The organism is Roseateles sp., assembly GCF_052436255.1.
Lineage (GTDB): Bacteria > Pseudomonadota > Gammaproteobacteria > Burkholderiales > Burkholderiaceae_C > Pelomonas.
This window is the reverse complement of record NZ_JBQVNP010000011.1, coordinates 1-50,791: the sequence shown is the minus strand read 5'-3', so window position 1 is coordinate 50,791 and position 50,791 is coordinate 1. Positions and strand designations below refer to the sequence as shown.

Annotated in this window: 70 protein-coding genes and 2 tRNA genes (1 of these 72 cut by a window edge); 26 read left to right on the top strand and 46 right to left on the bottom strand. The window is 66.2% G+C overall.

The annotated features are described in order from the left end of the window. The 11 genes from ACT6S0_RS04940 to ACT6S0_RS04890 form a co-directional block, all read right to left on the bottom strand. On the bottom strand, window positions 1–568 hold the 5' portion of the coding sequence (locus ACT6S0_RS04940; RefSeq protein WP_444762782.1) for a hypothetical protein. Its footprint begins 119 nt before the window's first position; 568 of the gene's 687 nt are visible here — the first part of the coding sequence; it begins with the start codon at window positions 566–568; the stop codon falls past the left edge of the window. Continuing rightward, window positions 565–1,464, bottom strand: coding sequence for a carbohydrate-binding protein (locus tag ACT6S0_RS04935; protein ID WP_444762781.1), 900 nt, complete (start codon window positions 1,462–1,464; stop codon window positions 565–567). Before ACT6S0_RS04935 ends, ACT6S0_RS04940 begins: the two co-directional genes overlap by 4 nt. Then, the gene (locus ACT6S0_RS04930; protein WP_444762780.1) at window positions 1,461–7,085 is read right to left on the bottom strand and encodes a phage tail length tape measure family protein; all 5,625 of its coding nucleotides are present in this window, start codon (window positions 7,083–7,085) and stop codon (window positions 1,461–1,463) included. The genes ACT6S0_RS04935 and ACT6S0_RS04930 overlap by 4 nt, the downstream gene beginning before the upstream one ends. Window positions 7,086–7,097: 12 nt before the next feature. Then, window positions 7,098–7,367: a DUF1799 domain-containing protein gene (locus ACT6S0_RS04925; RefSeq protein ID WP_444762779.1), complete on the bottom strand. Its 270-nt coding sequence runs from the start codon at window positions 7,365–7,367 to the stop codon at window positions 7,098–7,100. A gap of 44 nt (window positions 7,368–7,411) precedes the next feature. Next, entirely contained in the window at window positions 7,412–7,783 is a 372-nt protein-coding gene (locus ACT6S0_RS04920) for a phage tail assembly chaperone (RefSeq protein WP_444762778.1), read from the bottom strand. Window positions 7,784–7,895: 112 nt separating this feature from the next. After that, window positions 7,896–8,549 (bottom strand): phage tail tube protein, encoded by a 654-nt coding sequence (locus ACT6S0_RS04915; protein ID WP_444762777.1) that lies wholly within the window; start codon window positions 8,547–8,549, stop codon window positions 7,896–7,898. 138 nt (window positions 8,550–8,687) lie between these two features. After that, window positions 8,688–9,035, bottom strand: a complete 348-nt coding sequence (locus ACT6S0_RS04910) for a DUF3168 domain-containing protein (RefSeq protein ID WP_444762776.1) — start codon at window positions 9,033–9,035, stop codon at window positions 8,688–8,690. Window positions 9,036–9,037: 2 nt separating this feature from the next. Then, complete coding sequence (locus ACT6S0_RS04905) at window positions 9,038–9,580, bottom strand: HK97 gp10 family phage protein (RefSeq protein ID WP_444762775.1); 543 nt, start codon at window positions 9,578–9,580, stop codon at window positions 9,038–9,040. Then, a complete protein-coding gene (locus tag ACT6S0_RS04900) occupies window positions 9,577–9,894 on the bottom strand; it encodes a phage head closure protein (RefSeq protein ID WP_444762774.1) in 318 nt (105 codons plus the stop codon). The genes ACT6S0_RS04905 and ACT6S0_RS04900 overlap by 4 nt, the downstream gene beginning before the upstream one ends. After that, the gene (locus tag ACT6S0_RS04895; RefSeq protein ID WP_444762773.1) at window positions 9,891–10,466 is read right to left on the bottom strand and encodes a head-tail connector protein; all 576 of its coding nucleotides are present in this window, start codon (window positions 10,464–10,466) and stop codon (window positions 9,891–9,893) included. Before ACT6S0_RS04895 ends, ACT6S0_RS04900 begins: the two co-directional genes overlap by 4 nt. 15 nt (window positions 10,467–10,481) lie before the next feature. Further along, window positions 10,482–11,378 carry a tyrosine-type recombinase/integrase gene (locus tag ACT6S0_RS04890; protein ID WP_444762772.1) on the bottom strand — a complete coding sequence of 299 codons (897 nt, stop codon included), beginning with the start codon at window positions 11,376–11,378 and terminating at the stop codon, window positions 10,482–10,484. A 294-nt stretch (window positions 11,379–11,672) separates the two neighbouring features. Between ACT6S0_RS04890 and ACT6S0_RS04885 the strand changes: the two genes are divergently transcribed. Then, a complete protein-coding gene (locus ACT6S0_RS04885) occupies window positions 11,673–11,849 on the top strand; it encodes a hypothetical protein (protein ID WP_444762771.1) in 177 nt (58 codons plus the stop codon). 31 nt (window positions 11,850–11,880) lie between these two features. Here ACT6S0_RS04885 and ACT6S0_RS04880 read toward each other — a convergent pair whose 3' ends face one another. The 28 genes from ACT6S0_RS04880 to ACT6S0_RS04745 form a co-directional block, all read right to left on the bottom strand. Then, window positions 11,881–14,031: a hypothetical protein gene (locus ACT6S0_RS04880; protein WP_444762770.1), complete on the bottom strand. Its 2,151-nt coding sequence runs from the start codon at window positions 14,029–14,031 to the stop codon at window positions 11,881–11,883. Between the two features lie 399 nt (window positions 14,032–14,430). Continuing rightward, complete coding sequence (locus ACT6S0_RS04875) at window positions 14,431–14,922, bottom strand: hypothetical protein (RefSeq protein ID WP_444762769.1); 492 nt, start codon at window positions 14,920–14,922, stop codon at window positions 14,431–14,433. 67 nt (window positions 14,923–14,989) lie between these two features. Beyond that, a complete protein-coding gene (locus ACT6S0_RS04870; protein WP_444762768.1) occupies window positions 14,990–16,474 on the bottom strand; it encodes a phage major capsid protein in 1,485 nt (494 codons plus the stop codon). Between the two features lie 106 nt (window positions 16,475–16,580). Continuing rightward, entirely contained in the window at window positions 16,581–17,303 is a 723-nt protein-coding gene (locus ACT6S0_RS04865; RefSeq protein ID WP_444762767.1) for a head maturation protease, ClpP-related, read from the bottom strand. A gap of 1 nt (window position 17,304) precedes the next feature. Beyond that, window positions 17,305–17,796: a hypothetical protein gene (locus tag ACT6S0_RS04860; RefSeq protein WP_444762766.1), complete on the bottom strand. Its 492-nt coding sequence runs from the start codon at window positions 17,794–17,796 to the stop codon at window positions 17,305–17,307. An 11-nt stretch (window positions 17,797–17,807) separates the two neighbouring features. After that, window positions 17,808–19,094, bottom strand: coding sequence for a phage portal protein (locus ACT6S0_RS04855; RefSeq protein WP_444762765.1), 1,287 nt, complete (start codon window positions 19,092–19,094; stop codon window positions 17,808–17,810). After that, window positions 19,091–20,800 (bottom strand): terminase large subunit, encoded by a 1,710-nt coding sequence (locus tag ACT6S0_RS04850; protein WP_444762764.1) that lies wholly within the window; start codon window positions 20,798–20,800, stop codon window positions 19,091–19,093. Before ACT6S0_RS04850 ends, ACT6S0_RS04855 begins: the two co-directional genes overlap by 4 nt. 2 nt (window positions 20,801–20,802) lie before the next feature. After that, the gene (locus ACT6S0_RS04845; RefSeq protein WP_444762763.1) at window positions 20,803–21,210 is read right to left on the bottom strand and encodes a hypothetical protein; all 408 of its coding nucleotides are present in this window, start codon (window positions 21,208–21,210) and stop codon (window positions 20,803–20,805) included. Window positions 21,211–21,382: 172 nt separating this feature from the next. Beyond that, window positions 21,383–21,733, bottom strand: a complete 351-nt coding sequence (locus ACT6S0_RS04840; RefSeq protein WP_444762762.1) for an HNH endonuclease — start codon at window positions 21,731–21,733, stop codon at window positions 21,383–21,385. Between the two features lie 157 nt (window positions 21,734–21,890). Further along, complete coding sequence (locus tag ACT6S0_RS04835) at window positions 21,891–22,130, bottom strand: hypothetical protein (protein ID WP_444762761.1); 240 nt, start codon at window positions 22,128–22,130, stop codon at window positions 21,891–21,893. A gap of 284 nt (window positions 22,131–22,414) precedes the next feature. Beyond that, window positions 22,415–22,489, bottom strand: a tRNA-Met gene (locus ACT6S0_RS04830). Window positions 22,490–22,975: 486 nt separating this feature from the next. Beyond that, a complete protein-coding gene (locus tag ACT6S0_RS04825) occupies window positions 22,976–23,383 on the bottom strand; it encodes a phage protein NinX family protein (RefSeq protein ID WP_444762760.1) in 408 nt (135 codons plus the stop codon). Between the two features lie 10 nt (window positions 23,384–23,393). Continuing rightward, on the bottom strand, window positions 23,394–23,702 hold the full coding sequence (locus ACT6S0_RS04820; protein ID WP_444762759.1) for a hypothetical protein: 309 nt from the start codon (window positions 23,700–23,702) through the stop codon (window positions 23,394–23,396). A gap of 42 nt (window positions 23,703–23,744) precedes the next feature. After that, a complete protein-coding gene (locus ACT6S0_RS04815) occupies window positions 23,745–24,338 on the bottom strand; it encodes a hypothetical protein (RefSeq protein ID WP_444762758.1) in 594 nt (197 codons plus the stop codon). After that, window positions 24,335–24,562: a hypothetical protein gene (locus ACT6S0_RS04810; protein WP_444762757.1), complete on the bottom strand. Its 228-nt coding sequence runs from the start codon at window positions 24,560–24,562 to the stop codon at window positions 24,335–24,337. Before ACT6S0_RS04810 ends, ACT6S0_RS04815 begins: the two co-directional genes overlap by 4 nt. Beyond that, entirely contained in the window at window positions 24,559–25,242 is a 684-nt protein-coding gene (locus tag ACT6S0_RS04805; protein WP_444762756.1) for a hypothetical protein, read from the bottom strand. The genes ACT6S0_RS04810 and ACT6S0_RS04805 overlap by 4 nt, the downstream gene beginning before the upstream one ends. Further along, the gene (locus ACT6S0_RS04800) at window positions 25,239–25,439 is read right to left on the bottom strand and encodes a hypothetical protein (RefSeq protein ID WP_444762755.1); all 201 of its coding nucleotides are present in this window, start codon (window positions 25,437–25,439) and stop codon (window positions 25,239–25,241) included. Before ACT6S0_RS04800 ends, ACT6S0_RS04805 begins: the two co-directional genes overlap by 4 nt. A 30-nt stretch (window positions 25,440–25,469) precedes the next feature. Further along, complete coding sequence (locus tag ACT6S0_RS04795; protein WP_444762754.1) at window positions 25,470–26,102, bottom strand: recombination protein NinG; 633 nt, start codon at window positions 26,100–26,102, stop codon at window positions 25,470–25,472. 136 nt (window positions 26,103–26,238) lie between these two features. Further along, on the bottom strand, window positions 26,239–26,799 hold the full coding sequence (locus tag ACT6S0_RS04790; RefSeq protein ID WP_444762753.1) for a hypothetical protein: 561 nt from the start codon (window positions 26,797–26,799) through the stop codon (window positions 26,239–26,241). Continuing rightward, entirely contained in the window at window positions 26,796–27,017 is a 222-nt protein-coding gene (locus ACT6S0_RS04785) for a hypothetical protein (protein ID WP_444762752.1), read from the bottom strand. Before ACT6S0_RS04785 ends, ACT6S0_RS04790 begins: the two co-directional genes overlap by 4 nt. Beyond that, a complete protein-coding gene (locus ACT6S0_RS04780; protein WP_444762751.1) occupies window positions 27,014–27,544 on the bottom strand; it encodes a hypothetical protein in 531 nt (176 codons plus the stop codon). The genes ACT6S0_RS04785 and ACT6S0_RS04780 overlap by 4 nt, the downstream gene beginning before the upstream one ends. After that, window positions 27,541–28,455 (bottom strand): hypothetical protein, encoded by a 915-nt coding sequence (locus ACT6S0_RS04775; RefSeq protein WP_444762750.1) that lies wholly within the window; start codon window positions 28,453–28,455, stop codon window positions 27,541–27,543. Before ACT6S0_RS04775 ends, ACT6S0_RS04780 begins: the two co-directional genes overlap by 4 nt. Further along, window positions 28,452–29,465: a DUF1376 domain-containing protein gene (locus tag ACT6S0_RS04770; protein WP_444762749.1), complete on the bottom strand. Its 1,014-nt coding sequence runs from the start codon at window positions 29,463–29,465 to the stop codon at window positions 28,452–28,454. Before ACT6S0_RS04770 ends, ACT6S0_RS04775 begins: the two co-directional genes overlap by 4 nt. Continuing rightward, entirely contained in the window at window positions 29,462–29,806 is a 345-nt protein-coding gene (locus ACT6S0_RS04765) for a hypothetical protein (RefSeq protein ID WP_444762748.1), read from the bottom strand. Before ACT6S0_RS04765 ends, ACT6S0_RS04770 begins: the two co-directional genes overlap by 4 nt. 7 nt (window positions 29,807–29,813) lie before the next feature. After that, window positions 29,814–30,017, bottom strand: a complete 204-nt coding sequence (locus ACT6S0_RS04760) for a hypothetical protein (RefSeq protein ID WP_444762747.1) — start codon at window positions 30,015–30,017, stop codon at window positions 29,814–29,816. Then, window positions 30,017–32,554: a DNA methyltransferase gene (locus ACT6S0_RS04755; protein WP_444762746.1), complete on the bottom strand. Its 2,538-nt coding sequence runs from the start codon at window positions 32,552–32,554 to the stop codon at window positions 30,017–30,019. Before ACT6S0_RS04755 ends, ACT6S0_RS04760 begins: the two co-directional genes overlap by 1 nt. After that, window positions 32,551–32,736, bottom strand: a complete 186-nt coding sequence (locus ACT6S0_RS04750; protein WP_444762745.1) for a hypothetical protein — start codon at window positions 32,734–32,736, stop codon at window positions 32,551–32,553. Before ACT6S0_RS04750 ends, ACT6S0_RS04755 begins: the two co-directional genes overlap by 4 nt. 69 nt (window positions 32,737–32,805) lie before the next feature. Continuing rightward, window positions 32,806–33,126: a hypothetical protein gene (locus ACT6S0_RS04745; protein WP_444762744.1), complete on the bottom strand. Its 321-nt coding sequence runs from the start codon at window positions 33,124–33,126 to the stop codon at window positions 32,806–32,808. A gap of 250 nt (window positions 33,127–33,376) precedes the next feature. On the opposite strand from ACT6S0_RS04745, the gene ACT6S0_RS04740 reads away from it, so the two are divergent. Then, the gene (locus ACT6S0_RS04740) at window positions 33,377–33,583 is read left to right on the top strand and encodes a hypothetical protein (RefSeq protein WP_444762743.1); all 207 of its coding nucleotides are present in this window, start codon (window positions 33,377–33,379) and stop codon (window positions 33,581–33,583) included. Window positions 33,584–33,748: 165 nt separating this feature from the next. Continuing rightward, window positions 33,749–33,985, top strand: coding sequence for a hypothetical protein (locus ACT6S0_RS04735; protein ID WP_444762742.1), 237 nt, complete (start codon window positions 33,749–33,751; stop codon window positions 33,983–33,985). A gap of 50 nt (window positions 33,986–34,035) precedes the next feature. Here the strand turns inward: ACT6S0_RS04735 and ACT6S0_RS04730 are convergent, their stop codons facing one another. Both ACT6S0_RS04730 and ACT6S0_RS04725 read right to left on the bottom strand, forming a co-directional pair. Further along, window positions 34,036–34,728: a phage antirepressor KilAC domain-containing protein gene (locus tag ACT6S0_RS04730; protein WP_444762741.1), complete on the bottom strand. Its 693-nt coding sequence runs from the start codon at window positions 34,726–34,728 to the stop codon at window positions 34,036–34,038. 3 nt (window positions 34,729–34,731) lie between these two features. Further along, window positions 34,732–35,016 (bottom strand): helix-turn-helix domain-containing protein, encoded by a 285-nt coding sequence (locus ACT6S0_RS04725; RefSeq protein ID WP_444762740.1) that lies wholly within the window; start codon window positions 35,014–35,016, stop codon window positions 34,732–34,734. Window positions 35,017–35,091: 75 nt separating this feature from the next. On the opposite strand from ACT6S0_RS04725, the gene ACT6S0_RS04720 reads away from it, so the two are divergent. From ACT6S0_RS04720 to ACT6S0_RS04610, 23 genes are all read left to right on the top strand, one after another. Further along, window positions 35,092–35,724, top strand: coding sequence for a helix-turn-helix domain-containing protein (locus tag ACT6S0_RS04720; protein WP_444762739.1), 633 nt, complete (start codon window positions 35,092–35,094; stop codon window positions 35,722–35,724). Continuing rightward, entirely contained in the window at window positions 35,721–35,975 is a 255-nt protein-coding gene (locus tag ACT6S0_RS04715; protein WP_444762738.1) for a hypothetical protein, read from the top strand. Before ACT6S0_RS04720 ends, ACT6S0_RS04715 begins: the two co-directional genes overlap by 4 nt. A 143-nt stretch (window positions 35,976–36,118) precedes the next feature. Continuing rightward, window positions 36,119–36,526 (top strand): hypothetical protein, encoded by a 408-nt coding sequence (locus tag ACT6S0_RS04710; protein WP_444762737.1) that lies wholly within the window; start codon window positions 36,119–36,121, stop codon window positions 36,524–36,526. A 156-nt stretch (window positions 36,527–36,682) separates the two neighbouring features. Beyond that, window positions 36,683–37,060 (top strand): hypothetical protein, encoded by a 378-nt coding sequence (locus tag ACT6S0_RS04705; protein ID WP_444762736.1) that lies wholly within the window; start codon window positions 36,683–36,685, stop codon window positions 37,058–37,060. Further along, window positions 37,057–37,317, top strand: a complete 261-nt coding sequence (locus ACT6S0_RS04700; protein ID WP_444762735.1) for a hypothetical protein — start codon at window positions 37,057–37,059, stop codon at window positions 37,315–37,317. Before ACT6S0_RS04705 ends, ACT6S0_RS04700 begins: the two co-directional genes overlap by 4 nt. Beyond that, the gene (locus tag ACT6S0_RS04695; RefSeq protein WP_444762734.1) at window positions 37,314–37,493 is read left to right on the top strand and encodes a hypothetical protein; all 180 of its coding nucleotides are present in this window, start codon (window positions 37,314–37,316) and stop codon (window positions 37,491–37,493) included. Before ACT6S0_RS04700 ends, ACT6S0_RS04695 begins: the two co-directional genes overlap by 4 nt. Then, window positions 37,490–37,780 carry a hypothetical protein gene (locus ACT6S0_RS04690; protein WP_444762733.1) on the top strand — a complete coding sequence of 97 codons (291 nt, stop codon included), beginning with the start codon at window positions 37,490–37,492 and terminating at the stop codon, window positions 37,778–37,780. Before ACT6S0_RS04695 ends, ACT6S0_RS04690 begins: the two co-directional genes overlap by 4 nt. 104 nt (window positions 37,781–37,884) lie before the next feature. Continuing rightward, on the top strand, window positions 37,885–38,742 hold the full coding sequence (gene bet, locus ACT6S0_RS04685) for a phage recombination protein Bet (RefSeq protein ID WP_444762732.1): 858 nt from the start codon (window positions 37,885–37,887) through the stop codon (window positions 38,740–38,742). Continuing rightward, window positions 38,739–40,586 (top strand): YqaJ viral recombinase family protein, encoded by a 1,848-nt coding sequence (locus ACT6S0_RS04680; RefSeq protein ID WP_444762731.1) that lies wholly within the window; start codon window positions 38,739–38,741, stop codon window positions 40,584–40,586. The genes bet and ACT6S0_RS04680 overlap by 4 nt, the downstream gene beginning before the upstream one ends. A gap of 1 nt (window position 40,587) precedes the next feature. Further along, entirely contained in the window at window positions 40,588–40,839 is a 252-nt protein-coding gene (locus tag ACT6S0_RS04675; protein ID WP_444762730.1) for a hypothetical protein, read from the top strand. Next, window positions 40,836–41,219 carry a hypothetical protein gene (locus tag ACT6S0_RS04670; RefSeq protein ID WP_444762729.1) on the top strand — a complete coding sequence of 128 codons (384 nt, stop codon included), beginning with the start codon at window positions 40,836–40,838 and terminating at the stop codon, window positions 41,217–41,219. Before ACT6S0_RS04675 ends, ACT6S0_RS04670 begins: the two co-directional genes overlap by 4 nt. A gap of 138 nt (window positions 41,220–41,357) precedes the next feature. Next, a complete protein-coding gene (locus tag ACT6S0_RS04665; RefSeq protein ID WP_444762728.1) occupies window positions 41,358–42,149 on the top strand; it encodes a hypothetical protein in 792 nt (263 codons plus the stop codon). Window positions 42,150–42,183: 34 nt separating this feature from the next. Next, window positions 42,184–42,870, top strand: coding sequence for a hypothetical protein (locus ACT6S0_RS04660; protein ID WP_444762727.1), 687 nt, complete (start codon window positions 42,184–42,186; stop codon window positions 42,868–42,870). A 5-nt stretch (window positions 42,871–42,875) separates the two neighbouring features. Beyond that, window positions 42,876–44,318 carry a hypothetical protein gene (locus ACT6S0_RS04655; protein WP_444762726.1) on the top strand — a complete coding sequence of 481 codons (1,443 nt, stop codon included), beginning with the start codon at window positions 42,876–42,878 and terminating at the stop codon, window positions 44,316–44,318. Beyond that, window positions 44,315–45,142, top strand: a complete 828-nt coding sequence (locus ACT6S0_RS04650; RefSeq protein WP_444762725.1) for a tRNA(His) guanylyltransferase Thg1 family protein — start codon at window positions 44,315–44,317, stop codon at window positions 45,140–45,142. The genes ACT6S0_RS04655 and ACT6S0_RS04650 overlap by 4 nt, the downstream gene beginning before the upstream one ends. A gap of 276 nt (window positions 45,143–45,418) precedes the next feature. Continuing rightward, on the top strand, window positions 45,419–45,757 hold the full coding sequence (locus tag ACT6S0_RS04645) for a hypothetical protein (protein ID WP_444762724.1): 339 nt from the start codon (window positions 45,419–45,421) through the stop codon (window positions 45,755–45,757). Continuing rightward, a complete protein-coding gene (locus ACT6S0_RS04640) occupies window positions 45,754–45,897 on the top strand; it encodes a hypothetical protein (protein WP_444762723.1) in 144 nt (47 codons plus the stop codon). The genes ACT6S0_RS04645 and ACT6S0_RS04640 overlap by 4 nt, the downstream gene beginning before the upstream one ends. A 46-nt stretch (window positions 45,898–45,943) precedes the next feature. Beyond that, window positions 45,944–46,147, top strand: coding sequence for a hypothetical protein (locus ACT6S0_RS04635; protein ID WP_444762722.1), 204 nt, complete (start codon window positions 45,944–45,946; stop codon window positions 46,145–46,147). 21 nt (window positions 46,148–46,168) lie between these two features. Beyond that, window positions 46,169–46,294 carry a hypothetical protein gene (locus ACT6S0_RS04630; protein ID WP_444762721.1) on the top strand — a complete coding sequence of 42 codons (126 nt, stop codon included), beginning with the start codon at window positions 46,169–46,171 and terminating at the stop codon, window positions 46,292–46,294. Then, window positions 46,284–46,610 (top strand): hypothetical protein, encoded by a 327-nt coding sequence (locus tag ACT6S0_RS04625; protein ID WP_444762720.1) that lies wholly within the window; start codon window positions 46,284–46,286, stop codon window positions 46,608–46,610. Before ACT6S0_RS04630 ends, ACT6S0_RS04625 begins: the two co-directional genes overlap by 11 nt. A 28-nt stretch (window positions 46,611–46,638) precedes the next feature. Then, window positions 46,639–47,259 (top strand): hypothetical protein, encoded by a 621-nt coding sequence (locus ACT6S0_RS04620; RefSeq protein WP_444762719.1) that lies wholly within the window; start codon window positions 46,639–46,641, stop codon window positions 47,257–47,259. 24 nt (window positions 47,260–47,283) lie between these two features. Beyond that, window positions 47,284–47,535, top strand: coding sequence for a hypothetical protein (locus ACT6S0_RS04615; protein WP_444762718.1), 252 nt, complete (start codon window positions 47,284–47,286; stop codon window positions 47,533–47,535). A gap of 74 nt (window positions 47,536–47,609) precedes the next feature. Further along, window positions 47,610–47,864, top strand: a complete 255-nt coding sequence (locus ACT6S0_RS04610) for a helix-turn-helix domain-containing protein (RefSeq protein ID WP_444762717.1) — start codon at window positions 47,610–47,612, stop codon at window positions 47,862–47,864. 3 nt (window positions 47,865–47,867) lie between these two features. Here ACT6S0_RS04610 and ACT6S0_RS04605 read toward each other — a convergent pair whose 3' ends face one another. The 5 genes from ACT6S0_RS04605 to ACT6S0_RS04585 all read right to left on the bottom strand — a co-directional run. Then, on the bottom strand, window positions 47,868–48,935 hold the full coding sequence (locus tag ACT6S0_RS04605) for a site-specific integrase (protein ID WP_444762716.1): 1,068 nt from the start codon (window positions 48,933–48,935) through the stop codon (window positions 47,868–47,870). A gap of 232 nt (window positions 48,936–49,167) precedes the next feature. After that, window positions 49,168–49,243, bottom strand: a tRNA-Val gene (locus tag ACT6S0_RS04600). A 25-nt stretch (window positions 49,244–49,268) separates the two neighbouring features. Then, window positions 49,269–49,541 (bottom strand): HU family DNA-binding protein, encoded by a 273-nt coding sequence (locus ACT6S0_RS04595; RefSeq protein WP_056201680.1) that lies wholly within the window; start codon window positions 49,539–49,541, stop codon window positions 49,269–49,271. Between the two features lie 220 nt (window positions 49,542–49,761). After that, window positions 49,762–50,328 carry a CDP-diacylglycerol--glycerol-3-phosphate 3-phosphatidyltransferase gene (gene pgsA / locus ACT6S0_RS04590; protein WP_444762715.1) on the bottom strand — a complete coding sequence of 189 codons (567 nt, stop codon included), beginning with the start codon at window positions 50,326–50,328 and terminating at the stop codon, window positions 49,762–49,764. A 77-nt stretch (window positions 50,329–50,405) separates the two neighbouring features. Further along, the coding region (locus ACT6S0_RS04585) for a hypothetical protein (protein WP_444762714.1) at window positions 50,406–50,791 on the bottom strand (386 nt) is incomplete at its 5' end.

The window sequence follows — 50,791 nt, the reverse complement described above, 5'->3', positions numbered from 1 at the left end:
CGACGGTGTTGTCGAGCCGCCCGTTATCGAAGCGAGCGACGAAGCTCGCGCCAACCGAGATTGCCGGCACCGTCGCAGCGCATGCCGCAGCGTTCGTGAACGCCGTGTCGGTGTTGGCTGCGATGGCCGCGCTGGTACCGGCTTCAATGACCAGTTGGAGGCCGTTCGGCGCGATGGGCTCCCAGTTCGTCGGGTCCGCGCTTGGGTCGGTCGTTCCAGCGCCATTTGTGAGGCGCGAATAGACGCGGTGGTCGATGGGCGACTTCCTGGCGTCGTCAACGGCATAGGTCGTGCCGCTGACCCAGGCTATGGCGCCGGCGCTGGATGCAGCCGCAGTGGCGTTGGCGGCCGAGGCGAGCTCGTGGGCCGAGGCCTCGGCCGCCTTCGTCGTCGCGGTGGCGGCGCCAGTTGTGGCGGTCGCTGCCGCCGTGTTGTTCTCTCCGGCCTGCGCGTTCTGTTCGTCAATCATGGTCTGCCATGCAGCCAGGATCGCGAACGCCTTGGTGTTGAAGGTCGCGGTGTCGTCGGTCGGCTGCGGGGCCGGCGGGAGATCAGAGATGGTGGTCACGTCAGACCCTCCACCTGCAGCGAGCATTCGCTGACGGAGTGATAGGCGATGTTCACGTCGAACTCCTTGTAGAAGCCGTACACAACCGCGCTCTCGTACTTTGGCGCGATGAATAGGCAGGGGGTTGCTCGGATGCTGGCGAGGAAGCTGACCGCTTCGTCCACCAGCTCTGCGCGGATGGGTAGGTCGTAGCTCGCGCGCTTGGCGAAAGCGCGCTGCACGAGGACGACATCGCCGAAGTCGTTGGTCTCTTTGCGGCTGTAGTCCTGGATGCCGACCCGCGCGCCCTGCTGGACCAAGATGCCGATGTCTTTGGCCTGGCCGAAGAGCAGCACGCCGGCCGCCAACTGGGTCGTGCCGGTGACGTCGACGCGCAGCTCGGCGCCGATGATTCCGGGCACGTCGACCAGGGCCAGGGTCGGGCCGCGGCGCTCGCCGTAGAACCATTCCCACCAGCCTGACTGGGCAGGCAGGCTGGTCAGGTCGATGGTCTGGTCGTAGAGCAAGCCCAGCGAGCCGTGCGTCACGCGCACGCGCAGCGTCAGCGCGCCGGTGAGCCCGAGCAGCGCGACCACGTTGTAGGCGGCCGTCGGCTGCAGGCGGTAGTAGAAGCTCGTGCTCTGCGCGGTCTGCGTGCTGTTGCTTCGGTCGAACATCGCCCAGCGATTGGTGGGGCCGACCTCTACCCACTCTGGCTCGGTGGCAGGGTTGTTGTTGAGGTTGCTTGCCGCGACGCTCTCATAGACCTTGTGCGTGCCGACCAGGTGCACGCGGTCGCCAACGTTGTAGGTCGTGGCGCCGCTCCACGCCGAAGTGGAGTCCTCGGGGACGTCGGTTGCCACCAGCACGCTATCCGTGACGGGCAGCGGGTTGACGATTCGCAATGGTGTCGTCATGCCGCGACCGACCTTTCTTCTGGGACGCCTTCGCCGTCCCACTTGCGCAGCAGCTTGGCGATCTCGGTTTGGAGCTTCACGATGGCAAGGGCTTGCGCCTTGTTCTCTTCACGCATTGCGTCGATGGAGGCGGCCGCACGGTCTTTGCCGCCCGCTGCACCGGATGCCGCCGGGTTGAACTGCCGCGGCACCACGGCTTCGCCTTTGTGGATGACAGCCAGCATGTCCTGCGGCACGTAGTTGGTGCCGGTGGACAAGCGCGGCGCGGAGAGACCGAACCGGGCGACGAGACTGCCGCCGGTCTGCTCCAGGCTCGCCGCCACCTGTGCGCGAATGCGCTCGACGTCCAGCAGGCTGGTGGCGCTTTGCTCGGCCAACTGCAACAGCGTCTGGCTCAGGCTGGGCAGCAGCTTCGCGGCCTCTTGGTCGCCTGCGCGCGCCTGTGCGGTCGTGATGGCGAACTGCGCTTGAGCGCTGGCCAGGCTCTGCGCCGAGTCGCCGCCCATGAGGTCGCGAATGCGTTTGACCTCGTCGAAGATGGTGTCGGTAACCGACTGCCAGGCGCTGCGCAGCTGCTCTGCGGCGCGGGCCGCTTCTTGGGCGGCCTGGGTAGCGGCTTCATTGGCGGCGCGCTGATCCTCAAGCGCGAAGATCTGCTCCAGGATGAATCGGTTGCTGGCGTCGAGCGCGGCCAGCTCACGCTCACGAATCGCCGCCGTGTTGCCCTGGGCCTGCAGCAGCCGGCCGACGAGGTTGTCGCGCTCGCTGGCGATGCCACGCAAGCGCTCAGATTCGGCGTCGGCTGCGGCCTTGGTTGCCGCCTCAAGATCCCGGGCCGCCTGCGCTGCAAGGCTCGCGGCGGCCTGTTCATCCTCAAGCGCGAAGATGCGCTCCAGAATGGCACGGTTCGATTCATCGATTCCGAGCAGTTCGCGTGCGCGCAGCGCGGCCGTATCGCCCTGCAGCTGCAGCAGCCGGCCTTCAAGCCCCTCGCGCTGCTGCGCGACGCCGGCTAGCCGCTGCTGCTCATCGGCGGCACGCTGTGCCTCTGCCTGCGCGGCCTGCTCCGCCGCAGTCTTGGCCGCGACCATCGCATCGATCTGCTGGCGCAACGCGGCGTTGAAATCGTAGGCCGCTGCGACTCGCGCCGCGTCCTCGGGCGTGAGGCCGCCTGTGAGCTGTCCAAGGTCTCGCTCGCGGGTGCGGCGCAGCACGTCCTCGGGCCGGCCCTGCTGGGTCAGCAACTCGTTCTCTAGGTCAAAGCGGGTGCCTGCCAAATCGTCAAAGGTGCGCTGCAGCGCTTCGGCTGCGCGCATGGCGGCCTCGGCGGCGCTCTTCTGCGCTGCCTCGATGGCCTTCTGAGCTTCCACCGCGGCGCGCGCGGCGTCGATCTGGTCGCGCAGCGCGCGGTTGTAGTCGTAGAGGCCGGCCAGAGCCTCGGCGTCTGCCGGCGACAGACCGACCGAGTCACGCGCCAGCTGCAGGGCACGCTCGCGGGCGCGGGCCCCGGTTTCGTCGCCAAGCGCGCGCTGCAGCTCGATCTCCAACTGCGCGCGGCTGTCACCGTAGCTCTGCGTTAGGCGCCGCATCGTCTCGGCCGTGGTGTCAGCGACCGACTCGACGGCCGGCACCAGCTCGGCGAAGGCGCCCGACAGGCCCACCAGCTGCGCGAACAGCTTCTGGCCCGACTCGGTGCTGGTGTTGATGCCGGTGACGAGTTCGCGGAAGGCCTCGCGGGTTTGCGGCAGCTCGCCCAGGCCCAGGCGGTCGAACTGGCCCTGCAGACGCGTGCGGCCGGCGGCGGTGCGCTCGGCCTCGGTGAAGAAGTTGTCGAGGTAGTCGGACAGCCCCGTCTGCAGCTGGTCCAGGCCGCCGGCGCCGCGGATCATGGCCGTGGTCAGGCTCTCGCCGCTGGCGCCGATGGAGATCAGCACATCGCGCACGTCGACCAGCGAGCTGTAGGCCGAGGCCAGCTCCTCGGCGCTGCCGTCGAGGTTGGAGATGATCTGGCCGACCGAAGAGAGCTTGGGCAGGGTGATCTCGCGGCCCAACAGCGTGATGACCTGGCCGGCCACCGTCTCAGCCTTGGCGATGGAGCCGCGCACGATCTCGGCGGCCACATCGCCCTGCTTGAGCGCGATGTCGTTGAACTTGATGGCGCTGACGCCGAGCAGTTCGAGCGCAGCCTCGGCCGTCTCGATGCCAGAGGCCACGCGGATGACCGTCTCGAAGTAGCCCTCGCCCACGTTCTGGAAGGCCTGCAGGCCGGGAATGGCCGCGGTGGCGATGTTGTCGCTGGCCGCACCCAGCACCGCGGCGAGCTTCTCGGAGATCTGCTCGCCGGTCAGGCCCTTGAGGTCGATCTTGCCGATGTCGACCACGAAGGCGTCAAGCTTGGCCTTGACCTGGTCGAAGGCGAGGTCGAGCGGATCGGAGGCCTGCAGGATGGTCGAGTAGATGTCCTTGAACACCTGGCCGAACTGCTGCTGCAGCTGGGCATCTGCCGGCGAATACTGGGTGCTGTTCTTGTTGCTGACCTTGATACCGAAGAACTTCTTCGTGCTGTTGACGTCGACGTAGTCCTGCAGGTTGAGCCCGCCGCCGATGATGCTTTGCAGCGACTGCTGGTCTGCGAACAGGCCGTTGCCGGTGATGGTCGTCTTCTTGCCGAACAGGGCGTTGGTGATGCGGCCGCCAAACAGCAACTTGTCCACCAAGCCGATGGGAGTGACCGAGCCGAAAACGCTGCCTATGCCGCTTGTGCGCGTGCCCTCGTTGATGCCGAAGCGCTCGCCGGCTGAGCCTTGCGATTCTTGGCCGCGCAGCACCAGGCCGGTGATGCCGCCGATGTTGTTCTCGATGCTGCGCAGGCTGGCCAGCATGCCGCTCTGGGTGGATAGCTGCAGGCTTGCCGTCTCCGACAGGCGGTCGGTCGAGCGGGAGATGCTTTCGCTGAGCGCGTTGGCATCGCCGAAGACCGTGCCCTTGCCAGTGGCCACCGGCGCACCGTCGCCGCCGCCAGAAGGGCCGCTGGCGAATCCGCCGGTGACCGCGAAGCCCAGCGCCGCCATCGCGGCAGCCATCGCCGCCATGCGCGGGAACGCGGTGTAAGGGTCGCCCTGACCCTGGCTCGCAATGGCCACCGCCGCGGCGCTGGCGCCCTTCACCAGGTCGCTGGCCAGCTGGTAGGCGCGGAAGGCCGTCTCAGCAGCCTCCAGCGCCTTATAGCCCTTGGTGCCCTCACTGAAGAAGCCCTTGGCCGCGCCGGCCATGCCGGCGTAGAGGCCGATGGTCGACTTCTGGGCGTCCTCGTTGATCTTGATCTGCGCGCGTAGCTTCTTGGCAGGGTCATTCGAAGCGTTGACCAAGGCCTGCTGCTTCCCGATGTCGACCTGCTGACGGGAGTAGAGCTGCAGCGAATTGCTGAGCCGTGCCAGGCTGTTGCCGGCACCGTCGAAGGCTCGGGTCAGCGCTTCGCCGAAGCTCTCCGCGCGCGACGGATCCAGGTACTTGTCCAGTTCTTTGCTGGCGTCCTCGGCGGCCTTGCGGGCTTCCTTGCCGCCAATGAGGCCGACCAGTTCCCGCCGCTTGTCGATCTCGCGCTGCAGCGCCGCGATTGCGCTGTCGTCCCCCTTCGCGGCGCGCTGCCGCTCCTGCAGGCGAGCGATGGCAACCTGCTCCATCGCCTGGGCAAGGCTGACCTGGCCTGCCGCTGCAATCAGCGCGGCCTCGGCCTCATCCTTCAGCGCCTGGACCTGCTTACCGACGGAGGCGGCGCTTTGGTTGAGCGACGCGAGGTACTTCTCCCGGATGTCCAGGCCGCGGTCTTCGGCGTCGGCGACTTGCTTGAAGGCCTCGGCTTGCTGCTTGGCCAGCGCGACGGCGAACGGTTGCTTGGCGATCAACTCGGTGACGAGGGCGACGTAATCCGCGTCGCTCTGGTTGGTCCGCTGCCTCACGGCTTGCAGCCGTTGCAGGTCTTGCGCGTAGGTGCCGCTCAAGCCGGCCAGTCGCTCCAGCAGCGCGGCCTGTTGCTCCAGCGCGCGGGCGGCCGCGGTGGCATCGCCCTTGTCGGCAGCCTTGGACCGGGCAGCGGCGATCTGTGTCTCGATCTCAGCCCGGCTCTTTCCGGCGGCCAAGCCGATGTTCTCGATGCGGGAGATTTCCAGCGCGAGTTTGGCCTGCTTGTCCAGGCTCTGCTCGGCTATCTTGGCGAACTCGTTGCCTGCCTGAACAGACTTGAGGGTGTCGGCCTGCTGCTGGGCCAGCACGTCGCCGATGCCCTGCTGCTTCAGCATCTCGGCCGTCTTCTTGCTCACGGCCGCGATCTCGCGATCCAACTCGGCCAGCACGACACTGGTCCGGCGAGTGCCAGTGAAGAAGCCGTTGCCGCTGGCTTCGCTGCGCGACGTCTGAAGATCGAACAGCTTGCGCTGCAGCTCGTCAAGCGTTTCAGGCCGGCCGATGTTTAGCGCTTGGTCGGCCGCGCCCTTGATCGCATCTTTGATGGCGAGCCAGCGGCGCTCGATTAACCCGAGGTTCGCTTCCAGCTTAGGGAAGCGATCTTCGATGACGGCTGCAAAGGCCTCTTGGGCGACCTTCGCCGCCTCCGTGGCCCGGCCTTGCTCTTCCAGCGCCTTGATCTGCTGGTACAGCGACACCGTCAGGAAGTTGGTGGTGTCGTTCAGCTTGAGCGCAGCCTGCAGGGGCGCTTTGCCCAGTTCGGCGAAAGCCTTCACCGTCTCTTCAACGGCCGGGCCGCCGACGCGCTCCAGTTGCACTGCAGCTGCGGCGAACCGGCCCAGGTTGTCGGCGCCCACCTTGCCGGTCTCGGCCAGCTGGTTAAGCGCCGCAGCAGCCGCACCTTGCGTGACGCCGAAGCTCGAGATGCTGGCCGCGATGCCACTCAACTGCATCGCCGTGACGCCAGCAGCGTTGCCGGTCAGGATCAGCGTGCGGTTGAAGGCCTCACCTTCCTTCGCACCCTTGAAGTAGGCAACGGCAAGCCCGCCGACGGCGGCTGCTGCAAGAGTGAAAGGGGTCACCAGGCCGGCGACGAAGCCGCCCAGAGCGCGCGCCGCGTTGCCTGCGCCGCCGAACATGTCTTTGAGCTGGCCGCCCTGCTGCAGGAACACCGTGAGCGGGGCCTGGCCGCCTTGCAGGCTGGTGATGATGTCGGTGAACTGCGCCGGCACGCCCCGCAGCGCGGCCGCGGTCTGCTTGGCACTGATCTCCATCGTGCCCAGGCCCTTGGTGGCGGCCTTCTGGGCGGCCTCGGCTTGGCGCAACTGCTCCAGGTAGGGCTTGAGCGCGTCGCCACTGACGCCGCGCTGGGCGGCCAGGGCTTCGAAGTAGCTGGCGCCTCCCTTCTCGCCGGCCTTGAACGCAGCCGTGGCCCGCTCAATGCTCGCGATCATTGATCGGGTTTCGCGCTCGATCTTGGTCGCGGCCTTGCCGGCGCCGTCGCCAGCCTTCTCCACGCCGGCGCCGGCCTTGGTCCCTTCGCGCTCTGCTGTCCGGCCGAGGTCACCCAGCGCCGTCTTGGCCTGCTCAACGCCGGCACGAACGCCAGTGGCGTCCATGGTGGCCTTGAGCTCTACCTCACGGGTGTTTTCGGTCATGGGTGGGGGCTTTCACTCAGCGCCGTTGAGGCGCATCTGATCGAGCGCGGCGCCCTCCAGGGCCCGCACGCAGTCGAAGGTGTCGCGCCAGTCGTCGGCGCTCAGCTGCTCTTGGTCGAGCAGGCGGAACAGCGGCAGGTAGTCGAGCCCCGTGGGGCCGTTCATGCTGATCCGCCACTGGGTGCCCATATCGCAGAAGAGGCGCCAGGGCAGCCAGTTCTCTGGCCACAGTTCAACGTGGTCCAAGCCGTAGTCGGCGGCGTCGAACAACTCGCCGACCATGCCGCCCGGCTTCTCGCGCAGGTAGACCGCGCGGGCGGCCTGGGTCAGTTTCCCAAGCGGCCTTCGGTGACAGCGCGGCTGTACGCCTCCATGATGGCGCGCGCTGCGGCGGGCACTTCGTCGGCCAGCTGGGCGGCGGTCTCTTCGGTCAGCTTCTCGTCGAGGCTCCAGCTGTCGAGCACGTCGGCTAGGTATGAGCCGCTCTTGTCGACGGCCGCGGCCATGACTTGCGCCAGGTCCAGCGTGCCGGCCGACTCGTCGACGTTGAATGTGCCGACGAGGAACTCGCCGAAAGCCTTGCGACTGCGGTACTTGAAGACGCACTCGATGACGCCCTCGCCGCCAGACGGCAGTTCGAACTTGACGTTGACGGGGGCGAAGGTCTTGGGCGGCTTGCCGAGGGTGATCTTGGACATGGGGTTCTTTCGCGGGGTGAAGAAAAGCCCGTGCCCGGCCTGGCCTTCCCCCGCGAAGGAGAAGAACCAGGACCGGGTCGGTGCAAGGGTTGAGCGCCAGCAGGCGCTGCGATCAGGCGCTGTACTTAGTGGCTCGGTTGTTGCCGTTGAACGAAGCCGTCACCGTGGTGATCTGGCCGTCGTTCATGGAGTCCGACTCGTTCAGCGCGCAAGTGCAAGGCACCAGGTTGATCGCGCCGCTGCGCTTGTTGATGCGCAGGATGGTGTCGGTCTGGACATCGGTCAGCGCCTTCAGCGCGATGTAGCCAGCGGTGGCGATGGAGTCGGCGTCCAGCGTGAGCGTGTAGCTGGTGGCGTTGAAGCCGTCGTTGATCGAATACCTGACATCGCTCTCGATGTACTTGTAGTCGACCGTGACGGGATCACCACCGCTGCTGGACACGGCAGTCACCTGGGTGATCTGCGTGAACGTCGTCACCTTGCGAACGCTGCCGGTGCCGGCGCCGGCGGTGAAGTAGGTGGTGCTGGAGGTGTCGATCCCTTCGAGGGTGATCGACGTGTTCAGCACAACCGACTTGATGCGCGCAGCGCGCTTGTTCAGGCGCCCCCAGCCGCTGGTGACCTCGACGAAGTCGCCGTTGGCCAGACCGGTGGTGCTGGCCATGCTGAGGACGCACTCGGCGGCATTGCTGGCAGCACTGGTGGTCAGTGCAGAGCCAAACGCCGAGGCGATGTGGAAGGTGGTGCCGGTAGGTACGCTAGCCATGGTGAGGGCCTTTCAGATGCAAAAAGGCCCGCTACTGCGGGCCGGGTTGGTGCCCTCATCGGGCGCAAAAAACCCGCCTCGGTTTGACCCGGGCGGGTGTTGGGTGGCGCGGCCCTTGGTGGGCCAGGCGTCAATCGGTCAGCGGGCGCTCCAGATGGAGAAGTCCTGCAAGCAGCTGCGGCGGTCGGTGGTGTCGTCGACGTCGCCAATGGGCTCGGAGTCAGGGCGCGCGGTCAGCGTCCCCGCGGTGCTGAGCGCGTCCTCAACGCCGCGCGCGATGGCCAGTGCCTCGGCGCGCGTGGCGGCCCAGCTGTTGATCTGGACCATGCTGTGCCGCAGGTTTGAGGCCGAGCCTTCGACGTAGCGCAACGGCGTGCCGCCGATGTGCTGGTAGGTGATGTAGGGCGCCGCTGCGCCGGGCGGGGCGACGTCGGGATAGACGCGCGGGCACACGGCGGCCAGCAGCGTGGTGAGGGCGGCTTCCATGGTCATTTGATGAGGCCCTTGGCCTTCAACTCGGCGAAGAATCTGTCGCGCATGGCGTCTTGCGCCAGGCCGGCCTTCGACGCTGCGCCGCGCACAAAGGCTTTGGCCGGGATCTGCTTCGGGCCGCCGGAGCGCAGGACGTAGTACGCGTCTTTCACGGATTGCGGCGCGCTCTTCTTCGGCTTGGGCTGGTCGCGCATCTCCGGGCGCACCATCGGGAACATGCGGCCCCGCGCGTCGCGTGCGATCTCGTAGCGCTGGAAGTAGCCGAACTCCACCAGGTGGCCGTGGGGCGCTTTGCGCTTGTTCCAGCTGATGCGGTAGACGGCCCGGTTGGCGCTGCTCTCGGTGTCGGCGTAGGCTTGGTAGATCGAGTTGTCCAGATTGCCGGTCTTGCGGCGCAGGCGGGCAACGTTGGCCTTGACCGCGTCATAGAGCACCTGCGATCCGGCCTGCGCAGCCGGCCGCACGGCCGCCAGGCTCTCGACGCCCAGCGCGTCGAGCCCGAGGTCGGCGGTGGTGAGGGCGATGCTGAAGCCGCTCACGAGACGACCTCGCAGGCGAGGTCGACCCATTGACGGGTCGCCTCGTCCGGCAGCACGGCGCGCACCAGGTAGACGGTGCTGCCGTGGACGATGCGCATTCCGGCAGTGACACCGGTCCGGTAACGCAGGCGGACGCTCGCGCGCACGGTGCTGATATTGGCGTCGGCCTTGATGGACTCCATGCCGTTGAGGTGGCGGATGCTTGCCCACAGCGGGGCGACTTCCGTCCACCCAGGCACCGGCTGGCCAAGCGCGTCCTGCGTGGACACGGGCTGCTGCAGCGAGACGCGACGGTTGTAGGCGCCTGCGCTCACGATCCGAACACCCTGTAGGCATCGAGCAGGCGGTCGATGAATCGCTCAGGCAGGGCCTGCACGCGACCGGTCATATCTACCGCCTCGCGGTTGGCGTAGAGCGTGCTGGCCGTGACCATGATCCAGACCTTGAGCGCCGCCGGGACGGCTTCGGCATCTCCATAGCCGGCGACGAAGCGCACGCGCACGGCGTTGACCTTGTCGTAGGTATCCGGCCACCCGGCATCGGCCGGCATGACCAAGCCACCCGGATAGGAGTCGGCCTCAAAGACGTAGCCCGCTGGCGCCAGCGTCTGCTCAGCGCCTGAACTATCGACGTACTTGACGCTGGTGATGGACTGCGCCGGCGGTGCGAGCAGCTTGATGCCATCGGCCGGGAATGCGTCAAGCGGCTGTTCGACGGTCTGCGTGACCAGCACGCGACCGGTCAACTGCTCGCACATCAGTCGCGCTGCCGTGATGTAGGCGGACAGCAGATCGTCCTCAGCTGTCTCGTCAATGCGGCACTGCGCGCGCATCTCTGCCACCGTCACCGGTTCTTCCGACGGGGGAGTGATGGTTTTGATGGTCATGTGTGTGCTTCAGAGTTAGGCAGCTTCAGGCGCTGCCACCTCGACGGTTTTCCATTCCTTCGCCGACAGGCCGCGGTCGTCCAGGTAGATCGCAGTCATCTCGGCCGCCTTGTGCCCCAGCAGGGTCTGCACCGTCTCGGCTGGCATGCCTTCGTGCATGTAGGTCCGGGCCGCCAGCGACCGCACCTCGTGGAGCGACGGCCATTCGTACTGCTGATAGGCGCCCTCGCCACACACGGCGACGATGAGCTCGTGGAACCGCGCCGACAGGCTGGACATCTCGATGGGCTTGCCGCTCGCCTGCCGCAGCAGCGTGTCGCCCCGCTTGGCGATCCGCTCGCAGAACTCGATGACCTCGCCAAGGGTCATGCCCGTGCATTCCAGCCGGATAGACAGCGGGATGGCCAGCCGAGCGCCCGTGGGCTTGCCGGCCTTCTTTTGCTGTTCCACTCTGAGGCGGCCGTCGACGACATCGTCGAACCGCATCTTGGCCAGGTCGGCGCGGCGCTGGCCAGTGTGCAGACCGAGCAACAGCATTGCGATCACCCAGCGCTGCTGGCCGAGCGACGCCATCAGCAGCATGTCCTGCCAAATCTCGAGCGTGAGCCGCTTGCGGATGCCCGGCGCCCGCGGCGGCTTGACCAGGCTGGCCGGGTTGCCCTCGGCCTCGTTGTTTGCGATGGCCTCCGTGAAGACGTCGCGCAGCTCGCCCAGCACTCGAACGGCCTTGTGCGGCGAGCAGGTCTTCAGGAGCGTGGTGATCTCGTGCGGCTTGATCGCGGCCAGCGGGCGAGGCCCCAGGCTGGTCTCGATGAACTTGATCACCGCGCCTCGGTTGCGGATCGTCTGCGGGTTGTAGCCGCGGTCCTTGATGATCTGACGGTAGGTGGGCAGCCAGGTCGCAATGGTCATGCCGGCCGGTGTCTCGGGCGCGGGTTGCGCCGGCTCGACAGTCGGTGCCGGCGGTGGCGGCGGCGGCGGTGGAAGCGGAGCAGCCGGCGGCGGAGGCGGCGGAGCTGGCGCCGGCTGCACTGCCGGTGCGATCTGCACGGGCCCGGCAGGCAGCGCGCGGATCGCCACGGCGATTGACTCTAGGACGCCTGCAAGGGCCTCGGCCGTCATGGTGCTAACCGTTTAGTCATACGGTTATTCAATCACGACAACCTAGGTGTAGGCACCCCCGGTTTGCGTGATTGAGAATCCGGCATGACCACCGAACCCAAGAACAAGGGCGGACGCCCTTTCAAGCCCGCCGATGAACGCCTTGAGCAGCGCTCCGTGCGGTTAACGCCCGCTCAGTGGGCAAAGGTCGATGCCAACGGCGGCCAGGCCTGGTTACGCCAGCTCGTCGAGCAGGCTGAGACGAAAAAACCCGCCAAATAGGCGGGCCTGTCATCACCGGCAGGGGCTGGGATCAGGCGGCCACTCGGGTCCACGTCGTCGCGCCGCGCACGTAAGCGCCGACGCCGGGGGCTCCGAAAGCGGCGTTGGTGTTGTAGAAGCTCGCGCCGGGCGCGTGGTTGCCCACGGTGGCGTCCAGCAGCGCGCCGTCCATGCTGATGTCCGTTGGCCCCTGCAGGCGCAGGGCCGGCGTGCCGGCATCGACCACGAACACGCTGCTCGTCAGCTCAGTAGACTGGGCTTCGAGCAAAAAGGCTGTGCTGCCCGCCGTGTTGCGAATGAATCGGTTGCTGCACCGAACTTGGCGGGCACGGACGCGGACAGTGCCACCGGCAGCCACGTTGTAGGCGATGCACGAACTGGCGCCGTTCCAGTGATACACCTCGTTGAGGTTGATGTGGTTCACAGGAGCGTCAGCCACGGCGACGAAGCTACCCTCGTGCTCCAGGTCGTTGGCAGTGAAGTACGTGCAGGAGCCATTCGACACCCGCAAGATGGCATCTGTCCCGGCGCCGAAGTGGCCGGTGACGTAGTAGCGGGTGACGGTGCCGTTGTTGATCCAGACGACATTGGCCTTGTTGCCCGAGGCGCTGCTGTCGCTGCCCAACACGCGAACGCGCAGGTTCGTGATGACGGCGTTGGCGTTGTTGAGCAGCACGACGGCGCCGCGTGCGCCGCTGCCCAGGGCGTTGTCCCAGACGAGCTGCGTTGCGTCCACGCGCAGGTCACGAATAGTGCCTGTGCCAAACAGGCCGATGATGGCGCCCGCAAAGGAGCCTGCACCGAACACCTCGGCCTCAACGCCCTCCCACGTCGAATCTTCAATGTGCACCGTGGCGCTGGTGCTGACGGAAAACGTGCGGGGCCGCAGGCGGTCGATCTTGAGGCCGCGCCGGGTGCCGGCGCCGCGCGAAATGAAGGCGCAACTCGGCTGACCGTCCACGCGCGTCGCGCTGATGTTGCGCAGAGTCAGCCCGTCGATGTTGGTGGCGCCAGAGTCAACCATGCCGACAATGCCGTTTCCGTCGATGTTGGACATCGTGTCCATGATGACCGCCACCGCCGCATCGACGTTGGTGTCATAGGTGCCATAGATGCCATCCACGGTCCAATCGCGGATGGCGTTGGTTCCGTTGCCGTTGTAGAACCGAACGGGCTGCTGGTGCGTGTTCTCGCCCCACGAGTCGGTCACCCGACCGCCGATCAGCGACAGGTCGCCGTAGGCCGGCAGGTTGAGCACGTAGTCGAAGAAATCCGAGCAGCCGACGCCGATCAGGTTGTCGCCACCCTGGGCGCGTGTGCGTTCTACGACGAGGCCCCGGCCGGGGCCGAGGGGATGCACCACGTCGCTGTTTCCTGCAACGTTGGACGAGTCGTCGCGGAAGGTGCGGAAGCCGCTGACCTTGACATTTTTGTAGCCCGACAGCAGCAGGGCGTACTTGGTCGTGTTGCTGACTTCGAGGTTGATCAACTCCACGTCCGAGCATGCGTTGAGGATCACCGCGTGAAGGTTGCTCATCGCAGCAGTCGTGAGCGCACCTTTGCGGTAATCCAGAGTTGCCCCAGTGCCATTGATGACGATGTTGCGCACGCCGTAGGCGCGGCCGGTCTGTGCGACAGGTTGGTCGGCGCCAGGGTCGGGGATGGTGTAGCTGTTGGCAGTGACAGCAGTGATGAAATCGTGCCGCACGTTGCCAGACGGCCCGAAGCAGATGACGAAATCGCCGATCCGGCGGCCGTGGTCGGCTTGGTTGATGGCTCGGACGTTGCTCGCGCGGGTCCAGGTCATCGACTTCGCGCCGGTCACGGGCTCGACGCGGACGCGACGCGTCATCACGCCGGTTCTCACGGTGCCGGTCAGGGTCGGCGCGACGTAGACATAGAGCTGCTTGCCAGCCGAGGCGCCCGGCAGCGTGAAGATGGCGACGGTGCTGGCGTTGACGACGGCGCCAATGTTGACCTCGGCGCCGTAGCTCGACTCGCCCGGAGCCAGCCAGGCCAGCGACGTGGTGGCGTGCGTGTAGCGCAGAGTCCCGGTGCCTGCTGCAGTCACCTCGTCGTGGCAGTAGATCGACACTCCAGGCAGCGCGCCGTCGTCAGCCAGAAATTCCGCATTGCCGGTGCGGATCAACGTGTGTTGCCGCGTTCCGGTGGCGCGGAGCACCGTCCCGGGCTGCAGCGTCAGATTGGTGTTGGAGCCCAGCAGGATGGTCTCTGGGATGGAGCCGGTGATTGCGGCAACGCTGGCAGCGCCAGACGACTGGAGTGCCGACGAAATTGCGCTCGCTGTGGCGGATGTGTCGGTGATCCCACCCCCTGACACCAAGGATCGATCAACGTCCTTGATTACGCCGTTCGCGTCATAAGCGTCACCGCGCCCGATCAGAAAGTCGGCGTAGTCGTCGCTTGCAACATGCGTGTCACCAGCCCTCCATGTGCCGCCGCCCGTCCCAGCGCGAACATTCCTCAGCAAGGTTACGGTTGTCGTCATCGCATTCTCCGTGTCAAAGAAGGCGGGCCGGCTCCAAAGAGCCGGCCCGCATGTGCCTGTTGATGTCGGAGATCAGTCGGTTGCCGCTGCTGCGCCGCTGTAGCGAGCACCCCAGAGGATGTAGCTGACGGTGCCGGTAGCGGCAGCCATCGAGGCGACGTCGACGCGGAAGCAGTCGAAGTTGCCGTCGACATCGAGCTGGTCGGTGTCGATCTCGATGATGTAGCGCAGGCGCTTGCTGTTGGTCGTGTCGGTCGTGAACGTGTTGTTCGAGACCGCCGTTTCGACCATGGTCTGGCTTGCGGCAACGTCGATGTTCGCGAGCATGCGCGTGAATGCCAGTGCCTTCTCGCCGGTGCCAGCAACCGCGGTGGCCTGCTTGAGCGTCACGACGCCGCCGGTCACAGTGGTGGCGTTCGTCACGTCGATGACGACGCAGACCTTGGCGTAGTTCTTGAGCGACACATAGGCGCCGTCGCCGACCGTCGTGGCCAGCGCGCCGATGGCGGTGGCCTGGATGAATGCGGCCTGCTCAGACAGCCGCGCGTTCAGGGTGAGGGACATGATGGAGTCCTTTCTTCAAGATGGGTTGCGAGTGGGCCGACCGCAGGCCGGGCCCGTCTCAGTCAGATCAGCGCGCTTCCAGCGTCACGAAGTGGGACAGCGTGTTGCCGCCGTTCTTGCGTGCGATGGGGGCCGAAAGCCACGGCTGGCCGCCGGCGCGCAGGGTCCAACGGAATGCCGTGACGCCCTGGTCGAAGAACAGGTGCATCGACACGTCCGACTTCAGGCCGCCCTTGTACGGAGCGAAGAAGCCAGGCAGGTAGGCGAGGATGATGTCGCCCTTGTCGCCCAGGGCTTGGCAGGCCTCGGTGACCACCACCGGGCGGCCCAGCAGGGTGCCGTAGGGGCTTGCCGACAGGCCGCCAGGCGGCAGGTAGGAAGGCATGCCGCCAACCGCGGTGCCGGTGGCCGTCTTGACCACGGAGCCGAGCTGCATCAGCTGGGGCTCGACATCCTGGTTGACCAGCCACACCGAGCGGCTGCGCGCGGCGGCCGGCATGCGAGACCACATCTTGACGATGTTGTCGGCGTGCACGGTGTCAGCCGTCTGCGAGGTTTCCTTGCCGACGGTGATCAGGGCCGGGCTGTTCAGGATGCCCAGGATCTGGCCGGCACCGGTGCCGTTGACGATGTAGTCGTTCAGCTTGAACTGGAACGCCTCGCCTGCCTTGGTCGTCAGGTAGGACGACAGCATGGGCGCGTCGGCCAGCAGCTCGTCGGTCATCGGCACGAACGCATAGGTCTCGTGCAGCTTGACCGTCATGTCGCCCAGCACCGGCTTGGACTGCGTCATCGCCTGCGCTTCGGTGCGGGTGTAGACGCGCACGCCGCTGGTGGACCAGGGCGTGGTTTCGTCCTTCACCAGCGTCACGCTGTTGCTGTTGGTCGGCGTGGTATCGCAGCGGTTGAACAGCGAGTCTTCGCTGAGCATGCCCAGGCGGATGACTTCGTTGCGGTAGTCCGTCGGGACAGCGAAGCCGCCATCGGAGCCGGCGCCTTCCGAGCCGTAGGTCGTCAGCGCAGCCTGCAGGCGGCCGTCCATGCTGGTGGGATTCAGCGAGGCGGCACGCACGGCCATGGCCCAGTGGCCCATGGTCTGGAAACCGCCGTTGCCGCGGGCTGCGGCGCGCGTGGCGGGAGTGTTGAGGTGCGTGGTCTGGATGACCGGCTGACGGGCGCCGGCCTGCGGGCGCTGCTCGTCTTGTGGGGCCGGCTCGCCGGAGTTGGCGGGGGTCACGCGGGCCTGCGGCTGGCGCTGGCGCGCCTCCTGACGTGCCACGCTGGCGCGCAACTGGATGTCGGTCTCCAACTGCTCGACGGCCGCGGTGTTGTCGCCGATCTCGCCGCGCTCCTGCTGGCTGAGTTCGCGGCCCTCGGTGTCGGCCTGGGCCAAGATGGCGTTCGAACGCTGGATCAGGTCTTCCTGACGCGTCCGGTAGCCGACGGTGATCGGGTCTTCGTCGTCAGCACGCATGCCGACCGATGCGACCATGGCGAGCACAGCCGCCCGCCGCGAATTCCACACATGACGGTGGTGGTTGATGCTACGCATAGCGTTTTGCCTTTCAGAAATGAAAAAGGCCCACCGAAATGGGCCGATTTGGAAGAGCCTCGCGGCTCGGAGAACGCGGCAGGGCGAGGCGCCCCAACCCGCGAGGTCAGGGTGTGGGGGGGGTGATGTGGCGGGCGCGGGCGCGCTCGGTCAGCGCGGCGAGCTGGGCGCGGATGTCGGCGTTTGCCGGGTGCGGCTCAGCGTCGGCTCGGGTCATGGCGGCCTGCTGGATAGCGGCCGGAACGTGGCGGAAGGCAAAGCGATCCGGCACGAGGCGCGCGGCCATGCGCAGGTTCTCGGTCACCGAGTCGGCGAACTTCTCGGCGGTGGCCTGGCTTGCATCGAACCAGGTCTCTTCGTCCATCCAGGCCTTGACCTTCGCCAGGTCGGCCCCGGTGCGGGCGACGTAGATGTCGGCCAGGGTCTTGCTGGTGGCGCGCAGGCGCGCGCTCATTTCGTCCATGGCGTGGTAGTCGCCGGCCGCCATGCTCCAGGCGTTGTGGATCATGAGCCAGCCAGATTCGCCGATGCGGATCTCGTTGCCAGCCATGGCGATCACCGAGGCGATGGACGCCGCGATGCCGTCGACGTGCGTGATGATCTTGGCCTTGTGGCGGACCAGCTGGTTGTAGATGGCCAGGCCTTCGAAAACGTCACCGCCGTAGCTGTTGATGCGCACGTCGATGGTCGTGACGTCGCCGAGCGCCTTCAGCTCCAAGGCGAACTGCTTGGCGCTGACGCCGCCGAACCAGCCCTCGCCGACATCCTCATAGATCAGGATCTCGGCGGTCTTGTTGGCCTTGGCCTTGATGCTGAAGCCGGCACCCATCTCAGTCGCCTGCCTTCTTGTTGGCGGCAGTCTTGCGGGCAGGCGCAGGCGCGGAGGCCGGGGCCGGGGCCGAAGCGTCAGCATCCTTGGCGGGCGCAGGCTCCGCGTCGACCTGCACGGCAGGCAGTTCCAAGCGGCTCACGGTCGCGACGCCGTCGACTTCGATGATGCGGAAAGCGAAGCCTTCGGGCGTCGGCGTCACGAAGGTGCGCAGCATCTCGGCGCTGAACTTCACGCCATCGAACTCGACGACCTCGCGGTCTTCGTCAACGCGCAGCAGCGATGCGAGGGGGCCGAGCGCGCTGGCCTGGGCGAGCGACTGCCAGCCGACCGGGCTTGCATAGGCCGGCGAAGCGTCGGGGCCGTAGGCCTGGTGCCACTCGGCCAGCAGAGCCGCGCACTCGGCGCCGGACAGCGCACGAGGGCCGAACAGGAAGGCCACGTTGTGGCCGCGGACGTGGCGGTGCGAGACTTCGCAATCAGCGAGCTTCATGAGAGTTTCCTTCAATGCAGCAGCGCGCGCTGAGCCTGACGGCGGGCGCGCTGCACGGGTGATTCGTCTTCCGGCTCGGGCGCCGGTCCTGCTGCTTGCTGCAGCCCAACTGCCTTGAGGGTGGTCATGTTTCCCTCGACGATGTACTTGTCGCCGTCCTGGCCGATCTCGTCCATGTCCTCAAGCCGGCGCCACTCGTTGGCGTTGATGACGCCGTTGCGGCGCATGACCTGCAGGCCTTCCTGACGGCTCTTGAAGTCGCCGCGCAGCAAGCCCTTGAGGTCCATCTTGGTATAGAAGGCTTGACGGTTCTGGCCGAAGAACTTGTAGTCGGCCTCGTCTTCGAAGCGCTTGCACCAGGGCGCAATGGAATCGACGACGACCTCGATGCTCTGATGCTCGATGTTGCTGAAGGTCGCGCGCAGCATGTGCATGACCTTGTGCGGCGGCACGCCGAACCAGCGGCAGATCTGCTCGACCTGGTGCTGCATGGTCTCGGTGAACTGGGCGTCGTCCGGGGCGACGCCAGACTTCTCGTACTTCATGCCGGCGTCGACGATCATGGTCTTGTTGCCCTTGCGAGGGCCGCCATGCTTTTCCTTCAGCTCAGCGTCGAGCGCTTCCTTGCCGCCGAGGGACATCTTGCCGGGCACGGAAAGGAAGCCGCTGATGTTGGCGCCGTTGCCGAAGAATGAGGCGCCAAACAACTCGGTGGCGTTGGCCCAGCCGATGGACTCGGCCGCGTAGGTGATGACGTCCAGGCCGACGGCGCCCTCACCAAAGCCGCGGACGTGGTAAACATCCTCGGCACGCAGAAAGCTCTTCTCGCCGTCGCTGCCGGCCACGCCGTAGACCAGATCGCCAGCCTCGTCGCGCTCGAAAGTGACGCGGGACGGGTGGATGGGCCACAGGGCAACAGGCACGCCGCGGCGGTCGCGCTGAATCTCGGCGACGCCATTGCCATAACGGGCGGCCCATCCGACCAGCGTCTCACGGAACGCGAACGAGCTCATCTCGCGATTCGGGCGCGTCTTGATCAGGTACTCGACCGGATGCATGGGCGCGCGCTTGGCGCCGGTCTCGGTCTCCTGCATGACGCGCCAGGGCAATTGCCCCACGGTGCGGCTCAGGTAGTTGATGCAGGCCCAGACGGTGGCGTTCTTCAGCGCGGTGTCGTGGGTGATGACCTCGCCGGCCACGGTCATTGGCGACTGGTGCACTCGCACCACGTCCGTGCCGTGGCCATAGCTCTGCCGGCCCGGCATCACCCAGGCCTTGAGTCGGGACAGGAAGTTCATGCCGGTTGGGCGGCGAGCTCGCGCTGGCGGGCGATGTCGTCGTAAACGGAGCCGGTGTTCGCCTGCGGGTTGCGGCTCATCAGCTCGACAGCGTTGAACAACGCCATCAGCGGGTCGATCTTGCCGCGACCGGAGACTGCTTTTTCGATCATCACGGCGTTTCCCTTCGGTGTCGTCTTGGCGTTGCCGACGCAATAGGCCATCAGCGGCTGCCCGCCGTGCCACAGCTCGCCGCCGGCCAGGCGCCGCTCGGTGGTCTGGATCGCGGTCATCAAGCGCCAGCCTTGGCTGATGCTGACGATCTGGTCTTCCTGGATTCCGACTTCCATCAGCGCATCCAGCGTGTCGCCCAGGCCTGAAGGGTCAACCCCGATGCAGGCCTTCTTGCCTTCTTCACGGTCCAGCAAGCCGGACTCGTTCACCATGGCGACGATGTCGGCGACCTGCTCGATGTCGTCCCGCACGCGCGACACGATGACCATGTCGCCGTCTTTCTCGAAGTCGCGGAACTTGGACGCCTCGCTTTGGCGCCGCTCCAGCACGGAGGGATGCGCCCAGGCCTTCGTCCACGCCAGCCAGCGGCCGGTTTCTGTCTCGCGGCCGAGCACGCACAGCCCGAAAAGGTCTTCAAGGCCGCCGCCGTCAATGCCGATGGTGGCCAGTTCGCTGCGAGCGATCAGCTCTTCAAGCGTCAGGCACGGAAGCGCCTGCTGCATCCAGAAATCGGCACCAGCCCAGCGCCCGGCACGCAGGCCCAGGCCGATCTCGACGTTGAGATGCTTGGCCAGAAACTGCTGAAACGCGCCGTCTAGCTTGGCCCGGTTCTTCTTGAGCTGGTCTTCCAGCCACTCTGAGCTGACCGACCGCCCCACATTCGGGTTCGTGACGTAGAAGTTCGCCGGGTTCTCGTAGGCCTTCGAGGCGATCATCGCCGCGGGGTACTCATACAGGATGCCCAGCGACTTGCGGTCCTCGATCTTGCCGTCCCGCACATCGCGGTAATAGCCCAGCTTCTCCTTGAACACCCCGGCCGGCGGCTCGTCGCTTTGGGTGGACAGGTAGATGACCCAGCCCTCTTCGCGCGACACCTGGCCGCCCAGGGCCTCCATGAACATCGCCTCGGCGTTGGCGCGCTTGCCGAACAGCCAGTGCTCGTCGACCAGCACGCGACCGGCCTTCTTGCCTGAAACCGTGTCCGTGTCTGCGGCCACCACCTTGAGCGACGACCGCGTGACACGGTGGGTGATCGTGCGGATGTGGTCCTGAATGTGGAACATGGCCAGCAGCTCGTCGTCGGCGCGCACCATGGCAGCGGCAGGCTTGAACGAGTTGTCGGCGACTTCCTTGGTCGGCGCCAGGATCAGGTGCTCTTCTTCCTCGCGCCAGCACATGACCAGCGCGGTCAGCATGATCCCGGCCGCGATGGTCGACTTCGTGTTCTTCTTGCTGATCAGCAGGAAATACTCGCGGATCAGCTGCTTTCCGGTCTCGCCCTCGTAGGCGCCAAAGATGGCCGCGACGAAGTCAAAGACCCATTGCTCGCTGCACTCGCCGAATGTCGGCTTTCCGGGCAGGTCAACCACCCGGAGCTGCCTGAAGATGGCCAGCGCCGCCTCAGCTTGGTCCGGGAAGATCGGCGGCGGGATGATCGACTCTCGATCAATCAGCCTGCGCTCCCAGTCGAGGCAGGCTGTGCTCCATTCCATGGTCAGACCTTCTTGCCGCCGGCCGCAGCCAGCCTAGGCGGGGCAGCCTGGGCGAACCGAGGCGAGCCCTTGCGCGCAACCTCGGCCGCAGCCTCTTTCTTGCCGGCCTCGCCCTTCTTGGCGTGGCAGTAGGGCGCCGCGATGCTGGCTGCCTGAATGCGGGTCTTCTCTTCCGCAAGAGGATTCCGGACCACGGTAAGCAGGTACGCCAGCGGCGTCAGCTCCGACAGATCTTCAGCAGGCTGCTGCGGCTGCTCGGCAGTCCCGAACGGCCAGGATGCCGGCGCGTCGGCCGATTTCTTGCCGTCTGGCGAGTAGCCGGCCGCCTTCTTTGGCGCGGCCTTCTTCGCTGCGGCGCCCGGGGCTTTTGGCTTCCGGCCAGCCCCGGGCCGGGCTCCACCTCTGGGCATGATTGAATTCCTTTGAATAACTCAAACCCGCCCGAGGCTATTCAATCGGGCGATATTTTCTGTACGTGAGGGACTGAGTGGTCGGGCAAGCCGGCCAACCCAGGTCTTGCACCCCCCCCTACCCATCGGGCCGCGCCAGGACGCCCCGCCGCCGCACCAGGACGCGCCAGGCTCAACGATCAGGCATCGCCTCGTCCCACACCAGCCCGCGCGACTCGGCCGCCGTCTTGGCGCTGTGGCACGACCCTGGTCCATCGCAGATGGTCTGCAGGTTGGAGTCGTGGTCGCTGCCGCCCCTGGCTTTGTTGACGATGTGGTCAACCGTCCTGCAGTCGGGGGTGATGTGGCCGCGGCGGAGGCAGGGCTGGCACAGGCCAGCGTCCCTGGCGAGGATGCGCAGGCGGCGCTTGTTCCATGCCCAGTCGTAGCCGCGGGCGGCGCTGCTCTGGCGAGCCTCGCTGGCCCAGCCTGAGCTGGACTTGTGCAGCGGCTGGATGCGAGGGGATAGCTTCTTGAGCTTCACGGGTTGCGGCTCCATCGGTCTACCCCGGAGGGCTGGAGCCTGCCGGTGCTGCCCCGCCAGTTTCTTGAGCGCCGGGCAGCGCAGCGCCGGAGTTACCGCCCCGTATTGGCGCCCAGGGCGGCCCCTTTTGGCTGAGGGGAATGAACAGGCGCTGTGATCAGTTCAGGCGACCGTGGCAGTGAAAGGCGCACGGAATGCCGAGGTCCAGGATCGGCCAGACGGCGACGAAGCGCAGGCGCTGGGTGACGAAGCTGTCATCAACGATGCGCAGCGGTTCGACAGTGACCTCTACTTCGCCGGCCTCGGTGTCAATGGCGACCACCTTGTTAATCCGCTCCCTGGTGTCCAGGTTGCAAACCGTGGCGCCCGGCTGGACGTTGCGGTAGTCGTAGAGCATGGCGGCCAGTGTTGAAGAGGGTGTTGCTATGCGGTGCTGTTCAGTGCCGACCCTTGGACGCACAGCAATCGGGGCCGGTCTCATGTTTCACCATCAGCGGTGCAGGGAGTTCACCCCCATGCATGGCGCCTGTTGGCCACCGGCGGGAACCCCCACCAGTCAAGCGCCATGCATGGGGGCGCCGGTCTTTCCCGGCCGTCAATCTGGGTTCTTCTCCACTCGGCGCGCATGGGGTCACACGGTTTCCCGCCCCCTGCCCTTTCCACCAGATTCCGAGTCTGCCCTGGTTGCGGAGGGTGGAATCGAACCACCTACCTTCGGGTTATGAGCCCGTCGCGCTACCGATGCGCTACACCGCAGTTGTTCTTGCCGGTCTTCCCCGGCTGCCACCCGCTTACTCTGTGCGGGGCCATTTCGGCAGGGCTTGGCCCAAGCTATGACGCTCTGAGGCTACTTGGCACGGTATGGCGGGAGGCGTTCAGGCGCGCCCGGTGAGCGCCCGCCTTGATCCCTAGGTGTCCGGTCCTGCCGATCATCCTGGCCGCGCCCGCAGGTCAGCAGCGGCTCAGTTCCAACGCCCGGCGATAAACCCGGGCAGCCTCAGCAGTGAGCCGAGGACTTCAAACCCAGCGGCGCGAACGCTCTGGGTGGACTCTGAAACGACAAACCCGCCTCAGTGGGCGGGTTCGGTAGGGGCGAGCGTTTCCATCGACTTGTCGCAGGGCTAGCCTGCTTAGGCGGATTGCGCCGGATGGAGAGCCGAGGCTCAGAAGATCGTGCCGTGTGGCGGCGGTCGTCGTCTCGCGGTGGTTGCGGCGCGGATCATACCGCTGCTAGGGGTTGCGTCAAGCCGGGAGTTCCACCTCTTCGCCCAGCTTGGCGGTGACGAAGGCGCGCATGGCGGCGATTAGGGGCGTCTCGCCGTCACCGGACGCTACATACGAGGTCACCTCGTCGGACATGAACTCCGCACCGACGTAGGCAATGGTTCGTCCAGCCGCTACATGCAGGGTGATGCGCTCGCGCTCAATGAGCGGGCCTCCCTGCGACCATCTTGTTGATGGACAGAACGAAACGAACACGTCCATTTCACCGCCACTCTCCCCGAAAGAAGGCGGTGGATCGCTGTACAAGGGCACTGATGCGACGACCTCGCAACTGCCATCGCGCAAGCGATACGGCCAGCCGTTTGAGTGGGCCACAGCCGCATCCAGCAGCGTGCCGGTCAGTTCGGATACCTTGTGCTTTGTCATGGCGACATTCTCACGCCGGCAACCACTGCTTCACGACCCAGCCGATGGCCAGGAACAGTAGTGGCACAACGAATGAGGACGCCATCGCGGCACCAGGGCTGCTGTCTTCTTCCTTCACGGGCTTCCAGCGAGCCAAGAGGAAGCGACCCGCAAGCGTCAAGCCGATGGCCTGGGCCACGCTCAGCGCCGGCAAAGCGAAGGCCGTGACGATGAACCATGCCCACAAGATGCTGAAGACGTAGCCGCCCCAGATGTAGCCGATGACGGCCGCGGCGATCAGCCCGAGCGTCGCGTAGACGGCCTTCATTCCTTCACTCATGGTCTTCCTTTCGTTCGCCCTCTTGGCGCGGTTGGTGATGGGTCACAGGGAATCCCTGCTGATGGTCGTCGGCCGCGTGTACCGTTCCCCGCGCATGGTGCCCACGGCCTCGATGAGTTCCAGGGTCTCGGAATCGCTCAGCGCCAGCTCGGCCAGCGCTTCCGATTCGGTGTTCGCGGCAACGGTTGCGGTGAGGCCGAAGCCGCCAGCCGTTTTCCAGCGGGCGAAGTAGAGGTTCATCGTGCGAACGTCGACGCGGCGGACCTCGGCGTCCACGAACTCCAGCGCCGCCGGCCGCACCACTCGATAACCCACGATGTCGCCGCTTGAGCCGACATGAGGCCAGCCGCAGCTGCCCGCAGTGACGTTGCGCACCACCTCGCCATCCCAGCACACGAAGTCAATGATGTCTTCCGCGTTTGCTGGCGACTCGCCCGTCGGGCCGCTCCATCGAGTCCACGATCCAGGAAGGAAGATCGTCACCGATCCTCCTGCGTTCATCTTCGCGAGCTGCTCGGCGGTTGGCTGCCACGTCAGGGCAGCACTGCCCTTGCCTGCCCCGTTGCCGGGGGACGCCTGAAAGTCATCGAGAAAAAGCAGGGTTCGCTTGTTGCTGGGGTGTTGGGTGGGTCTCATCCTTGCGGCCCCTTGAAGACGTGCATGCGGCCAGCGACGTCGGTCACCAGGATCTCGTCAGAGTCCAGCACCGGGTGCGGCGCCATCACGGCGTATTCCTGATCCGACTCAAAGAACTTGTACCGAAGCTCGCGCATCTCGACCTCGCGGCGCTCCTTGCGCCCATCGGCCTCGAACTCGAAGTAGGACGCCTCGCCGTTGTTGACCAGCTTTGCTTCGCTCATCCTTGCCTCGTCTTCCGTTGAACAGTCTTCATGGAGCCGGCGCAGCGGCTGTCCATGACGTTGAGCAAGAACAGGCCGAACAGCCGCTCCGCTTCGTTGGCGCCCAGCCGCCCATCGCGCCGGCTGCCAGAGCCGCCACACTTGCCCTTGCCCATGCACATCAGGCGTGGGCTGCCGTAGCCGCCGGTAAAGCCCACGCCGTTGCAGTGGTGGCAGACCTTGTCGAGCCACACGTCCAGCACCTGGCCGACCAGCTTGCCGAGGGCGGCCTCGTTGGACTCGCAGGCCTTGTGCGGCGCCTGTCGGTGGGCGAAGAGGAACAGGGCCTGCTTGGCGGGCTCAAGGCTGCGGAGGCCGGTGAGGATCAGCAGGCGGGCCGTCAGCAGCTCGGCGCTGGCGTCCCGGTCGAAGGCGGCGGCGTCGAAGGGCTTGCTCGGCGTGGCGGCCTTCACCGCGGCGGCGCGGGCCTCCTGCAGGCGCTTGGCGTTGCGCTGGGTGAGCGCCACCTCGCCAGCGGCCGCGTCCCACTCCCCGCGCAGCCGGGTCAGCAGAATCCCCATCGTCTCGGCCAGGCCGGCGGCAATGATCGTCTCGACGTCGCCCTGGCCTTCGTCGGTGCGGCGCATTTCCAGGTGGCTGGACTGCGCGGCGCGGTGGTACTTCTCTTCGACCTTGCTCACAGCTTCACGTCCTCCAGGCAAAGCCGCAGCGCCTCGTCGAAGGCGAAGCCCTCCTGGCGCAGAGCGAGATAACGCGCGCGGGCCATCTTGGCTTTGAAGGCCAGGATGTCGAGCTGCATGGGCCAGTTCTCGCGCATGGCTCGCAGGTGCGCGGCCACAAGCACGCGGCTCTTTTCTTGCTGGTCGTCAGGGGCCATTGCATGTCTCCGGTTGGGGTGTTTGGGTGGTCAACGGCTGGACTTCTTCAGCGCGGCCAGCTTGGCGCGGCTCTCGTCGCGGATCTGGCGGAGCTGGTCGCGCTGCCACTTGATGGGCTTGTTGTCGGCGTAGAGCTCCGCGGCCACCTCGGGGCCAAGTAGGCGGTCGGCGGCCTCGCGCATCTGCCAGTCCTTCGTGGCGCCGACGGCGTTGCATGGCTTGCACTGGCCGTGGACGTTGCGCTCGTCGAAGCGGAGGTTGTCGGCGTTGCTGCGCGAGCGGATGTGGCCAGCATCGAAGCCACCGCCAACGCCGCCCAGCACCAGCGTGCGGCCGCAGACAAAGCAGGCCTTGCCGGCATCGCGGGCGCGGACCCAGTCATTGAAGGCCTTCTGCGCCTCTTTCTTCAGCTCGGGCACGCGCTTGAGCTTCTCCAGCGCTGCCTTGGTCTGCTTGATGTCTTCCTTGTGGGCAGCCTTGGCCTTGCTGGTGGCCAGCCACTTGCCGACCGGCACGGCGCAGTCCAGGCAGGCGAGCTGGCCGTGGCGCAGCGGGCGGAAGCTGGCGCCGCAGCCGCCCTTCTTGACTGGGCACTTCCGCATCTTGAGCAGCGGCACCTCGGCCTTGGCCGGCGCCGTGGCGCGCAGCGGGGAGCGGGACATGGGAGCGCGGGGCTTCTGGGTGAAGCACTTGCCGCGGGGCATAGGCTTGGAGCGCGTCAGCATTCCGCCGCCGCGTTGTCGTAGGCTTCTACACCCAGCAGGCCGCGGGCGATCTCCAGGCGGTGCTCTGCGCGCGTCACGCTGTCACCGCCTCTCCACGCGCCACCGGCGCCGGCAGCTGGGCCGGCTTGGTCTTGCGCTGTGGCGGCCGGTACCGAACCGCTTCGCGTTCGTCAAAGATGAAGACGAACTCGACACCCCACGCGGTGGCGGCGTGGGCGAGCACAGCGTCTATGAACTCGGATCGGCTCTTGCCGGTCAGGTCCTTGAGGCTCTTTGGCAGCTTGCGGGGCACCTCGCGCTTCGACGGCCGCCAGGCGCCTGTCTTCCTGTCGCGCACAAAGGGCGCCTGCACCATCTCGAACTTGTCGGGCATGAACAAGTCCTTCAGGTGGATCTTCCACATCTCGCGGGTGTACTGAACGCCGTTGACCCGAACCTGTTCGCTGATCTGCTGCAGGATCGGCCCGTGGATGAAGCGCATTTGCCGCAGGGTCAGCGTGTCGGCCTCTTCGTCAAGCACGACGTGAGGCCGCTGGCCAGCTTCGAGCATGGCCTCACCGGCCCGGAAAATCGCAGTTGCCGCAGCGCGCCAGGACTCAGGCGTGCTGGCGGTGCGTTCCATGAGCGCGTTCATGCTGGTGTCCTTTCCGCCTCGCTGGCGCGCACGACAGCCTCGTGAGTGACGCCGCGCAGCTTCAGCAGCGCGCGGTATTCCTTGTCCTGCTTGCCGGCCTGGCGGCACCGAAAGAACAGCGGGCCGCCCGCGATGTCGCGCGCTTGGCACGCGGCGCAGTTGGCTCGGTAGACGTAATGCGGGCCCTGGGCCGCAGCGGTGCAATCGGGGCAGGTCATGACAGCCCCAGCACTCGGCCAGCGTCCCTGCGGCGCTTGCACTCGTCCAGCGCGGCGCACATGACGGCCTCGGTGCAATCCGGGTCGGCGATCTGCGCGTCATGAAGGTCGAGCAGGTCCTGCAGGTGCCGCAGTTCGGGCCCGGTCAAGCCGAAGCGCCCGGTCCGCTGCTCGCGACGCATCATGTTGATGATGGCGTCCTGGGCGGCGTGGACGGTCGGCAGCTGGTCAATGCCCAGGCCCGCCTCGACCAGCATCAGCGCGATGTTGGCGGCCAGGGCTAGGGTGTTGGCGTCCTCGGCATTGCCGGTGCCCTGGGATATGGCGTTCAGGGCGCCGTGATACGCGATGGCCAGGTCGCGCGCCTGGTCGGCTGAGACCGGCTGGATTGCGCGCTGGGCCCTTCTGATCGCAAAGCCCACAGCGTCCACACTGTCGGCGCGCTTCGGCTTCGGCGGCCGGCGCGAGGCCTTCTCCATCGCGCGGCGCTGGGCGCGGTTGAGGGCGATGGTCTCTGGTGTGCTCATGCCGCCACCGCCTCTGCCCACTTGCGGCAGCCACCGGATGACACCACGCGGGGCGCGTTATCGACGTCGTACCGACCAGGCGGCGTCGGGGCGCGCGTGATCTTGGCTTGGCTTAGGTCGAGCTCGCCGTCCAGGTGCGCCGGGCCGCGGCTATTCGGCCCTGCCGCGACCGTCGTCCCCTTCTTCATCGGCGTCTCGGCCACTGCCTTCGTTTCGACCTTCAGGCGGCGAACAGTCTTGTTCACCTCGACCTTGGCGCGGTCCTTCTTGGCCTCCCGAGCCTCCTGGTTCAACCGAGCGCGCTGCTGGCGCTGCTCAGCTTCGGCCAGCGCAAGACAGAGCTTGTCTCGGCGTGCAATGGCCGCTGCAATCGCGTTGGCTTCGCGCTGCTCCCTGGCTTCCGCGCGCGCCGCTGAGCGCTTGGCCACCTCGGCGCTGCGATTGCGCAGGTACTTCTTCTGAGCCCGCTCGACATCCCGCGCCTTCTTGCGCGCGGCCATCTCAACGTCGTACACGGCCCGGAAAGCGTCGCGGTCAGCAGCGGTCGGAAAGAAGACCATTTCGGGGACCTTGATGACCGACGACACCCGAGCGCGCGTCGAGAAGGCAGCACCAGCGGCCACCGCGGCATGCAGGATCTTGACCATGCGCGAAGTAGCGTTGACGGCCAGCGCAGCGCCGATCTCAGCCTGCGTGATGCCGTGCGGCCGCAGTACGGCCCGGACTTGCTCGACGCGGGCAGCAATGGAAAAACGAACGCGTGTCATATCGGCTGACTCCATCTGCGCAGCGCCATCGCGGCCGCGAGGGCACAGGCGCTCTTTGGGTTGTTGATCTGGGCTCGCTGCGTGGAAGTGACCGCAGCGGTCGCGCTTCTCGCACCAGCCGCCCATGCATGCGGTGTTCGTCATGCAGTTGCTCCTTCGTTGACGGGACGGCCCAGCTTCTTCATTGCCTCGATGCGGGCAAGGTCGGCTGCGGCTTTGGCCACGGGGTCAGCGAGTCGGGCCGCTTCGGCTGCCTGCTGGGCCTTGGTGATGTCGGCGGCATTGCTCGCTACGGTGACCGGTGGCGGGGCGTCCTTGCGCTCGCCCTTCAGGCGCTGGCAGGTGGCCTTGAGGTATTCCTTGGCGTCGGCCGGTGTCGCCGTGACGGCTGCCCGCACTGCGGCGATGACGATGTCGTCCCCGTAGTCGGTGACCAGCTTCCCGACGAATGACCCGCACTGCGCCACCGGCAGGCCCTGCTCAGCGAGCAGCGACTTGCCGGCACGCCAAAGCTCAGCCTTCGTGAGTTCAGACGGGGACTTGTCCACAGGCGGCTCGCCGCCCGTTCCGGTAGGAACGGAATCTTTATCTCCCTGTCCCTGTCCCTCTCCCTGTCTCTTGGAGTTCGTTTCCCCGCCTTGTCCCTTGCTCGGGTCCGTTTTGTCCCCAGGGACAAAGAGCGGTTGTCCTTGGGGACAGCCTGCGGCAAACCACTCTTCAAAGGTGGGCTTGTGAACGTTTGCTCCCTCGTGGCGGTCGTTGTGCTTCTTGATACGCGCGCACTCGGTGCCCCAGCGCTGCTTCAGCTTCGCCTGCCACGCCTCGCGAGCCTTCTCGGCCACGACAGGGTGATACAGGCGGCCATCGGCGCATTCGATCCAGCCTCGCATGGCGCCTGGGCGCACGCCGGTCCAGGCCTTGTCGATCTTGCCCCGCAGCGCGTAGCCGGCGGTCTTGGCAATCCACTTGTCATCCTTCGGCATCGAAGCGGCTGGCACCTGGTGCCATGAGGCCGCCCACAGCAACACGGCTGCCCAGCAGGCCTCGGGCGTCTCGTTCGAGGCCAACTCGGAGTCGCGCAGGCGCGCCACGTCCAGCGGCATGAAGGCGAAGTCCGTCAGGTCGCAGTTGGCAGGAGTCAATGGCTCGGTCAAGAGCAGCGCTCCCAGATGTGCCCGCCGCTGGTCCCGTTCCCGTGCTTGCGCAAGCAGGCACCGGCGATGCGGATCAGCCCGCGGTCCTTCATCGTCTTGTAGACGTTCCCCATGGCGCGACCGTCCTTGAACGGGATGCCACAGGACCGGACGTAGTCGGTCAGGTCCTCCGCGCTGGCCTTGCCCGCCTGCAAGCGCTCCAGGACGGCCGCCTCGGCACGCGAGCGGAAGTCGGTGACGTCGCGCTCGGCGCGCGCGGTGGCCAGCTGCTGAGCCACATGACCCACGGCCTTAGCGGTGGCGAGGTCCGGCGGGCGGAGGTCTAGGGTGCTCTGTTCCATGCCAGCCTCAGAAGATGATGGGAGGGCCGAGGTCGTCAGCCGGCGCCGGCGCGGCGGGCTTCTCAGCCAGACCCTCAGGCAGCGTCGCGCCCCAGTTGCCCAGTTCGAAGTGACGCGCTGGGTCAGGTGTTGCCGGTGCCGGTACCGGCGCAGGTGCCGGCCGTGCCGGGATGACCAGCGGCGCGTCGGTGGGCTCGGTGGGCGCGCGCATCAGGCCGCCTCCAGCTCGAAAGCGTCGAACAGGCTGGGCATCGAGATCTCGCGCTCGGCCGCACGCAGGTAATGCACCTGGTCGGTGAAGTAGTTCGGGTTGAGCTCGCTGCCGCCGCCGGTGCGGCCCTTCAGGATTGCCCGGTAGGGCACGGTGCCAAGGCCGCAGAATGGGTCATAGACGCGCTCGCCCTTGTTGCTGTAGCGCTCGATGAGCCGGTCGACGATGTCGAACTGGAGCGGGCAGACGTGCTTCTCGACTGCGCGCCGGCTCTGCTCACTGTTGAGCGTCAGCATGCGCGTCACGTCATGCCACACGTCCGGGTGCCACGACCCCGGGGCCAGGCTCATGAAGGTCGACGGCAGCGCGCCGCGCAGCTCCAGCGCGTGCCCGATCTGGACATGGGCCTCGAAGTCGTAGACCTTGGTCAGGCTGTAGTCCGTGAACAGCTTCGCCAGCTTGTCCGGGCCGAGGCTGGCCAGCTCGTCGACGGTCAGCAGGCGGTTGCCGCTGGAACGCCAGTAGGCATGCGCATCGACCTGCCAGCGTGCGAGGCTGTAGTCCTCGATGCGCTTGCTGATTCGGCTGTCGGCGTAGCCCTTGGAGCGGTCGGTCTGCGGCTTGTGGAACAGCAGGATGTACTCAGGCGAGCCGCAGCCCATCTTGGAGCCGTCCTTGCGCATCTCCGTGTAGCCGAGGCGGTAGGTCTGGTTGTTCTCGCGCACCACGTCCGTGACGACGGTGATCATCCCGAGGTAATCGAAGCCATGGCCGGGCAAGCCCATCGAGCGAATGCCGGCGTAGTGCGCCAGCGTCTCGGCGTGAAACGGGCTGACGGTGGGCAGGCCCTTGCCGGTCACGTTGCCGAAGTCGATGCGGTCCTTGACGTGGATCGCAGCGATGCGGCCGGGCTTCAGGATGCGCAGCAGCTCGGGCGTGAGGAAGTCCATCTGCGCCCAGAACTGCGCGTTGTCCTCGGTGTGGCCGAAGTCGTTGTAGCTGGGGCTGTACTCGTAATGGTTGGCGAACGGGATGCTCGTGACGATCAGGTCGACCGAGTTGTCGGGCTGGGCCTTGGCCTCCTCGACGCAGTCGTTGTTCGCCACGGTGAAGCGGTCGCCGCTGACGACGACGCGCTCGACGCCCAGGCTGCGCGCCAGCGTCTCCTGCATGGCCAGCTGGCTCAGCCCGAACTTGCGGATGATCTCGGTCATGGTCGTCTGGGTCTCGTCGTGTTGAGCCCACTTCGCCAGCAGCTCGCGCAGGACTTCGCGCTCTGCCTCGGTGTGGACGATGTCGATGCGTACCGGGTGGGCCTGGCCGAAGCGCTGGACCCGGTGCACGGACTGAATGAAGTCGTTGAACTTGAAGCCGATGCCGGCGAAGACCTCGCGGTGGCAATGGCGCTGGAAGTTGCAGCCGCTGCCGGCGATGACCGGCTTGGTGGACAGGACGCGGAACTTGCCGTCGCCGAAGTCGGCAATACGGTCCTCGCGCTCGGTCAGGTCCTGGTTGCCCCACACGCTGACGGCCTCGGGGATAGCCGCCTGCAGGGCGTGGCGCTCGGCCTCCAGGTCGTGCCACACAACGAAGTGGTCAGCAGGATCAGCGGCCAGGATCTCGGCCACCTTGGCGACGCGCGCCGGCATGCTGTCGCGCTTCTCGGCCGCCGCGGCGCTCAGGCCTAGGGCCGGGTCTGTGAACATCAGAGCCTGGCCGTCGCGCTCCTCGCCGGCCTTGCTGTAGTCGCTCGGCACCTCGTGGTACCGGACATCGAGCTCGGGCAGGACATATCCGTCATCGCTGTGGCCCAGGTCGCTCGGGCGCTGGATGAAGACGGCCCAGCTCGCGACCCACAACCAGAACTCCTGCTCCTTGTGCGGATAGAGGGTCAGGTTGCCGGCCTTCTCGCTGTCGCGCTGGAAGAACCGCGTCAGCGCCTGGCCCGTGTCCATCACGCCGAGGTAACCCGCGTAGTGAATCAGCTCCTTGAAGCGGTTCGGGCTCGGCGTGGCCGTGGCCACGAACTTGAACTCGACCGGCTGGAAGGCGGGCAGGAACTCCTGATAGGTCTTGCTGCCGTAGCTGCGCAAGACGCTCGCTTCGTCCAGGTTGCTGGCCAGCCAGCGCGACGGGTTGACGTTGCCCTCGCGCACCGCTTCGTAGTTCGTCAGGTAGATCGTGCGGTCGTCGTCTATCTGGCTGTCGCGGTTCACGAAGCGCACGTCCAGCGCGAACTCGCCGGTGAAGTGCTGCGCGGCCTGGTCGATGAACTCGCGGCGCACGCCCAGCGGGCAGACGATGGCGCGTACGCCGGCGCGGCGCTTGCCGATCAGCCGCATGATCTCCAGCGCCGTCACGGTCTTGTGCAGGCCGAAGCTGGCGAAGATGGCGCGTTGGCCGCCCAACAGCGCCCAGCGCACGATGTCGGCCGTGTGCGGCTTCAGCTTGGGGTTCAGCTCGGCCGGGTCGACCTCGAAGCCCTTGAACTGGGCGAGCTTGATCTTCTGGCGGAGGAACGCCGTGTAGTCGCTCACGCTCCGCACTCCATCGCCGCCGTGTGATTCGATTCGCGCGCCCAGATGACGCCTTCCACTGTTTCCGGCGTCTGGCCGGTGATGCCGGCGACGTGAAGGACTGCGTCGTCGTGGGTCATCTCCTTGCTGGCGTCTGCGTAGAGGGTGGCGACGGTGTTTCTTGAGACAATCAGTTCAGGCATTTCGATCCCCTAGGTTTTGACTTGCTCAGAAGGCCCAGCACGTTCCCGCGCGCTTGGGTCTTCGCTCTTTCAGGCCGCTCGGCCCTGAAGCTCACGCAGGCGCTGGGTCAACTCGGCGACCTCGGCCGCCCGGCGGTCGCGCAGCACCACGTCGCACCCCATCTGCTCTGCCAGCCACTGCAGCGGCGCGAGGCTCTTGGTGCCGCGCATGAACTTGACGAGGCGCGGGCCATGCAGGCCGGCCGTCCCCTTCAACACCTTGCACATGTAGCTGTGCGAGATGCCCACGTAGTCGGCGACTTCGAAGTCATCGCTGCCGCTGCGCTGCACGGCGTAGCGCATGGCGCCCACGCTGGTCGTGACGCTGATGAACGACAGGTCGGCCGCCACCGGCGCGCAGGAAGGAACCTCGCCGATGAGGGCGAGATCACCCTGATCTGTCGAATCCTTTCCAGGTCTGTCTCGATCTTTCCATTGGCTGCGGACAAAACTTCGATCCATGGTTTGCATAGCGACTCCCATCGCAGTTGAAGAAAACGCACTCAGGTGGGCGCCCGTATCCGCTTGCCCCTTGACGGGGGAGTCGGCCTTCGCAGGGCCTACGGGCAGGCGCCCACCAGAAAACGCTGAGGAAGAACTGATGCCGAAGAACGACCCGCACAAACTGGCCAAGCGCTCCCTGCGCGCCGTCCTGTCCCGCTGCGTCAACGACCTGATCGACGACCTCGAACGCGGCGGCCGGGCACACATGGCCTTGCCTTGCATGAAGGTCGAAGGACGGGCCCAGGTGGACCTCGCCGGCAAGCTGCGCGAGCAGGCAAGGAAGGCGGGGCTGTGCGCGAAGTGACCAGCCAAAGAAATCCCCCGGGCGGTCAGGCCCGAGGGACAGGCCATCACGCCGGTCGCGCTGGTTGCGGCCAGCCCGGTCGTGATGGATACAGGGAGAAGGGTGGGCGCCCTGCCCCGGTTTACGCTCGCGGTCCCTACGACTACGAGCCCAAGGAGGGCGCCCATGGAAGACCTGGAACGATTCGGACGCGACATCGCAGACGACTTGATGCTCGACGCGCTGCTGTTGGCTCTGCGCATGCACGCGCCAGCCACGTTCAATGGCGTGCACGACCGCTTCATCGCGATGTCACCAACCAAGCGCGAAGGCTTGCCAGAGCAGTCACGAGCCAGCTTCGACGCAAGGCAGAAGGTGCTGGCGGAAAAGCTGGTGATGCTTCGGCAGCAGCTAAAGCGCTGATCTGCGCGGCCAGCGCACGGTTTTCCGGGTGGAGTGCTTGGGTCTGCATCTCAGGCCTCCACAGCTTCAGCCGCGAGGCAATGCTTCGCCCACTCGCCAGCAATCCAGTTCACACCCTTGGCCGTGAACTTGGTGGTCGTGAAGGCATGCTCGGTGGCGGTTGCCACGCCAGCCCGAACCACAAACCGGCCGGCGTCAATGTGCTGCTGGTGCGCAGTCAGCTTGCCCGCCAGCCGATACATGATCTTCTTGGCCAGCACGAACTCGGTAAACCGAGCCTCGTTGGCCTTCAGCAGCTTGCAGGTCTCGCGGAAGCCCTTCAGGCCATCAGCTTGAACAAAGCGGTCGACAAAGGCCACGGCCGGCGCGGCGGCTTCGATTTGGGCTTGCTGCTGCTCAATGCGTTCGGCCTGCTCGGCAGCGAGGCGCAGCGCGCCGGCCAGGGATGTAGGGACTTGGAAGGTGGGCGCGCCCTGGGCTTCGAGTTCCTGCCAGCGGTCAATCACCTTGGCGCGCAGCTCGACGCTGTACCCCGAGGCCACAACCATCGTGTCGCGGTAGTTCAGCCGGAACTCGCTGTACGTCTGGCCGTTCTGAGGATGCGTGTAGGGGGTCTCGTTTCCAGAAACGACACCCCGCTCGATCAGGGCGCGCACGGTCTTCAGCACGCTGTCGTGCGAGGTCTTGACCAACTCCGCGATCTCGCGGCTGGTCATCGTCGGGGCTTGGGTGACGAGTTCCATGGCCTATGCCCCCTGCCCTGCCGCAACGCGGCGAGCGGGCTTGACGGGCTTCGCGGCGATGCGCTGGTTGCGAAACGCGGCCCAAGGGAAATCCGGCAGCAACTCCTCGCAGCGCACGGCACCATCGGTGAGTTGTTCGATCTGAATGCAGCGCTCGGCTGGAACCTTCCGCTTGCCGGTACACCACTCGTTGACGGTCGGGGGCTTCAAGCCCAGCAGTCGGGCCACTGCCCCCTGGCCACCGAGGTGCTTGCATGCTCGGGCGATAGGTGTGTTCGGGGTGTCCATGCGGCCAGTATAAGGCGCCGCCTTACTTTGTCAACGGAATTGCCTAATGAGGCGCCGTCAACCGAACATAAGGCAATGCTTACAGGCAAAGACCTTGGAGCAGCCATCGAGGCTGCGCGCGTGCTCAAGAAGATCTCCAAGGCAAAGCTGGCGGAAGACTTCGGGGTGAAGGCGCCATCCGTGCAGGACTGGGTGAACAAAGGCACCATCGACAAGGCGAAGCTGCCAAAGCTGTGGGCCTACTTCGCCGATGTAGCCGGCCCGAGCCATTGGGGCCTTGCGTCCTTCGCCTCAGAGCCGCCGCCTGAACAGCCTGCGGCCGCCGTCATCGCGGTTGAAGCAGCCCTTGCAGCTCTCGGCGACGCCCTGGCCGCGGACATGCCGCCCGAGGTGCGCCAGGACGTTGCCGACCTGCTCCACAAGATGGCAATGCGGCGCGGTGACACCAGAAATCAGCGCGAGTTGGCGCGCCTGTTAGGGGCCGAAGTCGGTGAAAAGTTACGCCCTGCCGGTTCTGCGCTGGATCAGCCTATGAGCCACCCCGCCCCTGATGATTCGACCAGCCCCCAAGGTCTAGGGGGAGGCAAAAGGGAGGGATCAGGATGGATCAGCAACGACAGGCGCACAGACCCGCAGCGGACGAACAGATCGCCGTTGGACCGCAAACAGGGCGAAGCGGGGACGGGGACGGAGGGGACGGACCAATGAAGCGCGCCAGACCGTTCCGGCTCTTGCACCTTCGGCAGAGCGTCAGCCACGAAACCGTCGAGTGCCTGCGCGAGCTGCTAAGCCAGGCTGAGGCGGGGAAGATCATCGGCATCAGCTACACCGTCATGGCCGCAAACCGCGAGTTCTTCTACAGCTCTTGCGGGGAGGCCCATCGCAATCCAGCCTGGGCTACAGCCATGGCGGCCACGCTGTTCCATGGGACTTTGAAACGTGTTTTTGGGGAGGAATGATGAAGGCTGCCGCAACCGTGTTGCTTGCCGTGTTCGCCACATCCGGCCAAGCAGCCCCAGTGACAGTGCTAGGGGTAGAGATTGCCGGGCGCCCGCTTCCGCAATTGTCCTCGTGTCCGCGTGATTTGCGGACTGTGAAGCGCATGTGCACGCATGAAAAGCCTTTCGTGGTCAAGAGCGGCGGGTCTGTCGTGAAGGTCGGGTTGCCCGGCGCGGACGAATTGCCGGAATGGGCATCGCAGGGAGGGATTAAGCTGATCCTAAGCAGTCGCCGCACGGTGGAATCGTTGGAAGTCTTCATGATCCCAAACACGGAGAAGCACGCTATCGCACAGTCGGTGACAGGCCGCTTTGGGCTTCCAGAGTGGACTAACCTGCCAGCTATTGGTGTCGCCACGGGCGCGACGTGGAACACAGCCGACCTGGAAATTCGGCTGGCTTGCGGGCCGCTGCAAAATGAGAACTGCTCAGTCGAATTCCGGTCCCGCGCTGCTGCCGATGAAGTGAAACGAGCTGCCGAGGATCGGGCCAAAGCGCGGAAGCCGCTGTAACCGCCCCCTGCCCCCTGTCAAGCCCGCCCAGTGCGGGCTTTTTTGCATCTGCCTCACAAAAATAAGGCTACGCCTATTGACGCATTGATAAGGCGTCGCCTAATATGCAGCCAAGCCCCAAGACAACGCCAAACGGCGGGGGCAGCGAGGCAGGGAATGCAAGCACAGAGCGCGGCCCGCAGCGGCCAGACCCTCGGCGGCCGGGCAGTCATTGAGCTGCACCTTCAGGACGCCCGTCGCGACTTGGCGGAACTGCTGGAGCGCCGTGGCGGCTTGCTTCGCCAGGCGGATGTGGAGCGCGCACTGGCCTGCGAGCCTGGGCGCCACACCGCCCGGCACAACTGCAGGGCCGCGAGCCTGCGCCTCGACGCGTTCCTGATGGACCCCGACGTCGCCGCCGCCAAGCTGCGCGTGCGCAACCTCGAATCGCAGCTGCAGAGCGGCCCCGCCCAGGCCGTCGCCCCGGTGGTCCTGGAATCCGAATGGGTCGCCGGGCAGGACGACACGCACAACTACGCGGGAGCAGCGGCATGAGCGGCCTCCGGCACAACGTCGCGGACCACGAAGCCATGGTCCACGAGCACAACCGGTTCACCGACACGGTTGGCGACGCGGTCATCCGCATCCAGGACGAGGCCTACAAGCTCGGCCACGCGCGGGCCAAGGCGGAAGCCGGCGAGCTGCGGGACTTGGTTGTGGAGACGCTGGCCAGCTTCGCCGTCAGCTTCCGCGACCAGGGCCTGCGCGACCGGCTGCAGGCTGCTGTCGACGCCGCGCGAGGTGCCGCATGAGCCCCGCCGTCTACCTCATCCTCGCCACGCTGGCTGCTGTGGCCTCCTGCTTCGTGGCTCGCTGGGCCGGCCGGAACCTGTACGGCAAGCATTCCGGGGCCGTCACGCGCGTTGCATGGCTTGCGGCTGCGGCCTGCGCGGTCCATGCCGGTGTCATTGCTTGGAGGCTGTCGTGAACGCCCGCCGCATGACCGCCCACCGCGCCCTGCCGCTGCCGCCTGACCGGCCCTGGATCGCGCCGCAAGGCCGCCCCGAGCAAGGCTGGCCGGCCCGCCGCTGCTCGCCCGAGGTCCAGCCCGCGCCGGCCGAGGCATGCACTGAGCTTGGCGCCGATGACGACCGGCCCGACGACCTGTCGCCGGCCGAGGCCTACCTGCTGACGGTCATCTACCTGCTGTCCACCTGCATTGCGACCTGGGCTTTGTGCCTGATCGCGGATGCGTTGAAGGCGGCAGCGCGATGAGTCCGCACAACCACGGGCGACTCGCTGACTTCGCCGTCATCGCCATTGCCGCACTGACCGCCTTCCTGTGGCAGGTCGGCGTCTTTTCCTAACTGGACAACCACATGAACGCAATCACCCGACAAGAAGGCGGCGCGCTCGCGCTGTCCGAGCCCGAGCTGCTGGACGTGCTCAGCAGCAGCCTCTACCCCGGTGCGAACCACGGCAGCATCCGCATGGTCCTAGGCTACTGCAAGGCGGCCGGCCTGGACCCCATGCAGAAGCCGGTCCACATCGTCCCCATGTGGGACAGCAAGGCCGGGCAGATGCGTGATGTGGTCATGCCCGGCGTCGGCCTCTACCGCACGCAGGCCAGCCGCTCCAACCAGATGGCCGGCATCAGCGAGCCCGAGTTCGGGCCGATGCTGACGGAAGAGATCGGCGGCCAGACCGTCACGTATCCCGACTGGTGCAAGGTCACCGTCAAGCGCCTGCTGCCCAGCGGCCAGGTCGCCACGTTCACGGCCGTCGAGTACTGGACGGAGAACTACGCGATCAAGGGCGGCAAGGAAAAGAGCATCGCGCCCAATGCCATGTGGTCGAAGCGCCCGCGCGGCCAGCTGGCCAAGTGCGCCGAAGCCCAGGCCCTGCGCAAGGCGTTCCCCGAGGTCGGCTCTACGCCCACGGCCGAAGAGATGGAAGGGAAGGCGCTGGACGCGCAGGCCGAGCCGAAGCACATGGGAGCGGCAGAGGTTGTTGGATCGCCACCCCCGCCCCCGCCGCCCGCGACCTGGCCCGACGACAAGTTCGCCGAGCAAATGCCCCGCTGGACCCGCGCTGTCGCCGAGGGCATCAAGACCACGAACGACATCCTGGGCTGGGCGCTGGCGCGCGGCGCCCTGACGCCCGAGCAGACAGCCCAGATCAACGCGCTCAAGCGCGAGGAGTCCCCCGCCACCGAAGCCACCGAGGCCGCCGAATGAACATCGTCCAGCTGACCCAGGGCACGCCCGAATGGCATGCCCACCGCTTGAACCACTTCAACGCCAGCGACGCGCCGGCCATGATGGGCTGCTCGCCGTACAAGACCCGCGCGCAGCTGCTCAAGGAAGTCGCGACCGGCCTCACCGAGGAGGTCGACGCGCAGACACAGCGGCTGTTTGACGACGGCCACCGTACCGAAGCGCTGGCCCGTCCCATCGCCGAAGAGATCATCGGCGAGGACCTGTCGCCCGTCGTTGGGACCAACGGCCCGTTGTCGGCCAGCTTCGACGGCCTGACGTTCCTCTATGACCAGAGCTTCGAGTGCAAGCGCCTGAACAAGCGCCTGCGTGAAGCGATGGTGCCAGGCTGCACCGGCGCTGACCTGCCGCTTGACTATCAGGTCCAGATGGAACAGCAGCACGCCGTGAACGATACGTGCGAGAGGACACTGTTCGTCGCGGCCCAGTTCGACGACGAGGGCAACCTCGTCGAAGAGCGCCACTGCTGGTACACGCCGAACCTGGAGCTGCGCGCCCGCATCGTGGCCGGCTGGGCCCAGTTCGAGGCCGACGTAGCCGCCTACCAGCCCGCCGAGGTCGTGCCTGCCGTGGTCGCCGAGCCGGTGCAGGCCCTGCCCGCCGTGCTGGTCAAGGTCACCGGCGAGATCGCCATCACGGCGAACTTCGGCGCGTTCGAGACCGCGCTGCGCGACTTCCTGGAGCACCGCCTTATCCGTGAGCCGAAGACCGATCAGGACTTCGCTGACCTGGACCTGCAGATCAAGGCCATGAAGGGCGCCGAGGCCGCGCTGGACGCCGCCGAGACGCAGATGCTGGCGCAGATCCAGACCGTCGACACCGCCAAGAAGACGAAGGACATGCTGGCCGCGCTGGTCCGCACAAACCGTCTGATGGCAGAGAAGCTGCTGGCCAGCGAGAAGGAGCGCCGCAAGGCCGAGATCGTGTCGGACGGCCAGAAGGCGGCCCAGCAGCATTACGCCGCCTTGCATGCCCGCGTCGGCGTGTCCTTCTCCGTTCCGTCTGACTTCCCGGGTGCCATCAAGAACAAGCGCAGCCTGGCCAGCATGGAAGACGCGATCAGCACCGAACTGGCGCGGGTCAAGATCGAGCTGAACCGCGTCGCCGACCTGATCGACGCCAACCGCAAGGCGATGAACGATGCTGACGCGGCCGGGCTCTTTCCCGACTTCCCAGCGGTGTGCACCAAGCCGGCCGAGGACTTCGCCAACCTCGTGACCAGCCGCCGGGCCGTCGCACGGCAGCGCATCGAGGCAGAGCGCGAGCGCATCCGGGCCGAGGAAGTGGCGCGGCTGGAGCGCGAGGCCGCAGCGCAGCGCCAGCGCGAGGCGGTCGAGGCACAGGCCCGCGCCGACGAGGCCGCCCGCCTGGAGCGCCAAGCCTCCGCCGACCTGGCCGCCAAGAACATCGCAGCGCAGGACTCCCAACAGGTTTTGAAGGCAGAGGCAAGCACGCCCGACGCTACCGACCGGGATGCTCCTGTCATCACCAGCCCGAGCGTCGGCTCTATGGGCGCTGGGCAAGCCGCCGACGCGGCCCCTTCTGTGGCACCAGCCCCCGAGGTGCGCGCCTTCCGCCGCACTGTCGCGACCACCATGGCCGAGCCCTACACCGTCCGCCTCGGCGAGATCCAGGCGCTGATTGCGCCCTACACGATCACCGCCGAAGGCATCGCCCAGGAGGGCTTCCAGTTCCGCGTCGAGCGCGGCATGAAGTTCTACCGCCAGTCGGACGCCCGCGCCCTCTGCATCAAGGCCAGCAAGCACTTCGCGGCGAAGGCTGAAGAGCTGCAGCAGGCAGCCTGACATGAGCACCGACACCGCCCGCAACAAGGCCACATCCATCCACAACAACCGCGCCCGCGTGGTCAACCTGCTGGACGCCGCCGAGAAGGACACCGACGCCGTGAGCGTCTTCATGGACGGCAGCAGCGCCGCGGACACCGAGCGCGCCATCTTCGTCGTGAAGGGTCGCGACCACATCGCCTACCTGATGGCGTTACTGGAGCGTCAGGGCCTGCTCAACGCTGCGAAGCCGGTGGAAGGAAACGCGCCATGAAGTTCAACCTCATCAACCCGAGCGACGCCTACCACTTCGAGGCCGATGACCTTGAGATCGCGGCAGTCATGGTCTGCGTGCTGGGGGCCGGCAAGTACGGCGCCGATCCGCTGGGCGCTGACCGTGCCAACGGCGTTCCGGTTTTCATCTTCGGCGGCCATGACGCATGGTTCACCGAGCGCTTCGGCCGGTCCTTCGAGGGCACGGTTGAGCACTGCCTTGAAACCCGCGCCGACGCACTCGCCCGCGCCTTCGATTCCGTGACGCTGACCAACGGCCGGCGCAGCAGCCTCAACAACATCGGGGCCAACGCTCGTGAGTACGCCAAGGCGGTCCGCAGCAAGGCGGCAGAGGCGAAGACGGAGCCCGTCCATGGCTAGCCGTCGCCTTCGCCAGCGCGCCCAGGCCCGGCCCTGGCAATCAAAACCCGATCAAGAAACGCCGGCCATCCCCTGGGATGCCCTGGCCGCAGACCTCGCCAAGCGCGAGCAGCAACCTCAACCCGCGAAGCAAACGCAATGACCAAGACCACCACTCCCGCCATCGACTTGCCCGAAGACATCACCACGGCGGTGGACGCGCGCCTGTTCGGTGCCGTCGCCGTCTTCCGTGCCAAGCAGGACATCCGCTGGTATCTCAACGGCGTGCACTTGATGCCGCACCCGTGTGGTTCTGGCGTTCTGATCGTCGCCACGAACGGCCATCAGCTCGGCGTGGCGTTTGATGCCAACGGCCGCACGCCGGGCCCGCAGACGCTGACCTGCAGTTCCAAGCTCGCGGCGTCTGCGCGCGACTGCCGCAACCGCCCGGACTCCCGCGTCGTCATTCAGGACGGCCGCATCCGCGTGCTGTCGGCGCTGCTGGAAGAGATGCATGTACAGCCAGGCCCTCCGACCATCGAAGCGGTCGAATACCCGAAGGTGCTGCGCGTGCTGGCACCGGCCCTCGGCGAGTTGCGCCCCGGCTGCCAAGGCCCGTTCAACCCGAAGTACCTGGGCGTGCTGGACAAGCTGGGCGCGGACCTGAGCAGCCGGACGACGGCGCCGCTCTTCCACTGGACCACGCCGGACGGGATGCTCATCACTCGCTTCGCCGCGGAGTCGGAGTTGATGGCCGTGACGATGTCGCTGCGCGATCAGGACACGAGCATGGCATCAGCGCCGGTTCCGCTCATGCTACGTGGCGCCGTGGAGCGCGAACGCGCCGCTGCTGAAGCAGCCGCTCAGAAGGACAACGAGGCGAAGGCTGACGACCTGGCCGGCACCGCGATCAGCCGCGTCAACGCCGATGCAGAGCCGGCAGAGGCCTGAAACCCATCCCCTCCGCGAGCACAAGGAAACTGACATGAACTTCAACTTCCAGATCGACATCGAGGGCATCGTGGCTGCGGCCGTGGCGCCCGAGCGCATCCAGCCGCTGCTGGATGGCGCCATCACCAAGGCCCTAAAGGACTCCCTGGAGGAGGCCACCGGCTACCGCAGCGAGTTCCGCAAGCTTCTGACGCAGCAGCTCTCCGAAGCGCTGCCGCACGGCCTGCGCGTGCACGACGTGGCGAAGTTCCAGCACATGCTGAACATCGCGGTCAGCAATGCTGTCGATGGCGCCAACGCGGCGGCCCTGAAGACCGCGCTGGAGCGGGTCGCACAGTCGGTGATGCCGGAGGTGCCTGCTCGCATCAAGCTGTCGGAGCTGCTGGAGCAGGCCCGAGGCGGCCTCCACAAAGACGACCACGAGCGGTTCTACGCACGCTTCGAGCCGTCCCAGTACAGCAGCGGCGGCGGGCATTTGTATCTGGACTCGGATCCCAACACGCGGGACACCTACCACGCCGACATACGCCTCGCTTTCACGGGCGACGGGGCGATCTACGCCCTCAAGCTGAGCGGCCACGACATCACCCCGAAGTCCACTCCGGCCGTCGTGGGCGACTTCGACGGCTTGCTGCTGGCGATGTACTGCGGCCGAACCACCCTGGATGTGGACATGGATGAGGACGAGGTTGAGAGCGCCTGCGAGGCGAAGGAAGACTGACTGCGATGACCACCGAACAAATCCAATCCCCCCAGCCTGCACAGTCGCTGGTCCAGCGCCTGCGCGATGAGGCCGACCTGTGCCGAGCCGAGACGGCCGACGACATCGCCCAGCTGCTGGATGAAGCTGCCGAGCAGCTGCAAATCACGGGCCGTCAACTGTTCGAGACCGAGGGCCGCGCCGGTGCGCTGTCTCGCGACTTGGCGTCGTCGAAAGGCTGCGTCAGCGAGTGGGTGACGTTCGGCTCCAACGTCACCGACGCCCTGGGCCTGCAGGTCATGTCGCCGAAGGCGGTCCTGGCCGAGATTGCCCGGTTGCGCGCGATCCAAGCCCCTGAGGGTGCAGAGCTGACCTGGACTGCCGCCCCGCGCTTTGTCGAATGGGGCGCCGGCATGATGGTCGCCGACATCCAGCTCGACAGCGACTCGACGGCCACGATCTACGCCCACAGCGACGACTTGGGGAAGGTCCGCGCCGCCCTTGCCGCCCAGCCCGATCCCCGCCGCGCCGGCCTGGCCGACCTGACCCGGCTGGACGAAGAGATGCGAGCCCCAGCAGAGGGGGATTCGCTGACCGATGAGCAGGCCATCGAGTTCGCCTCGGCGCTGGAGGTGCACCGCGCGCTGCGGATCGTTGCCGATGTCGCCGCGCTGCCTATCGGCGGCGCTGACGTGGACATGCCGACGCCGCTGCATGCGGGCTACCAGCTCGCCTGCGAGGAAATCGCCGAACGCATCCGCACCGAGGTGCATGTCCTGCCGGGCGGCCTGACGCTGCCTGGCTGCGGCCCGCTGCCATCGGTTCGCCAACCTGCCGACGCTGCCCATCCCCAGCCCAAGGGGACGGCCCCCGAATGGCGCGGCCTGACGCCCGACGAGCGCGCGGCTTTCGTGAACGAAATCTGCGAGTACGGAACCGGCTTCGTGGCGCCGCTGTTCTCGCTGGCCGAATCCCTCGAAGACGTGCTCAAGGTCAGAAACAGCGGCGACTCCCAAGCCGCCGCGCCTGACGGCTACAAGCTGCTGGAGGACGGCAAGACCGCGATCCCGGCTGACTGGACGCCGCTGCGCCTGGAGTGGGAGCCCGGCTACCCGGAAGACGTAGCCTTCGGCCCGCAGCGCATGATGGATCGGCTCAAGAAGTGGCTCGACCGCTACTTCGCCGCCCGCGTGGCCGAGGCCGCCGCCCAAGCCCCCGCGCCTGCACCTGACGACAAGGCGCTGATGCAGGTCCTGGAAGAGCGTGACGCCGCCAGCGACTACATCGACGCCCTGCTTGACGAGGTGCTGGGCACCGACCGCCACGAGTGGACGAGCAACTACGGCCATGCCGACGCGATGGCCGAGGTGCGGGAGCGGATGTCGTCGCTGCTCCAGCCGATGGTGGACAAGGCATGGGGCCGATTCGAGGCTGCCGTCCAAGCCCCCGCAGTAAAGGATCACCCATGAATGACGATCTTGGCGACCGCATGAAGCTGTACGAGTCGGCGGAAGCCGGCCGGCGCCTCATGCCACTGCTGCCCATCCTGGCGCGCATCGACGGCCGGGCTTTCCACTCGTTCACGCGTGGCATGGATCGCCCGTTTGATCCAACGTTCTCGGCCTGCATGCTGGACACGACCGTCGAGCTGGTGCGCCACACCGGCGCCTGCCTGGGCTACACGCAGAGCGACGAAATCACGCTGGCCTGGCACAGCGAGACGATGCAGAGCCAGGTCTGGTTCGACGGCCGCGTGGCGAAGATGACCAGCCAGCTCGCTGCCCAGGCGACGCTGATCTTCTATCGGCTGGTGCTGGAGCGCATGCCTCAGTACGCTGACCGACTGCCGACCTTCGACGCCCGCGTCTGGTCTGTGCCCAACCGCACCGAGGGGGCGAACTGCTTCCTGTGGCGCGAGTGGGACGCCACCAAGAACAGCATCACGATGGCGGCCTCGGCCTATTACAGCCACCGGGAGCTGCAGGGGCGCAACGGCCGGGACAAGCACGACATGCTGCACGCCAAGGGCGTCAACTGGAACGACTACCCTGCGCTGTTCAAGCGTGGCGCCTATGTCCAGCGCCGGCAAACCACGGCGCCATTCACGGCCGAAGAGATAGACGCGCTGCCGCCGAAGCACTTCGCGCGCACGAACCCTGCGCTTGTCGTTGAGCGGTCGGTCGTCGCCGTGCTGGACATGCCGCCCTTCGGCTCGGTCAGCAACCGCGAGGCGGTCGTGTTCAACGGCGCGCGGCCTGTTTCCCATGTGCCGGTACAAGGTACGGCGCCGTGAGCTATCCGTCCTTCGGCGGCTTGGCCTTCTCCAGCACGGCCCGCGCCCAGGCGTGGCCCAGGTGGTCCACCTTGTCTTTCAAGGCCGGGCTGACGCGCATGCCAAGGAACGCGGTCAGGGCGGACTCTGGCGGAGCGGGCGGTCTGCCGCGAGGGCGCTTCGGCTTCTCTTCCATGGCGAGAGTCTAGCGCATTTGATGTTTAACAAAAACAGCTTGCAGTTGCGCATTTAATGTTTAACAATAAATGCACCTCAACGCACAACCTGGAGAGCGAGATGAGCTACGAGAACGTTCAGAAGAACCTACGCGCATGGGGCATGACGGCCGGCAGCAATGCGCCCGAACTCGTCCAGAGCGATGCCGTCGATGCCGCGCTGGAGAAGCTGAAGCAACCTCCTGTCGTGCCTCTGGGTGCCCTGCCCTATCAGCCGACGTACCCGACTGGCCATGTGATGCGCGATTGGTCCCAAGGCTGGAACGCGTGCCTTGACTGCATCACCGGAAAGGCGATGGACGGCCGCGAGCCGATCCTGATGGACGAATGCGACCGCCAGCGTCTGGCCCTCGCCATCTGCCCCGAACTGCGCAGCCTGATCGAACGGAGTTCGGCATGAGCAAAGAAGAGCTGAAGCGGGTCATTGACGCGTTCTTCACCAATGACAAGCGGCCAATACACGAAACCTTGCGCGACTTGCAAGAAGTCCTCGACTACGCGGAAGCGCTGGTGGAGTCCACGCGGTCTGAAATCGAATGATTTCAATCCCCTCACAGGGCACAACGCCCACCACCAAGGACTGACCATGCTCTACACCCTGATCCTGTTTGTGACCATCGGCGCGATTTCGGACAAGGATTCCATGGCGCTGACGAATGTTGTCGGCTTCAAGGACCAAGCTGCATGCGAAGCCGCTGGCCGCGCCGCTGTCGCCAAGTTCGGCACCGGCACCAAGCGCGCCGATTTCATCTGCGCCGCTGTCATCCCGGCCAGCCGCACGATCCCCTGATCCAAGGTTCGCCGGTCGCACATGAAAACCGAACTGGTTCTGCTGATCGTGACCGCACTGGTGGCCGCTGGCGGCTACCTCTTCAACTGCCACATGGCCGGCCGCTGGCTGACCTGGAAGGAATGGGGTGAATTCAATGGCGACTGACCTGGATCCGAACGAGGAAGACGCTGGCGCCCTGTGGGCCGAGATTCATCGGCTGCGCGCCGCTGTGCAAGGGCCAGACGGCTACGAGACCTGGCAGCAGGCTGCTGTCGCTGAGCGCGTGCGCCGCGTGGCTGCCGAGAAGACCCTTGCCAGCATGTCGGCCGACGACTTGCGGGAGCCGAAGAACGGCACCGCCTGGCGAGTCGATTGGTGGAACGAGTCGGCCCGCTTGATGCTGCCCGCAGGCTCCAAGCTCGACAGCTCCCAGTCGTTCAAGAACGGCACGCTGATGTTCACCATCAAGCGCGCAGCCTGATTTCAATACTTCATTGCCGGACATTGCCATGACACAACTCTCCGACCGCGAACGCATCCTGACAACCCTGGTGGACCGCCTGAGCACGACGATGCTCCTACGCCCCAACGGCCGCGTGCATGACGCCGATTCCTTCAGCGACGGCTACGGCGGCCACTACGTCCACTTCGCCTACTACCGTAAGCCCGTCAAGGGCGATCTGGTCATCGGCAAGACCGGCCGCATCGACCAATGGAAGGTGGGTTTCTACGAGGAGCACAAAGACCCGTCCATGGGCCTGCACGTCATCCGCGACATCAACACCGGCCAGCCCTGCGACTACGGCAACGAGGAGTTCGTGCCGATTGTTGGCATGGACCCTACGGCCCTGCTGGTGCGGGACGAGCGCCGCGTGTACGAGAAGGTGTTGGAGGCGTTCGCCGAGGGCGACGAGTACCTGTACCGCTTCGGGGGCTTCAGGTTTGACGGCGAGGGCCGCGCCGTGGTTCGGGTGCGCGAGAGCCACGGCGGCTTCGGCAGGGAGAGCGTGCCCTTTGAGATCGTCATCGGCTGGACGCCGGAGGCGACCGTCGAGGAAATCCTGGCCGCGATGCGCGCTGGTGGCTACGGCACCAAGAGCTTCCGCCCCGAGCAGGCGCCCGGCGCCTGACTTTCCTAGCCCCTGCCGACGCCCATGAGCATCCTGCACATCCATGCGCCACCCGTCACCCGCTTCGCTGCGGTCAACGAATGCCCGACCTGCCAGCGTCCGCGCCGGATGCTGGGCGAACACGCCGAGTGGTACGGCACAACCTGGACCTGCGCTGGCTGCGGCGACCAGTGGTCAGACGGCGAGATGCATGAGCGCCCGTTTGCGCCGGGCTGGCGCGCTCGATCAATCCGGGAAGCCCGAGCGCGGCTCGCTGAGCTCGGCGTTCCTGCGTGATTCCCGTCCCCCTGCCACGCACAACACCATGACCAACACCCCCACCACAGCGGGCGCCAAAGGCTGACACACCCATGAGCACCTACTCCCCTACCGTCGATGTGGCCGGCGCCGCGGACCTGATGAAAGTCCACCCGCAGACCGTGCTCGACAAGATCGCCAGCGGCGAACTGCGCGCCGGCAAGATGGGCCGGAGCTACGTGATGCTGACCGCCGACGTGCTCAAGCACATCGAGGAAGCCATCGTGCGCGAGACGGCTGCGCGCATGCGGACGCCCCTGAAGCCAGCCGAGGCCAAGCCACGGCGCCGCACCACGACCCCGGCCTGACGCTCACCACAGGTGCGTGGCCAAGTCGCTACCCCGCAGGTTGGCATAGCGCATCATCATCCGGTGGCTGCGGTGGCCGGTGATCTTCATGATCTGCGCCTCGCTTAGCTTGGTGCGCTCGAACAGCCGGGACGTCGCTTCGTGCCGCAGGTCGTGAAACGTCAGGTCGCCGAACCCTTCCGTCTCGAAGATGCTGCCGTAGAGCTTGCTCAGGAAGTGCGTGGTGCGCGCCAGCTCGCGCTTTGATGACTCCCCGTTCCACCACGGGTAGAGCAGATTGGCGGGCGCGCCGGCCGGCAGCGTCCGAACCTTCAGGTAGGCCTGCAGCTCGGCCTTGGCCACGCTGCTCAATGGCACCTGGCGCTTGTCGCCATTCTTGGTCTTGTCCAGGAAGATCGTCGAGCGAGCCAGATCCACCTGATCCACTTCCAGCGTGTACTGCTCGCGCATGCGCATCGCCGTCTCGACGGCCACCACGAAGGCGCAGCGCACCGCCGGCTGGAACTCCAACGGCCGCGGGCGCTGCTTGCGCGGCAGCACGCCCAGTTCGATCCTGGCCAGCGCCTTGTCGAACTCGCCTTCTTCCAGCCGCCGGTCGCGCTCGACGTCGACCCGCTTGACGCCGGCCAGCGCCTCGTCGTTCTTGCTGTACTGGGCGTAGCCCTCGGGCAGCGTGCGCAGCGGGTGATCGGGCATCGTCAGCAGGCCCTTGCGCATGCCCCAGTCCGTGCAGCGCGCCAGCGCCCCGACCTTGGCCCGTATCGACGTCGGCGCCAGCTTGTCGATGCGCTTCATGTCGGAGATCCAGTCGTCCACCCACTTCGTCGTGATGGCGGCCAGCGGAGTCGTGCCGCAGCGCTTGGCGATGACGTCCAGCTCCGAGCGGTCTTTGTCGCTCGGGTGCGCCTCCGACTGAAACAGCCGCGCCAGCTGCTCGATATTCGACACCCTGGCGTCCGCCCGGTGCTCGGTCGGCACGATGCCGCGGTCTAGCAGCGCATCGAGCCGGGCCGCGTAGGAATCCCCTTCGGCTTCGCTTTCAAACGTCAGGTAGAGGGGCTTATCAAGCACGCCTGCGCGCTTGAAAACATATTCCCACTTGCCCGTTCTCGTCTTGCGTTTGCCAGCCATACCGTGCGCGCCCCGCCAATAGTGGAGCGACGCACTTTACGGTGGTTTGCCGGTTGGGTGACGCCTGTCTTTGGCTGGTCAAGGCTGCCTGTGGCTGCCTTTGTCGCTGGTTTAGCGCTGAATATATATCCAGTCAAATCGCTGTAAGCTGTTGATTTACAACGGATATAACTGGTGGGCGCTGACGGGCTCGAACCGCCGACAATCTCCGTGTAAGGGAGGTGCTCTACCAACTGAGCTAAGCGCCCGGGAATTCCGGAACCGGCTGGATGTTCAGTTCACGGCGTCTTTGAGCGCCTTGCCGGGTTTGAACTTCGGCACCTTGGCCGACTTGATCTTGATCGTATCGCCTGTGCGCGGGTTGCGGCCGGCTCGCGCGGCCCGCTTGGTAATGCTGAAGGTGCCGAAGCCTACCAGCGACACCGTGCCGTTCTTCTTCAGCGTCGTCTTGACGCCACCGATCACGGCTTCGAGCGCACGACCTGCGGCAGCCTTGGAAATGTCGGCCTGCTTAGCGATGTGCTCGATCAATTCAGACTTGTTCACTCGTGCCCCCTCTTGACGATTCTGCGGACTGTTGAGCCCTGCGCAGGGATGTGTGCAGGACAGCAAAGCGGATGTCGATCCCACAGTGCGCAGCCGTATAGGGCCATCGAATGAAGGCAGGGAAGCGCGCGGGAAGCGGATTCTAGACGCGTGTCTCGGCATGTGCGGGGCGGGAAAAGTCCCGATACAACTCGGTCTCCGAGTCGGCTCTTGAGGAGCATCAACGCGCTTTGGCGCGGATTTCGGGCAGCGCCTTCTGCAGGTAATAGACCATGGACCAGATGGTCAGCACGACGGCCGCGTAGATCAGCCAGGTGCCCCATTCATGCGTCGGGATAACACCAAAAAGCCGGCCGTCGTACAGCAGGAAGGGAATCGCGACCATCTGCGCCGTTGTCTTGAGCTTGCCCACCATGTGGACCGCGACGCTGCGCGACGCGCCGATCTGCGCCATCCATTCACGCAGGGCCGAGATCGTGATTTCGCGGCCGATGATGACCAGCGCGACAAACGCGTCCACGCGCTGAAGCTTCAAAAGCACAAGCAAGGCCGAGCAGACCATCAGCTTGTCGGCCACCGGGTCGAGGAAGGCGCCGAATGATGAGGTCTGGTTGAGCTTGCGGGCCAGGTAGCCGTCCAGCCAGTCGGTCAAAGCCACGACGATGAAGAGCACCGTGGCGAACAGGTTCTGGTGGGCGGACGTGAGCTCCAGATAGAACACCCCGACGATCAGCGGGATGGCCACGATGCGGGCCCAGGTCAGCAGAGTCGGCAGCGTCAGGAACATGGCGGCCATTGTGCCCAAGCTTGGAGCGCTGCGAGGAAGGGTATCGGCCTGAATGCTTTGCGCCGCGATGCGCTGGATCAGTCGAGGCTGCGCGGCTTGAAGCGGCGGTACTCGTCAAACAAGAATGTCTCGGTGAACCGCCAGGGTTCTGGCAGGCGGCGCACATCGCCAAAGGGCGCGGCGCGATGCACGGCATCGATGGCCATCTGCAGCGTCTCGGGGCCAAACCGCGGGGGCCGCACGACATTGATCTTGCGCACGCTGCCATCGGCCTTGACCTCGACCTCCAGGACGATGACGGTCAGCAGATGCGACGGTGCGGGCGTCATGTAGCTGCGCTCGGGGTTGGCCATGACGAGGCGCTCGGCCGCCTGGCGGCGAAGTTCTTCATGCGTGCGCACCGGCTTGGGCGGGGGCATGCCGGGCGGCTTGGGCAAGGCGGCGTGGGGCGGGGGCGCAGGGG

What these genes read in the sequence shown, in the direction of transcription:
- ACT6S0_RS04765 (WP_444762748.1), bottom strand. Translation starts at nt 29,806, where the DNA reads ATGGAACAGAGCACCCTAGACCTCCGCCCGCCGGACCTCGCCACCGCT.
- ACT6S0_RS04650 (WP_444762725.1), top strand. Translation starts at nt 44,315, where the DNA reads ATGAATGACGATCTTGGCGACCGCATGAAGCTGTACGAGTCGGCGGAA.
- ACT6S0_RS04810 (WP_444762757.1), bottom strand. Translation starts at nt 24,562, where the DNA reads ATGAGCGAAGCAAAGCTGGTCAACAACGGCGAGGCGTCCTACTTCGAG.
- ACT6S0_RS04625 (WP_444762720.1), top strand. Translation starts at nt 46,284, where the DNA reads ATGGCGACTGACCTGGATCCGAACGAGGAAGACGCTGGCGCCCTGTGG.
- ACT6S0_RS04655 (WP_444762726.1), top strand. Translation starts at nt 42,876, where the DNA reads ATGACCACCGAACAAATCCAATCCCCCCAGCCTGCACAGTCGCTGGTC.
- ACT6S0_RS04730 (WP_444762741.1), bottom strand. Translation starts at nt 34,728, where the DNA reads ATGGAACTCGTCACCCAAGCCCCGACGATGACCAGCCGCGAGATCGCG.
- ACT6S0_RS04835 (WP_444762761.1), bottom strand. Translation starts at nt 22,130, where the DNA reads ATGCTCTACGACTACCGCAACGTCCAGCCGGGCGCCACGGTTTGCAAC.
- ACT6S0_RS04780 (WP_444762751.1), bottom strand. Translation starts at nt 27,544, where the DNA reads ATGAGCACACCAGAGACCATCGCCCTCAACCGCGCCCAGCGCCGCGCG.
- ACT6S0_RS04860 (WP_444762766.1), bottom strand. Translation starts at nt 17,796, where the DNA reads ATGAAGCTCGCTGATTGCGAAGTCTCGCACCGCCACGTCCGCGGCCAC.
- ACT6S0_RS04820 (WP_444762759.1), bottom strand. Translation starts at nt 23,702, where the DNA reads ATGAGTGAAGGAATGAAGGCCGTCTACGCGACGCTCGGGCTGATCGCC.
- ACT6S0_RS04920 (WP_444762778.1), bottom strand. Translation starts at nt 7,783, where the DNA reads ATGTCCAAGATCACCCTCGGCAAGCCGCCCAAGACCTTCGCCCCCGTC.
- ACT6S0_RS04795 (WP_444762754.1), bottom strand. Translation starts at nt 26,102, where the DNA reads ATGTCCCGCTCCCCGCTGCGCGCCACGGCGCCGGCCAAGGCCGAGGTG.
- ACT6S0_RS04670 (WP_444762729.1), top strand. Translation starts at nt 40,836, where the DNA reads ATGAAGTTCAACCTCATCAACCCGAGCGACGCCTACCACTTCGAGGCC.
- ACT6S0_RS04620 (WP_444762719.1), top strand. Translation starts at nt 46,639, where the DNA reads ATGACACAACTCTCCGACCGCGAACGCATCCTGACAACCCTGGTGGAC.
- ACT6S0_RS04720 (WP_444762739.1), top strand. Translation starts at nt 35,092, where the DNA reads ATGCTTACAGGCAAAGACCTTGGAGCAGCCATCGAGGCTGCGCGCGTG.
- ACT6S0_RS04865 (WP_444762767.1), bottom strand. Translation starts at nt 17,303, where the DNA reads ATGGGTGCCGGCTTCAGCATCAAGGCCAAGGCCAACAAGACCGCCGAG.
- ACT6S0_RS04885 (WP_444762771.1), top strand. Translation starts at nt 11,673, where the DNA reads ATGACCACCGAACCCAAGAACAAGGGCGGACGCCCTTTCAAGCCCGCC.
- ACT6S0_RS04750 (WP_444762745.1), bottom strand. Translation starts at nt 32,736, where the DNA reads ATGCCTGAACTGATTGTCTCAAGAAACACCGTCGCCACCCTCTACGCA.
- ACT6S0_RS04855 (WP_444762765.1), bottom strand. Translation starts at nt 19,094, where the DNA reads ATGAACTTCCTGTCCCGACTCAAGGCCTGGGTGATGCCGGGCCGGCAG.
- ACT6S0_RS04890 (WP_444762772.1), bottom strand. Translation starts at nt 11,378, where the DNA reads ATGACCATTGCGACCTGGCTGCCCACCTACCGTCAGATCATCAAGGAC.
- ACT6S0_RS04875 (WP_444762769.1), bottom strand. Translation starts at nt 14,922, where the DNA reads ATGTCCCTCACCCTGAACGCGCGGCTGTCTGAGCAGGCCGCATTCATC.
- ACT6S0_RS04925 (WP_444762779.1), bottom strand. Translation starts at nt 7,367, where the DNA reads ATGGTCGGCGAGTTGTTCGACGCCGCCGACTACGGCTTGGACCACGTT.
- ACT6S0_RS04815 (WP_444762758.1), bottom strand. Translation starts at nt 24,338, where the DNA reads ATGAGACCCACCCAACACCCCAGCAACAAGCGAACCCTGCTTTTTCTC.
- ACT6S0_RS04695 (WP_444762734.1), top strand. Translation starts at nt 37,314, where the DNA reads ATGAGCCCCGCCGTCTACCTCATCCTCGCCACGCTGGCTGCTGTGGCC.
- ACT6S0_RS04735 (WP_444762742.1), top strand. Translation starts at nt 33,749, where the DNA reads ATGGAAGACCTGGAACGATTCGGACGCGACATCGCAGACGACTTGATG.
- ACT6S0_RS04635 (WP_444762722.1), top strand. Translation starts at nt 45,944, where the DNA reads ATGCTCTACACCCTGATCCTGTTTGTGACCATCGGCGCGATTTCGGAC.
- ACT6S0_RS04700 (WP_444762735.1), top strand. Translation starts at nt 37,057, where the DNA reads ATGAGCGGCCTCCGGCACAACGTCGCGGACCACGAAGCCATGGTCCAC.
- ACT6S0_RS04675 (WP_444762730.1), top strand. Translation starts at nt 40,588, where the DNA reads ATGAGCACCGACACCGCCCGCAACAAGGCCACATCCATCCACAACAAC.
- ACT6S0_RS04665 (WP_444762728.1), top strand. Translation starts at nt 41,358, where the DNA reads ATGACCAAGACCACCACTCCCGCCATCGACTTGCCCGAAGACATCACC.
- ACT6S0_RS04725 (WP_444762740.1), bottom strand. Translation starts at nt 35,016, where the DNA reads ATGGACACCCCGAACACACCTATCGCCCGAGCATGCAAGCACCTCGGT.
- bet (WP_444762732.1), top strand. Translation starts at nt 37,885, where the DNA reads ATGAACGCAATCACCCGACAAGAAGGCGGCGCGCTCGCGCTGTCCGAG.
- ACT6S0_RS04630 (WP_444762721.1), top strand. Translation starts at nt 46,169, where the DNA reads ATGAAAACCGAACTGGTTCTGCTGATCGTGACCGCACTGGTGGCCGCT.
- ACT6S0_RS04610 (WP_444762717.1), top strand. Translation starts at nt 47,610, where the DNA reads ATGAGCACCTACTCCCCTACCGTCGATGTGGCCGGCGCCGCGGACCTG.
- ACT6S0_RS04915 (WP_444762777.1), bottom strand. Translation starts at nt 8,549, where the DNA reads ATGGCTAGCGTACCTACCGGCACCACCTTCCACATCGCCTCGGCGTTT.
- ACT6S0_RS04710 (WP_444762737.1), top strand. Translation starts at nt 36,119, where the DNA reads ATGTGCACGCATGAAAAGCCTTTCGTGGTCAAGAGCGGCGGGTCTGTC.
- ACT6S0_RS04705 (WP_444762736.1), top strand. Translation starts at nt 36,683, where the DNA reads ATGCAAGCACAGAGCGCGGCCCGCAGCGGCCAGACCCTCGGCGGCCGG.
- ACT6S0_RS04775 (WP_444762750.1), bottom strand. Translation starts at nt 28,455, where the DNA reads ATGACGAACACCGCATGCATGGGCGGCTGGTGCGAGAAGCGCGACCGC.
- pgsA (WP_444762715.1), bottom strand. Translation starts at nt 50,328, where the DNA reads ATGTTCCTGACGCTGCCGACTCTGCTGACCTGGGCCCGCATCGTGGCC.
- ACT6S0_RS04715 (WP_444762738.1), top strand. Translation starts at nt 35,721, where the DNA reads ATGAAGCGCGCCAGACCGTTCCGGCTCTTGCACCTTCGGCAGAGCGTC.
- ACT6S0_RS04850 (WP_444762764.1), bottom strand. Translation starts at nt 20,800, where the DNA reads ATGGAATGGAGCACAGCCTGCCTCGACTGGGAGCGCAGGCTGATTGAT.
- ACT6S0_RS04740 (WP_444762743.1), top strand. Translation starts at nt 33,377, where the DNA reads ATGCCGAAGAACGACCCGCACAAACTGGCCAAGCGCTCCCTGCGCGCC.
- ACT6S0_RS04615 (WP_444762718.1), top strand. Translation starts at nt 47,284, where the DNA reads ATGAGCATCCTGCACATCCATGCGCCACCCGTCACCCGCTTCGCTGCG.
- ACT6S0_RS04930 (WP_444762780.1), bottom strand. Translation starts at nt 7,085, where the DNA reads ATGACCGAAAACACCCGTGAGGTAGAGCTCAAGGCCACCATGGACGCC.
- ACT6S0_RS04640 (WP_444762723.1), top strand. Translation starts at nt 45,754, where the DNA reads ATGAGCAAAGAAGAGCTGAAGCGGGTCATTGACGCGTTCTTCACCAAT.
- ACT6S0_RS04910 (WP_444762776.1), bottom strand. Translation starts at nt 9,035, where the DNA reads ATGGAAGCCGCCCTCACCACGCTGCTGGCCGCCGTGTGCCCGCGCGTC.
- ACT6S0_RS04760 (WP_444762747.1), bottom strand. Translation starts at nt 30,017, where the DNA reads ATGCGCGCGCCCACCGAGCCCACCGACGCGCCGCTGGTCATCCCGGCA.
- ACT6S0_RS04800 (WP_444762755.1), bottom strand. Translation starts at nt 25,439, where the DNA reads ATGGCCCCTGACGACCAGCAAGAAAAGAGCCGCGTGCTTGTGGCCGCG.
- ACT6S0_RS04790 (WP_444762753.1), bottom strand. Translation starts at nt 26,799, where the DNA reads ATGAACGCGCTCATGGAACGCACCGCCAGCACGCCTGAGTCCTGGCGC.
- ACT6S0_RS04680 (WP_444762731.1), top strand. Translation starts at nt 38,739, where the DNA reads ATGAACATCGTCCAGCTGACCCAGGGCACGCCCGAATGGCATGCCCAC.
- ACT6S0_RS04870 (WP_444762768.1), bottom strand. Translation starts at nt 16,474, where the DNA reads ATGCGTAGCATCAACCACCACCGTCATGTGTGGAATTCGCGGCGGGCG.
- ACT6S0_RS04825 (WP_444762760.1), bottom strand. Translation starts at nt 23,383, where the DNA reads ATGACAAAGCACAAGGTATCCGAACTGACCGGCACGCTGCTGGATGCG.
- ACT6S0_RS04645 (WP_444762724.1), top strand. Translation starts at nt 45,419, where the DNA reads ATGAGCTACGAGAACGTTCAGAAGAACCTACGCGCATGGGGCATGACG.
- ACT6S0_RS04895 (WP_444762773.1), bottom strand. Translation starts at nt 10,466, where the DNA reads ATGACCATCAAAACCATCACTCCCCCGTCGGAAGAACCGGTGACGGTG.
- ACT6S0_RS04845 (WP_444762763.1), bottom strand. Translation starts at nt 21,210, where the DNA reads ATGCCCAGAGGTGGAGCCCGGCCCGGGGCTGGCCGGAAGCCAAAAGCC.
- ACT6S0_RS04935 (WP_444762781.1), bottom strand. Translation starts at nt 1,464, where the DNA reads ATGACGACACCATTGCGAATCGTCAACCCGCTGCCCGTCACGGATAGC.
- ACT6S0_RS04660 (WP_444762727.1), top strand. Translation starts at nt 42,184, where the DNA reads ATGAACTTCAACTTCCAGATCGACATCGAGGGCATCGTGGCTGCGGCC.
- ACT6S0_RS04785 (WP_444762752.1), bottom strand. Translation starts at nt 27,017, where the DNA reads ATGACCTGCCCCGATTGCACCGCTGCGGCCCAGGGCCCGCATTACGTC.